The organism is Microcoleus pseudofavosus SVA1_A4, from assembly GCF_036700565.1.
Taxonomy (GTDB): domain Bacteria; phylum Cyanobacteriota; class Cyanobacteriia; order Cyanobacteriales; family Microcoleaceae; genus Microcoleus.
The window spans coordinates 1-57542 of record NZ_JAUBPE010000029.1 but is presented as its reverse complement, the minus strand read 5'-3'; the positions used below and the strand labels follow the sequence as shown (position 1 = coordinate 57542).

At 46.1% G+C, this 57542-nt stretch carries 54 protein-coding genes, 2 tRNA genes and 2 pseudogenes; 33 read left to right on the top strand and 25 right to left on the bottom strand.

All coding sequences use genetic code 11. From position 1 onward, the window contains the following. Positions 1-6 precede the first annotated feature (6 nt). From QUA02_RS14640 to QUA02_RS14630, 3 genes are all read right to left on the bottom strand, one after another. Positions 7-91 (bottom strand) — tRNA-Tyr (locus QUA02_RS14640). A gap of 363 nt (positions 92-454) precedes the next feature. Beyond that, positions 455-2275, bottom strand: a complete 1821-nt coding sequence (locus QUA02_RS14635) for an ABC transporter ATP-binding protein (protein WP_333028799.1) — start codon at positions 2273-2275, stop codon at positions 455-457. Between the two features lie 265 nt (positions 2276-2540). Next, positions 2541-2681: a hypothetical protein gene (locus tag QUA02_RS14630; protein WP_333028798.1), complete on the bottom strand. Its 141-nt coding sequence runs from the start codon at positions 2679-2681 to the stop codon at positions 2541-2543. A 218-nt stretch (positions 2682-2899) separates the two neighbouring features. On the opposite strand from QUA02_RS14630, the gene QUA02_RS14625 reads away from it, so the two are divergent. From QUA02_RS14625 to QUA02_RS14605, 5 genes are all read left to right on the top strand, one after another. Next, positions 2900-2971 (top strand) — tRNA-Gly (locus QUA02_RS14625). Positions 2972-3072: 101 nt separating this feature from the next. Beyond that, positions 3073-3258 (top strand): hypothetical protein, encoded by a 186-nt coding sequence (locus tag QUA02_RS14620; RefSeq protein ID WP_333028796.1) that lies wholly within the window; start codon positions 3073-3075, stop codon positions 3256-3258. Then, on the top strand, positions 3225-3629 hold the full coding sequence (locus QUA02_RS14615) for a hypothetical protein (protein WP_332985037.1): 405 nt from the start codon (positions 3225-3227) through the stop codon (positions 3627-3629). Before QUA02_RS14620 ends, QUA02_RS14615 begins: the two co-directional genes overlap by 34 nt. Before the next feature lie 4 nt (positions 3630-3633). Next, positions 3634-4899 (top strand): glutamate-5-semialdehyde dehydrogenase, encoded by a 1266-nt coding sequence (locus QUA02_RS14610; protein ID WP_333028794.1) that lies wholly within the window; start codon positions 3634-3636, stop codon positions 4897-4899. A 365-nt stretch (positions 4900-5264) separates the two neighbouring features. Continuing rightward, on the top strand, positions 5265-6407 hold the full coding sequence (locus QUA02_RS14605; RefSeq protein ID WP_333028793.1) for a fatty acid desaturase family protein: 1143 nt from the start codon (positions 5265-5267) through the stop codon (positions 6405-6407). Between the two features lie 59 nt (positions 6408-6466). Here the strand turns inward: QUA02_RS14605 and QUA02_RS14600 are convergent, their stop codons facing one another. From QUA02_RS14600 to QUA02_RS14590, 3 genes are read right to left on the bottom strand one after another with little or no spacing between them, the layout of a single operon-like run. Next, on the bottom strand, positions 6467-7018 hold the full coding sequence (locus QUA02_RS14600) for a lipoxygenase family protein (RefSeq protein ID WP_333028792.1): 552 nt from the start codon (positions 7016-7018) through the stop codon (positions 6467-6469). Continuing rightward, a complete protein-coding gene (locus tag QUA02_RS14595; protein ID WP_333028791.1) occupies positions 6988-7119 on the bottom strand; it encodes a hypothetical protein in 132 nt (43 codons plus the stop codon). Before QUA02_RS14595 ends, QUA02_RS14600 begins: the two co-directional genes overlap by 31 nt. Beyond that, positions 7112-8245 carry an SAM-dependent methyltransferase gene (locus tag QUA02_RS14590; RefSeq protein ID WP_333028790.1) on the bottom strand — a complete coding sequence of 378 codons (1134 nt, stop codon included), beginning with the start codon at positions 8243-8245 and terminating at the stop codon, positions 7112-7114. Before QUA02_RS14590 ends, QUA02_RS14595 begins: the two co-directional genes overlap by 8 nt. Before the next feature lie 552 nt (positions 8246-8797). Here QUA02_RS14590 and QUA02_RS14585 point away from each other — a divergent pair. The 3 genes from QUA02_RS14585 (at position 8798) to QUA02_RS14575 (ending at position 10840) form a co-directional block, all read left to right on the top strand. Continuing rightward, positions 8798-9853: an adenylate/guanylate cyclase domain-containing protein gene (locus QUA02_RS14585; RefSeq protein WP_333028788.1), complete on the top strand. Its 1056-nt coding sequence runs from the start codon at positions 8798-8800 to the stop codon at positions 9851-9853. Between the two features lie 40 nt (positions 9854-9893). Then, the gene (locus QUA02_RS14580) at positions 9894-10322 is read left to right on the top strand and encodes an NUDIX domain-containing protein (RefSeq protein ID WP_333028786.1); all 429 of its coding nucleotides are present in this window, start codon (positions 9894-9896) and stop codon (positions 10320-10322) included. A gap of 62 nt (positions 10323-10384) precedes the next feature. Further along, entirely contained in the window at positions 10385-10840 is a 456-nt protein-coding gene (locus QUA02_RS14575; RefSeq protein WP_333028784.1) for an HD domain-containing protein, read from the top strand. An 82-nt stretch (positions 10841-10922) separates the two neighbouring features. On the opposite strand, the gene fabG is transcribed toward QUA02_RS14575, so the two are convergent. Next, the gene (fabG, locus tag QUA02_RS14570; protein WP_333028782.1) at positions 10923-11687 is read right to left on the bottom strand and encodes a 3-oxoacyl-[acyl-carrier-protein] reductase; all 765 of its coding nucleotides are present in this window, start codon (positions 11685-11687) and stop codon (positions 10923-10925) included. 73 nt (positions 11688-11760) lie between these two features. On the opposite strand from fabG, the gene trxA reads away from it, so the two are divergent. Both trxA and QUA02_RS14560 read left to right on the top strand, forming a co-directional pair. Then, on the top strand, positions 11761-12078 hold the full coding sequence (gene trxA, locus QUA02_RS14565) for a thioredoxin (RefSeq protein ID WP_333028779.1): 318 nt from the start codon (positions 11761-11763) through the stop codon (positions 12076-12078). 87 nt (positions 12079-12165) lie between these two features. Next, complete coding sequence (locus tag QUA02_RS14560) at positions 12166-12765, top strand: hypothetical protein (protein WP_333028778.1); 600 nt, start codon at positions 12166-12168, stop codon at positions 12763-12765. A gap of 230 nt (positions 12766-12995) precedes the next feature. Here the strand turns inward: QUA02_RS14560 and QUA02_RS14555 are convergent, their stop codons facing one another. From QUA02_RS14555 to serA, 4 genes are all read right to left on the bottom strand, one after another. Then, complete coding sequence (locus tag QUA02_RS14555; RefSeq protein WP_333028777.1) at positions 12996-13937, bottom strand: pentapeptide repeat-containing protein; 942 nt, start codon at positions 13935-13937, stop codon at positions 12996-12998. 86 nt (positions 13938-14023) lie between these two features. Further along, positions 14024-14704, bottom strand: coding sequence for a pentapeptide repeat-containing protein (locus QUA02_RS14550; RefSeq protein WP_333028774.1), 681 nt, complete (start codon positions 14702-14704; stop codon positions 14024-14026). 172 nt (positions 14705-14876) lie between these two features. Beyond that, entirely contained in the window at positions 14877-15767 is an 891-nt protein-coding gene (gene prmA, locus QUA02_RS14545) for a 50S ribosomal protein L11 methyltransferase (protein ID WP_333028773.1), read from the bottom strand. A 185-nt stretch (positions 15768-15952) separates the two neighbouring features. After that, complete coding sequence (gene serA, locus QUA02_RS14540) at positions 15953-17536, bottom strand: phosphoglycerate dehydrogenase (protein WP_333028772.1); 1584 nt, start codon at positions 17534-17536, stop codon at positions 15953-15955. A 290-nt stretch (positions 17537-17826) separates the two neighbouring features. Between serA and QUA02_RS14535 the strand changes: the two genes are divergently transcribed. The 5 genes and pseudogenes from QUA02_RS14535 to QUA02_RS14515 all read left to right on the top strand — a co-directional run bounded on the left by QUA02_RS14535 (position 17827) and on the right by QUA02_RS14515 (position 24422). Next, positions 17827-18333: a hypothetical protein gene (locus QUA02_RS14535; RefSeq protein WP_333028769.1), complete on the top strand. Its 507-nt coding sequence runs from the start codon at positions 17827-17829 to the stop codon at positions 18331-18333. A gap of 159 nt (positions 18334-18492) precedes the next feature. Beyond that, a pseudogene (locus QUA02_RS14530) lies at positions 18493-19007 on the top strand (Uma2 family endonuclease). Between the two features lie 266 nt (positions 19008-19273). Further along, complete coding sequence (locus QUA02_RS14525) at positions 19274-22564, top strand: DEAD/DEAH box helicase (RefSeq protein WP_333028767.1); 3291 nt, start codon at positions 19274-19276, stop codon at positions 22562-22564. A gap of 15 nt (positions 22565-22579) precedes the next feature. Continuing rightward, positions 22580-23404 carry an SWIM zinc finger family protein gene (locus QUA02_RS14520; protein WP_333028764.1) on the top strand — a complete coding sequence of 275 codons (825 nt, stop codon included), beginning with the start codon at positions 22580-22582 and terminating at the stop codon, positions 23402-23404. A 238-nt stretch (positions 23405-23642) separates the two neighbouring features. Beyond that, positions 23643-24422, top strand: coding sequence for a photosystem II electron transport protein, Sll1252 family (locus QUA02_RS14515; protein ID WP_333028761.1), 780 nt, complete (start codon positions 23643-23645; stop codon positions 24420-24422). 404 nt (positions 24423-24826) lie between these two features. Here QUA02_RS14515 and QUA02_RS14510 read toward each other — a convergent pair whose 3' ends face one another. Further along, on the bottom strand, positions 24827-25615 hold the full coding sequence (locus QUA02_RS14510; RefSeq protein WP_333028759.1) for an SDR family NAD(P)-dependent oxidoreductase: 789 nt from the start codon (positions 25613-25615) through the stop codon (positions 24827-24829). A 96-nt stretch (positions 25616-25711) separates the two neighbouring features. Between QUA02_RS14510 and QUA02_RS14505 the strand changes: the two genes are divergently transcribed. Next, the gene (locus tag QUA02_RS14505) at positions 25712-27052 is read left to right on the top strand and encodes a hypothetical protein (RefSeq protein ID WP_333028757.1); all 1341 of its coding nucleotides are present in this window, start codon (positions 25712-25714) and stop codon (positions 27050-27052) included. Between the two features lie 147 nt (positions 27053-27199). Here the strand turns inward: QUA02_RS14505 and QUA02_RS14500 are convergent, their stop codons facing one another. The 3 genes from QUA02_RS14500 to QUA02_RS14490 form a co-directional block, all read right to left on the bottom strand. Continuing rightward, positions 27200-27436, bottom strand: a complete 237-nt coding sequence (locus QUA02_RS14500) for a 2Fe-2S iron-sulfur cluster-binding protein (protein ID WP_333028755.1) — start codon at positions 27434-27436, stop codon at positions 27200-27202. Positions 27437-27518: 82 nt separating this feature from the next. After that, a complete protein-coding gene (cobQ, locus tag QUA02_RS14495; protein WP_333028754.1) occupies positions 27519-28985 on the bottom strand; it encodes a cobyric acid synthase CobQ in 1467 nt (488 codons plus the stop codon). A gap of 355 nt (positions 28986-29340) precedes the next feature. Further along, a complete protein-coding gene (locus QUA02_RS14490; protein ID WP_333028753.1) occupies positions 29341-30888 on the bottom strand; it encodes a Ycf66 family protein in 1548 nt (515 codons plus the stop codon). 358 nt (positions 30889-31246) lie between these two features. Here QUA02_RS14490 and QUA02_RS14485 point away from each other — a divergent pair, with 358 nt between their 5' ends. After that, on the top strand, positions 31247-31429 hold the full coding sequence (locus tag QUA02_RS14485) for a QAALIT motif small membrane protein (protein WP_333028751.1): 183 nt from the start codon (positions 31247-31249) through the stop codon (positions 31427-31429). Positions 31430-31601: 172 nt separating this feature from the next. Here the strand turns inward: QUA02_RS14485 and QUA02_RS14480 are convergent, their stop codons facing one another. Beyond that, positions 31602-32969, bottom strand: a complete 1368-nt coding sequence (locus QUA02_RS14480) for an IS4 family transposase (RefSeq protein WP_333028750.1) — start codon at positions 32967-32969, stop codon at positions 31602-31604. 313 nt (positions 32970-33282) lie between these two features. Here QUA02_RS14480 and QUA02_RS14475 point away from each other — a divergent pair, with 313 nt between their 5' ends. Continuing rightward, entirely contained in the window at positions 33283-33723 is a 441-nt protein-coding gene (locus QUA02_RS14475; protein ID WP_333028748.1) for a DUF6918 family protein, read from the top strand. 121 nt (positions 33724-33844) lie between these two features. On the opposite strand, the gene QUA02_RS14470 is transcribed toward QUA02_RS14475, so the two are convergent. The 3 genes from QUA02_RS14470 to QUA02_RS14460 form a co-directional block, all read right to left on the bottom strand. Beyond that, positions 33845-35347 (bottom strand): nickel/cobalt transporter, encoded by a 1503-nt coding sequence (locus QUA02_RS14470; RefSeq protein WP_333028745.1) that lies wholly within the window; start codon positions 35345-35347, stop codon positions 33845-33847. Positions 35348-35608: 261 nt separating this feature from the next. Continuing rightward, entirely contained in the window at positions 35609-37009 is a 1401-nt protein-coding gene (locus QUA02_RS14465; protein WP_333028744.1) for a tetratricopeptide repeat protein, read from the bottom strand. 102 nt (positions 37010-37111) lie between these two features. Then, a complete protein-coding gene (locus tag QUA02_RS14460) occupies positions 37112-38326 on the bottom strand; it encodes a DUF4331 domain-containing protein (protein ID WP_333028743.1) in 1215 nt (404 codons plus the stop codon). 772 nt (positions 38327-39098) lie between these two features. Here QUA02_RS14460 and QUA02_RS14455 point away from each other — a divergent pair. From QUA02_RS14455 to QUA02_RS14440, 4 genes are all read left to right on the top strand, one after another. Further along, positions 39099-39665, top strand: a complete 567-nt coding sequence (locus QUA02_RS14455) for a sigma-70 family RNA polymerase sigma factor (RefSeq protein WP_333028742.1) — start codon at positions 39099-39101, stop codon at positions 39663-39665. Between the two features lie 99 nt (positions 39666-39764). Next, complete coding sequence (locus QUA02_RS14450) at positions 39765-40427, top strand: cupin domain-containing protein (protein WP_333028741.1); 663 nt, start codon at positions 39765-39767, stop codon at positions 40425-40427. A 190-nt stretch (positions 40428-40617) separates the two neighbouring features. Next, the gene (locus tag QUA02_RS14445; RefSeq protein ID WP_333028740.1) at positions 40618-41094 is read left to right on the top strand and encodes a DUF732 domain-containing protein; all 477 of its coding nucleotides are present in this window, start codon (positions 40618-40620) and stop codon (positions 41092-41094) included. A gap of 201 nt (positions 41095-41295) precedes the next feature. Beyond that, positions 41296-42114, top strand: coding sequence for a CBS domain-containing protein (locus QUA02_RS14440; protein WP_333028739.1), 819 nt, complete (start codon positions 41296-41298; stop codon positions 42112-42114). 114 nt (positions 42115-42228) lie between these two features. Here QUA02_RS14440 and QUA02_RS14435 read toward each other — a convergent pair whose 3' ends face one another. Further along, positions 42229-42771 (bottom strand): acireductone dioxygenase, encoded by a 543-nt coding sequence (locus QUA02_RS14435; RefSeq protein ID WP_333028736.1) that lies wholly within the window; start codon positions 42769-42771, stop codon positions 42229-42231. 404 nt (positions 42772-43175) lie between these two features. Between QUA02_RS14435 and der the strand changes: the two genes are divergently transcribed. The 9 genes from der to QUA02_RS14390 all read left to right on the top strand — a co-directional run bounded on the left by der (position 43176) and on the right by QUA02_RS14390 (position 50263). Further along, complete coding sequence (der, locus tag QUA02_RS14430; protein WP_333028735.1) at positions 43176-44537, top strand: ribosome biogenesis GTPase Der; 1362 nt, start codon at positions 43176-43178, stop codon at positions 44535-44537. Between the two features lie 154 nt (positions 44538-44691). Next, positions 44692-45015, top strand: a complete 324-nt coding sequence (locus tag QUA02_RS14425; RefSeq protein ID WP_333028733.1) for a four helix bundle protein — start codon at positions 44692-44694, stop codon at positions 45013-45015. Positions 45016-45237: 222 nt separating this feature from the next. After that, a complete protein-coding gene (locus tag QUA02_RS14420) occupies positions 45238-46233 on the top strand; it encodes an energy-coupling factor transporter transmembrane component T family protein (protein ID WP_333028732.1) in 996 nt (331 codons plus the stop codon). A gap of 166 nt (positions 46234-46399) precedes the next feature. Beyond that, positions 46400-46864, top strand: coding sequence for a holo-ACP synthase (acpS, locus tag QUA02_RS14415; RefSeq protein WP_333028730.1), 465 nt, complete (start codon positions 46400-46402; stop codon positions 46862-46864). A gap of 35 nt (positions 46865-46899) precedes the next feature. Further along, a complete protein-coding gene (pipX, locus tag QUA02_RS14410; RefSeq protein ID WP_333028728.1) occupies positions 46900-47169 on the top strand; it encodes a transcriptional coactivator PipX in 270 nt (89 codons plus the stop codon). Positions 47170-47248: 79 nt separating this feature from the next. Next, on the top strand, positions 47249-47914 hold the full coding sequence (locus QUA02_RS14405) for a YggS family pyridoxal phosphate-dependent enzyme (protein ID WP_333028726.1): 666 nt from the start codon (positions 47249-47251) through the stop codon (positions 47912-47914). A 117-nt stretch (positions 47915-48031) separates the two neighbouring features. Continuing rightward, the gene (locus tag QUA02_RS14400; protein ID WP_333028725.1) at positions 48032-48652 is read left to right on the top strand and encodes a cell division protein SepF; all 621 of its coding nucleotides are present in this window, start codon (positions 48032-48034) and stop codon (positions 48650-48652) included. Between the two features lie 220 nt (positions 48653-48872). Beyond that, positions 48873-49718: a pyrroline-5-carboxylate reductase gene (gene proC / locus QUA02_RS14395; RefSeq protein ID WP_333028724.1), complete on the top strand. Its 846-nt coding sequence runs from the start codon at positions 48873-48875 to the stop codon at positions 49716-49718. 125 nt (positions 49719-49843) lie between these two features. Beyond that, on the top strand, positions 49844-50263 hold the full coding sequence (locus QUA02_RS14390; protein ID WP_445305170.1) for a hypothetical protein: 420 nt from the start codon (positions 49844-49846) through the stop codon (positions 50261-50263). 226 nt (positions 50264-50489) lie between these two features. Here the strand turns inward: QUA02_RS14390 and QUA02_RS14385 are convergent, their stop codons facing one another. The 5 genes from QUA02_RS14385 to QUA02_RS14365 all read right to left on the bottom strand — a co-directional run bounded on the left by QUA02_RS14385 (position 50490) and on the right by QUA02_RS14365 (position 56461). Further along, on the bottom strand, positions 50490-52673 hold the full coding sequence (locus QUA02_RS14385) for a bifunctional serine/threonine-protein kinase/ABC transporter substrate-binding protein (RefSeq protein WP_333028723.1): 2184 nt from the start codon (positions 52671-52673) through the stop codon (positions 50490-50492). 302 nt (positions 52674-52975) lie between these two features. Beyond that, entirely contained in the window at positions 52976-53659 is a 684-nt protein-coding gene (gene plsY / locus QUA02_RS14380) for a glycerol-3-phosphate 1-O-acyltransferase PlsY (protein ID WP_333028721.1), read from the bottom strand. Between the two features lie 182 nt (positions 53660-53841). Then, the gene (locus QUA02_RS14375; protein WP_333028719.1) at positions 53842-55161 is read right to left on the bottom strand and encodes a DUF3086 domain-containing protein; all 1320 of its coding nucleotides are present in this window, start codon (positions 55159-55161) and stop codon (positions 53842-53844) included. A gap of 59 nt (positions 55162-55220) precedes the next feature. Then, positions 55221-55613, bottom strand: coding sequence for a DUF3119 family protein (locus QUA02_RS14370; protein WP_333028718.1), 393 nt, complete (start codon positions 55611-55613; stop codon positions 55221-55223). Positions 55614-55666: 53 nt separating this feature from the next. Next, on the bottom strand, positions 55667-56461 hold the full coding sequence (locus tag QUA02_RS14365; RefSeq protein ID WP_332984653.1) for an MlaE family lipid ABC transporter permease subunit: 795 nt from the start codon (positions 56459-56461) through the stop codon (positions 55667-55669). Between the two features lie 184 nt (positions 56462-56645). Between QUA02_RS14365 and QUA02_RS14360 the strand changes: the two genes are divergently transcribed. After that, on the top strand, positions 56646-56933 hold the full coding sequence (locus tag QUA02_RS14360) for a hypothetical protein (protein ID WP_333028716.1): 288 nt from the start codon (positions 56646-56648) through the stop codon (positions 56931-56933). Between the two features lie 253 nt (positions 56934-57186). Then, a pseudogene (locus QUA02_RS14355) lies at positions 57187-57471 on the top strand (Hsp20/alpha crystallin family protein); the annotation flags it as partial. Between the last annotated feature and the right edge of the window lie 71 nt (positions 57472-57542).

The window sequence follows — 57542 nt, the reverse complement described above, 5'->3', positions numbered from 1 at the left end:
AAATTGTGGTGGGCCGGGCTGGATTTGAACCAGCGTAGGCGTAGCCAGCGGATTTACAGTCCGCCCCCATTAACCGCTCGGGCACCGACCCATTTGTACCCACAGTTATACATCCTAGCACCAGACTCTTTGTTTGCAACATTATATTTAAAACTCTAATCATAAGTTCAGAATACATAAGTCTAGTAGGGGAATTGGGCATGGGGCATGGGGCATCAGACAATTTTAGATTTTAGACAAATTGGTAATTTTAATCAAAAAATCGAAAATCGGCTTTTCGTTAATCGGATGGGACATGGGGGCATCGATGCACTGGTAACTTAGTCCTGGACGGGTAAATACCAAAGAAACCGGGTTTTTCACTTTAGTTAAGGCCTCAAATGCCGTATTTTCGTAAAAAAACCGGGTTTCTGCCTCCAGGGCAGTCAACAGTCAACAGACAACAGACAACTGACTAATTCACTAATTCGCCGGTTTCTTGCAGGGAGTGGAGCCGGCGGTATCTCCCTTTTTGGCTCAAAAGTTCGTCGTGGGTGCCAACTTCGACGATTCTACCGCCGTCGAGTACCACGATCGCATCGGCTTCGCGAATTGTACTCAGCCTGTGGGCAATAATTATGGTGGTGCGCGTACCGAGGATATTCTGCATGGCTAGCTGGATCGATCGCTCCGACTCATAATCCAAACTAGAAGTAGCCTCATCAAAAATTAACACGTCCGGCTCCACCAACAGAGCCCTGGCAATTCCCAACCGCTGCCGCTGACCTCCCGACAAGCGCATTCCCCGCTCCCCGACAACGGTATAGTAACCTTGAGGCAACAAGCTCACAAACTCGTCTACTCGGGCGATGCGACAAGCTTCCTCAACTTGCTCAAAACTTGCTTTCGGATTTCCGTAAGTCAAATTATCCAGCAGAGTACCGTTAAACACATCTACTTCTTGGTGAACAATGGCTAAACGCTTGCGGTAGCCAGTCACGTCTAAGCTGCAAATGTCCTCGCCGTCGATCAGAATGCGGCCGCTGTTTGGTTCAAAATAGCGGAACAGCAGTTTAACTAAAGTTGATTTCCCGGAACCCGATCGCCCGACTAATGCTACAGTCTGACGGGGATGAATCAATAAGTTTACATCCTGCAAAACAGGCTTTTGGCGATCGTACCCAAATGTCAGCCCGCAAAACTCAATTTTGCCACTAAATTTATAAGGCGACGCGGATGCAGCATTTTCTGTTGTTAAATTTACCGCATCAACACCGTCTGGCAACTGCATAAACTCGTGGAACCGGATCATCGAAGAATAGCGGCGGGCAAATAATTCGGCGATAATGCTAATCGGACGCAGTTGGGAATAGGCCATGCTTGCCAGGGTGTAAACTGTGACAAAATATCCGAGAGAAATCCGACCTGCAACCGTTTCTGCTAAGCTAAAACCGAGAATTGAAAACAGGCAAAACTGCACGATTGTCTGCTGGTATGTTCCCAAGGTGACGTATCCTCGGTGAATGCGGTTAATTACAACTTTTAATTCGCGATCGAGTCTGGTGGTTTGCCTTTTGAGTTCATCGCTTTCTGTTGCAAAAGCTTTGACTGTTTTGATGTTGGTGATAATTTCCGAGTTGCGGCTTTCGGTATCTTCGATGTATTCATCCAGAATTTCTTCACGCGCAGTCACTCCTTGCAAACCTTTGAGGGTGAAACTGAGGATAAATAGGAATGAAACCAAAATTAATAAGCCGATCCGCCATTCAATCAACCAGATAACTGCAAAAATGCCGATTAAGCGGACGACTTCGGGGATGAATTCGCCGGCAATTTCTGGATATGTCCAAGTGTGGTTGGCGATGCCTTTGGCGATGCGGCTGGCAATGCGTCCGGCGTTGTTTTCGTCGTAGAATTCTAGGGGTAAGGTGAGAATTTTGCCGATCGCACCTCTCATTCGATCGCGCCTCGCCCTCAACGGTATCGCCCAGTGGAACCAATTTCCTACCCAAGGTTGGATCGGTGCTTTGGCGACTGTTACCACAAAAATTAGGCCCAGCAAGACGGACAGTGATAATGTTTGATTGGCTGGCTGCTGGGTAATAGAGGCGATCGCTCCTACCAATTTTTGCGTTATTGTATCTATCTGTTGACCCGACATTACGTTTAATATTTGACCGATCGCGTAGGGCACAGCCAAATCTGCTAGTTCAAGAATGCTGGATGCACCGATGCTGACAACCGAGATTTTCGAGTAGCGGCTGTAGTATTTGATAATGTCCCGAAAGCTTGCCATATTTTTTTTAGATACAACCCTTGCAAACACTTGGATTTGAAACTGCGCGCTCATGGCGCTTTGCTTACAAGTGTACTACAAAAGTAGTAAATCGGGGAGCGCTCTGGGATCGTTCTATTGAGTCGCCCGATCGGATGATTTATGGCAATCGGCATTCAGAGGCAATAAACTCAAGACTAAGGGCAAAAAAAATGCAAAAGACAGAATTTTTCTTAAATTCTGCCTTCTGAGCAATGATTTCTAATTTTTAGGTTTGAGTAGTCTGTTAGCTGAAGGTGTAGGCTGATTGCAGCGCCCACCAGATCAGGAAGCCGATTCCGCCAGCAATGACGGTCGCCGAAATGGCGATCGCGATCGGGCTGTCAGCTCCTTTGAATTTCATGATTCCGCGATTTAAGTCTGACATGGCAGTGTTCTCCCACAATTGCAGCTTGATTGTAGCTTTGCATTTGGCGGATGACGGTCAAATGCGCTGCAATTACTGATTTTGTTAATAATCGGGATGCTGCAATTTCATGCCCAGAGTGGTGTTGGGGCGCTTTTACAGGCTTTCTGAAAAAAACTTACAAAAAAGACTTGACAAATTCCGAGAATTAAGACAGTATAGTTAAGACCGCAGGAAATGCGGGTGTGGCTCAGTGGTAGAGCGTCACCTTGCCAAGGTGAATGTCGCGCGTTCGAATCGCGTCACCCGCTTTAAAAAATCAAGAAAAAAATCGATAAAACCCGAAAGTAGATCGAGAAAGTTTTCGTTATACTCCTAACGGTGGTTGAAAATACCTAAGTTAGTGGTAAACTTGATTGCAGAACTTGTAAGTCAAAATTGCCGATCGCCCGATCGCTCGGAACAGGCAGTAAAAACCCTCGATCGGGCAGAATTGACAAGTTTGATAATAGTGGATATGTTAACGATTATTTTTGCAAAAACGCTTTTTTTATCCGATCGCCCGTGCCATCCCAAAAAGCTCCAAAGATTGACTTAAACGATGAGTACCCGTGCCCTTGCCGGCGCCGGGGCCGTCTCGTGCCCATAACGCTGACAGAAGCCTTTGGCTGCAACCGCTGTCAGCAAATATTTGTATTGGACGAAAGCGGACACGTCATCGAGCAACTATCAACGAACTATCCTTACAAGCAGGCTTGGCGATGGACGGGGCAACAGTGGAACAGAGCGCATCCGGGTTTGAAGGCCCACTATTTGCCAATGGCCCTGGGGATGATTTTGGTGCCGCTAGTGATTTGGTTGCCCCTGGCGCTGCACTCGTCGGGCCCGAATGTTATTCTGTGGGCAATGGTGGCAGTGCTGCTAGCAATGCTGCCGGCGCTGATGGTATGGCTGGCTTACAGGCGTTAGTTAGATGATAATAGAGGATTTTAGCCATTCATCAGATGGGGCAAATGTCGCCCGCCGCGCAAATCTTGCTTCTTTGGAGTTGGCGGCGACAAAGAGCACGGATCGCGCTGCTGGTTTGCAGGCGATGGCGCAGGCGCTGAAACGCCGGCAAAATGACATTTTAGAAGCAAATACTCTGGATCTAGAAGCGAGTCGCGACATGGCGATTCCTGAGTTGATTGTGGAGTGGCTGAAGCTGACGCCGGAACGGATCAAGACAACTGTGCAAATTCTTCAGCGATTGGGAGAAATGCCAGATCCGATCGGCAGGGTGATTAATGCTTCTTATCAGGTCGATCGCTGTCAAGTATACTGTCAGTCGCTACCGCTGGGGGCGATCGCCCTAATTTATGAGGCGTTTCCCGAGTTGGGGGCGATAGCAGCCGGTTTGTGTCTCAAAAGCGCTAACAGTTTGATTCTCAAAGGCGGTAGCGAAAGCTGGCAAACTAATGCTGTAATTGGAGAAGCTTTACATTCGGCGATCGATGATGTCGGTTTGCCGTCAGGATGTTTGCAGGTACTGCCACCCGATCGGGGCGCTTCCATCCGGGATTTAGTGACTCAAGACCAATATCTCAATTTAATTATTCCCTACGGCAGACCGAGTTTGGTGCAGCAGGTGGTAAGGCTGTGCACAGCACCGGTATTGCGATCGGCAATGGGGAATTGTTATCTTTATTGGTCGCCTACTGGTAGTTTGGAGATGGCGAGGTGGATGATTTTGGACAGCCATCAAAGCGTGCCCGATCCGGTGAATGCGATCGAGAAAGTGTTGATAGATCGCAACCAAAAGCCATCTTCCTTAGTTAGGCTGTGGAACAGTTTAAAAGAAAAAGGCTTTCAAATTAGCGGAGACGCCGAACTCGTGGCAGATTTCCCAGAATTGAAGCTGGCGGAACCCTACGAGTGGACTCAACCGTATTTAAACAAAACCATAGCGTTTAAAGTTGTTGATAGCTTGGAAATTGCGATCGGCTGGATCAATCGCTACAGCAGCGGCCACGCTGACTGCATAGCGACGGAATCTTACTTAGAAAGCCGCCAATTTGCTCTGGATGTCAACAGCGCCTCTACTTTTATTAATGCCTCGCCTCGGTTTTGGCGCTATCAAAATCGGGGAGATGCGATATTTTTGGGAATGTCTAATCAAAAAGGTTATCGTCGAGGATTGATCGGGTTAGATACGCTGACTACAATTAAAGAAATTGTTCAGGGAAACGGACTTTTTTAATGTTATTTGTTATTGGGATTAGACCCAAGTTAAAAGTGCGATCGTATTATCGATGCGTCAGCTTTTAAGAGTTATTTATAAAACACTGTTTGAGCAATTTTTAAAGACACACAAACAAGCAAGGTCGGACACGGCAGTGCCGTTTCCCTACCCCAAAATAATCATGAGCGATCGCCAGATATGTAACTATAGCCCGATTAATTGTAGGCAAACGGCACTGGCGTGTCCTGACTGTGGATAATATTAATTCCGATGCCACCGGATTTGATAGGACTGATTTTTCCTAAATATTAAACTCGTTCAAAACCGGATATAATTAACTGTAGAAAGTTATTCAGTGGCATCAAAATACTCTTAATGGCAATATGAAATCCGAAAAAACACTCAATACTCTAGACAAGACTGTAACACCGAATTTAGGCGAAGAAACCCTAATTCACCACTCGGTATATGTTAAGAAATTGCGTCCGCTGCTGCCATCAGATGCCTTTGAACCCAATTCAAGCAAGTTAGCGATACTGCTCATCAATCTGGGGATTTTATTGTTAGGATGGGGAATTGCGGCTAATCTCGATCGCTGGCCCGTGTATCTTTTATGGCTTTACTTACCTCTAGCCGTCATCATGGGCAATAGTATCATAGTTTTGCTATTTAGCTCCCACGATTTGATGCACGGCAGCGTTCAGAAAAAGTCGCGCCTCACTTATCCGATCGCCTTTTTGGGACTAAGTATGCTGTTCATGCCGCCTACTCAGTGGAAAAATCTGCACAACCTAGTACACCACAATAACACCAATTCCTTAGCAGACCCCGATCGCAATTACCTGTACCAGCAGCCCGATACTTGGGGAAAATGGATTCAAAATCTATTTGTACCGTCGGTAGAAGTCAATCCGCTGTGGTTAATTGTCGGGATGGCCGGTTCGTGGTTAGTGCATAATTTCCGCAATCTCACCTCGGTACTATTCTTTAACGATAAATCTGTCGATTACGTACCGGCTGCCTTTACAGTTAGTCATAAAGATAGATTGACTATCGCCTTTGAATGTGTGGGAATTTTAGGAATTCATGCCAGCATTTTGTTCTACCTAAATTTTCATCCGCTCAAAATAGCCCTCGCCTACTTTTTGCCGATCGCAATTGGTCATGCAGGCGCAATGTTTTACATCTTCACCAATCACATGGGCTGTCGGATGACCAGTATTAATGACCCGCTGATTAATAGTATGTCGCTGCGGGTTCCTAAAATATTTGACCTGCTGCACTTAAATTTTTCTTACCACACAGAGCATCATATTTTCCCCAGCATCAACTCAGACTATTATCCGATGGTGCAAGAGTTGTTAAAAATTCACTATCCCGGTCGCCTGAATTTAATCGATGCTGGCGACGCTTGGCGGTTGCTGATGCAAACACCCCGGCATTATCAAGATGAAGTCACCTTCACGGATTCCTCTGGTATAAGGTCGGTGAATTGCTCGATCGCTGAAGAATACAAAAACGGCTAATACAGAGTAAGGTGCGCACTGCGCACCCTACATTGAGATATTGTGCTGAATTTTTAATTCTACATACTGATGCTATTTAGCACCAACGAAGGCTTGAGAGAAAAGTAAGGGATTACTCGTTTTTGATTGTTGGCATCAATCTTCTGTTCAGCCATATTCAAATTTTGCTGAAACTGGCTGGCTAAAAATTCGATCGGCGTTTCCGCAAAAAATTCATCGAAACTCATCTGGTAGAGTTCCCGAAAAGATTTATCGTAATAACCCAAACGGTCATATCGATAAGCTGACAAAAGAAACATAACTTGCAGTTGGTCAGCCGCTCGTTTGTACGGAGGAAGCAACTGTAAAATGTCCTTTTCTGTAATCACTTCGAGATGGCCAGAAGCGGTAATTTTGGGAATGTCCCGGTAGGCTGCCAAGGGCATATTGGCGGCAAAAGCCATGTATTCGTACTGGGGAAAATTGACGGCTGAATGCTGCGGGCCGCAGGTGAAAATTACAGTTGTGACAATTTTAATTAATTGTTCAACTGTGTCGATTTTGCTTGGCATTCCTTTGACTTTACCGCCGTTCTCAGAGGCTAATTCTTGTGCCCAGGTTTGCAGTTCCACATCTTCTGCGATGCCTCTTTCGTCGGGTAAAAGTGTTTGAGATAGCCGGAGACAAAGGTTTCGATCGCATCCCACAGCAGCAATCCATAGCGGTTAGGCATGAGTCATTAAATATTGACCGTTGCCGTTATATTCACCGTCGCAACTCGCGAAATTAGCCACAAACCAAATCAAGTAAAATCGCCATATTCGCCGAAATTTGGCATAGTCGATGCCGTAGTCTAAATCTTTGACTATTGCCTGAGAATCGTCAAAGTTTTTCAGCCAGTTAGCAAAGGTTGTGGAGTAATTGTATCCGTTGAGATACCATCTTTGAATGGTCTTGAGTTCTTTATTGTGGCTGGGAACTGCATCGTATTTCCAGTAACGGCCGTGGGGAAAAATGTATTTGTGGGTGAAAACGCTGGATATATTGTTGGGGGTGCGAACTGTGATGATGTGAATGAAAACTTTGCCGTTATCCTTCAGGAAAGATGCCAGCTTTTGGAAAGCCTTCGTTAAATTACCTACATGACAAAAAACTCCGATGGAGAGAATTTTGTCGAATTTGGTCTCGAAGTTGGCGTCGTTCAAATCGCCTTCATATAGGGTAAATCGACCGGAACTGAGGTAGCTTTCGGGGTCTTGCATCTTCTGACGCATATACTCGCATTGGTGGTGGCTCAAATTAATCCCCGTAAAGGTGACATTGGGGAATTTGGAAAGAATGTAATTGGGAACGCAACCCCACCCGCAGCCAAAGTCTAAAATTCTATCGCCATCCTGAATGTCTAGCTTCTCGATCGCATCATCAATCATCTGCATTTGCGATTGTTCAAGGTTGGCGGCTCCTTTTTCCCACAATCCCATGCTGTATTTAGGATAAATGAGTTTGCTGTCGCCTAACATGGGATTCAGCATGGCTTGAGGCAAGTCGTACTGAATTTTCATTAAATCCCGCGGCCCTTCGGCTGTATGGTCTGTTTCTGTTAGTACCCATTCGTAGGGTGCAAGCAGGGACGGGAAATGCTTAAAAAAGACGGGCATACAGGTATCAAAAAGCGATCGCAATACTGAATCCGGTACTTCTAATCCGTTGATGTAAGACTCTGCTACTGCCATTTGCACGGCGTTAACTGTACTGACTGCGAGGCGGGTTGCTCGGTAGGCGATCGGACTTTTGGTATGCACGTCTCCCACGATGGGAATGTGCTTTTCGATGTTTTGTAGGGCTGTTGATGAACTCATGGTTATACTGGTTTTAAAGATGCTGCTATTCTATCTCACCAAAATTGGCTGGTTGTTAGAGATCCAAAAAGCTGAAACTATTGCCAAGTAAGGTTGGCACCGCAAAACTCCGCAAAATCATAAAAATATATCGTCGTTGAAGGGGATTTGATAACGGATTTATCGGGCTTTGGGCGATCTTAATTTTATTAAGAATTATGTCAGTCCATTTGAGATTTGAGATTTGAGATTTGAGATTAACTCCACAGCTTGAATGGGGTATTTTCACGGTGCAATGGCGATTTTAGTGCTCATTTATACCATTTTAGATTTGAGAATTGGCAATGACTGATGAGCTAAGAGTTGGACTATTGCCTAGAGTTGCATTCTTTTTTTAAACTGGTGTCAGTTGGGCGGTTGAGCTGACGAAACGAGAAGCAAATGCCGATCGCGATTTATAGTTAAGGAATCAGGGGATACATAAAAAATGCCGAGAAACCGGGTTTGCATACAGGTTCGCTGCAATAACAGATGTCCGCGAGATTCCTCGCTAATTAGCTAGACGCGCCACATATGCCACAGATTCACTATCTGCCGGACGATCGCACGATCGAGGTAGACGACGACAATATAATCCTCGAAGCTTCCCTGCGTGCGGGCATTCCGCACACCCACATCTGCGGCGGTACCGGCCGGTGTTCGACTTGCCGGGTATTGATTGTCGAAGGTTTGGAATTTTGCTCTCCGCGCACTTCGCCGGAAGAGGAACTTGCCAAAAAGTTGCGTTTAGAACCGGAAATTAGGCTGGCTTGTCAGACGCAGATTGCTGGCGGCAAGGTGATTTTGCGCCGATTGGCGATCGATTCTGAAGACTTGGAATCATTTACCGACCAAATGGCGGGAAAGTCAATTTCTCCTCCTGTGGGGCAAGAGAAAAAAATTGCGATTTTGTTTGCGGATATTCGAGGATTTACGCCGTTTGCAGAATCGCTGCTGCCTTACGACGTAATCTATGTTTTAAATCGCTATTTCCAAAAAATGGGTTTTGCGATCAATCGGAATGGGGGGATGATTAATAATTATATGGGTGACGGTTTAATGGCGCTGTTTGGGTTGGAAAATCCCGACAAGGCTGCGGAACAAGCAGTGAGGGCTGGGGTGGAAATGCTGGAGGAACTAGAGAAACTCAATCCCTATTTTGAGACTTTATACCGTCATCGGTTGCGGATTGGGATTGGCATTCACTGCGGGTGGGTGGTTGTGGGGAATTTGGGGGCGTCTAAAAATCAGACAGTGACGGCGATCGGGGATGCGGTGAATTTTGCCAGCCGGATCGAGGCTGCTAACAAGCAAGTGGGAACGAGTTTATTGATTTCCGAGGAGACTTATCAGGAAGTCAAGGAATTGGCGATCGTCAATCAATGCGTATTAGTTGAAATTCCGGGGAAAAGCGGCGAATATCCGCTCTATGAAGTAGTCGGGATGCCGCCGCTGCCCGTGGAAATCGAAGAAGTTTCTGAGGTAAGGCAATGTTCTATTTGGCAAAGTTTTGTCAATAAATTGTTGGCTTTGTATGCTGCGGCGTACAATTGGATTAGGAAAATTTGGATTAAAATTATAAAACTATAGAGAGAGCAACTTTTTTGAGTTTTGTTATTCCCTCGATAAGATGAATATTCCTCAGTCAATAGTTCGCATTTTTCTCATGCTCCCCAACGGTCAGATTGGGGCACAACTGCGAGATAATATTCCAGGTATTGCCAGTCAAGGAATGCTTTCTACTTTTGGTGGTGGCGTGGACATTGGAGAAAGTCCACAGCAGGCAGCAGTGCGAGAAATGGAGGAAGAAACTAGCCTCACAACCAATTTTTACAGAATGGAGTTTATCACAAGTTTCACTCACCAAAAAACTCAAAATGATAGAAAAGTTTTACAAAATAACCACCTTTTTTTGGCTAGAGTTAGCGATCGTGATAAAATAGAAATCAAAGAAGGTGTGGGTTTGGTAGTTTTGAGAAAAGATGTAGACTTTGAAAAAGTCAACGCAGGGGAAGGTACTCAAATGGCTTGGAAATTGTTGCAGGAATATTTAAAATAAAAACTCCCAGACTACCTTTTCCCCGCGATGGGACTGAAACTTTAAGAGAGAACTTCTTTACTATGTTGTCAAATACGAATTTAGATTACGAATCATTACTGCAACGGGCGATCGCGATCGCCGCAAAAGCTCATGAGGGGCAGGTTGATAAGGCAGGCAACCCCTATCTCGATCATCCGCTATTCGTGATGGAAAATGTAAATTCTCTAGAGCAGAAAATCGTAGCGGTTCTACACGATGCAGTCGAAGATTCTGAACTTACACTCGATCAACTCAGAAGCGAAGGTTTTCCTGAAGTTATAGTTTCGGCGATCGAGGCGATTACCAAAATAGAAGGAGAAGCGTATGCAACTTATTTAGAACGTGTGATTGCCAACCCGATCGCACTGCGAGTCAAAATCGCTGATGTTACTCATAATCTCGATCTGCGTCGCATCGCCAATCCGACAGAGGCAGATTTTCAACGCATTGCCAAATACAAAAAAGTCCTCAGTCAGTTGCGTGCCGCCTTAAAATAATTATTAACCGCAAATATCCGCGTTCATCGTGGCACAGGCATCTTGCCTGTGCGATATCTGCGGTTAAAAAAATTCCCAAATCCTAAGCCATCACCATCCCCCCATCCACATTAAAAACTTGCCCCGTAATATAAGCCGCTGCCGCATCTGCCGCCAAAAACTTTACCATCCCCGCAACTTCCTCAACTTCCCCGTATCTCCCCAGCGGAATATACTTCAAAATCTCATCAGATTTGACATCCTTAGTCATATCTGTAGTGATAAAACCCGGTGCAACAGCATTCACAGTAATCCCGCGACTCGCCAACTCCTTCGCCACAGTTTTAGTAAATCCAATTACCCCAGCTTTCGCCGCACTGTAATTAGCTTGTCCGGGATTGCCCATTTGCCCAGCAACCGAAGCAATATTAATAATTCGGCCGCTTCGCTGCTTCAGCATGATTTTACTCGCAGCTTTCGCACACAAAAACACGCCGGTTAAATTCAAATCAATCACAGCTTGCCAATCTTCCAACTTCATCCGCAGCAGCAAAGTATCGCGAGTAATGCCGGCATTGTTCACCAAAATGTCAATCCGCCCCCATTTTTCCATGACATTACTGGTGAGTGAATCTACTTGGTCAGTTTTCGAGACATCTGCTGCAAGCGCCACAGCTTCTCCTCCAGCAGCGACTATTTCTGCTACCACCTCATCAGCAGCAGCACTCGAACTGGCATAGTTGACGGCGACTTTAGCGCCCTCTGCGGCTAGGGCTAAAGCAACGGCGCGGCCGATTCCCCGCGATGCACCGGTCACGACAGCAACTTGACCCCGCAATCTCTGAAAAGTCTCTGGTAATAATTCCATAATTGTATCCTCGCAATCTACCAGAGAATTTTGCACTAAAATCGAGCCAGAACCCAAAAAATTATTTTGTCTTATGGCAGTTCAAAAACAGTTCAGCAGTTTTGAGGAGTTACTATCGGGCTCTGACTTGCCGGTGTTGGTAGATTTTTACGCTACTTGGTGCGGGCCTTGTCAGATGATGGCACCGATTTTGGAGCAAGTCAGCGGTCAGATGAAGGAAAAGCTGATGGTTGTCAAAATTGACACCGATAAGTACGAACAGTTGGCCTCGCAGTATCACATTTATGCTTTGCCGACTTTGGTGCTGTTCAAAAAGGGCGCTGAGGTCGATCGCATTGAGGGAGTTATGCAACCGGCGCAGTTGATCGATCGACTGCAACCTTTCTTGTAGCACGAGCCAATTATCTCACACGTAGGGTGCGTCAGCCAATATCTGATTAATTATAAATAAAATAATCCTAGTTGACGCACCCTACTGATGAAGACTCCCAGCCACGCTATTATCAATCTCGCACTTCTCGGCAAACGGCAACTGCCGCAAGCTAATCTAATTATTGCGATCGGCGGAATATTGCCGGATATTCCGATATTTTTATTTTACTTTTGGGCGAAATACATTGCTCGCTTGCCCCCAGCTACAATTTGGTCAAAAGCATATTATGAGCCTTTTGTACAAGATATTGTGGCTTTGTTTCATTCTATCCCTCTGGCGGTTATTGGCTGGCTAATTGCTTATTACTTTGGCTGGCAAAGCGTGCAAATTCTGTTTATTAGCATGATTTTGCACTCTCTGGGAGATTTGCCAGTTCATAATGACGACGCTCACCGACACTTTTTTCCGTTCAGCAATTACCGTTTTATCAGTCCGATTTCTTATTGGGATCGGAATCACTACGGCTCAATTGTTTCTTTCGTCGAAATGTTGTTGGTGATGTTATCGAGTTATTATGTTTTTGGTTTTGTTCAGTCTTCTATTGGTAAGATATTGTTGATTTTGGTGAATGGTTTGTACTTAATGGGCTCTGTCTCTTTTTACGTTCGTTCTCTAATATCATCTGCTGTCGAGCGACCGCGATAAAATTGGTTAGTAGTGCGGACTTTAGCCCTCTCTCGTGGTCTGAAGAAAAACTCAAGTCCTTACTACAAAGTTAATATAATTTCTATATCTTAATTGTTCTGTTGCAATTACTTACTATCTTACCCAACTTCTGTAAGGTGCGTCAGCCAATATCTGATTGCTTGTGAATTGAATTATCCTAGCTGACGCACCCTACAAATTACTTAGTATAACATTGCATTCATGGCTTATTACTCAACCCAATCAGGCCCCTCTACGAATTCCCCTCCTGGTTCAATGGTTTTGCAGACAAAAGCTCCCATCATACTGCCAAAACCTTTGACACCTGTCAGGTTGGTTGCCACCAAAATAACATTTTCAGTTTTGGTTCTCTCGCAGTCAGCCTCGGTCAAATCAGCACCACTCAAAATAGCATCTCTTAAGTCGGCATCGTTCAGATTAGCTTTTCTCAGATTCGCACCGCTGAGGTCGGCATTTCTTAGATTAGCCCCGCTCAGATTCGCGCCACTTAGGTTAGTACCAAGCATTGTAGCTCCTTGCAAGTGAGCATTACTCAAATTGGCATTGCTCAAATTGAGAGTCATAAGGTGGGCTTTGCTCAAATTGATTCCACTTAGGTCAACCCCGCTCAGGGCAGTGTTATTAACCTTAATTCCCGCAAAATTTCTCTCCCCAGCAGCGTACTGTTCGAGCAATTTACGAACTTCTATATATCGTCGATTTGGAGGCTCAAAACTAACTTCATCAAGAGTAGTATTGCGGAATATAGCTTGCTCCAAGTTAGCAGAGGCAAGACTCACAATATACAAAGAAGCATTACTCAAGTTGGCACCAGTTAGATTAGCACCCATGAGGTAAACTTCATTGAGTTCAGCATTGCTCAAGTTAATATCAGTTAAATCAGCGTTCTCTAAAATAATATCTCTCATCACAATACCTTCTAAGTTAGCTCCTCTCAAATTCACCCCTCGCAGATTGCTTTCTTCCCAGCCTGAATTTGAGAAATTGGTATGACTTAGATTGGCATTAAGCAAGTTGATATTTCTCAAGTTAGACTCTGTAAAATTAGCGTGACTTAAGTTAATGGCAGTTAAATCAACATTGGTCAGATCGATCCCAGTAAAATCTCTCTCTCCATTAGCATATCGTCTCAGTAATTCTTCAGTGTCCATAACTTTGATTTTGAATCAGTTTAAATCGATCTTAGCCGAGCGTCGCCCGTTTGCTCATATCAAATTAATTCTTGGTTATGGCAAGCTCACTGGCAATGGTCATTCCTAATACTGCCATCTGGCATAGTTGTATTACACAAAATTGCGCCCCGAATTCTCTTAATATTAGCTAGCTCTAAATCGATAATAGCTTCACTTAAGTCTACATTTGTTAGATTAGCTCCCACTAGCAAAGGCTCGTAGAATGTGGTATCTCTTAAGCAAGCCCCTGTTAAATTAGCATCGCAAAGAGCGCTCTCTGCGAAATTAGCATTGCTCAAATTAGAACCGCTCAAGTCAATTCCTTGCAACATAGCTTCACCTATACTTGCCCCACTGAGGTTAGCTCTAGTTAAGTTGGCATATTCTAAGTCGGTACAATCCAAGATTGCTCCGCTTAAGTCTGCTCCACTTAGATCGATTCGACCTAATTCGGCAGAAAATAAATTAGAATTGCTGAGATTTGCCCCCGATAGGTCAGCTTCAGCTAGCTTGGCGCTATAAAGTTTAACATCGCTTAAGTTAGCAGCGCTGAGAGTAACATAACTTAGATTGGCTCTAGTCAAGTTAGCACCGCTGAGATTGATACCACTCAAGTCATTTTGACCTGGTTGGAGGTCTTCGATGTATGTCACGTTAGCAACGTTGAAGTTAGCATGACTTAAATCAACTCCAGGGAAATCTCTCTCTCCCGCAGCGTAACGTCTATATAGTTCTTCAACGTCCATAGCTTTCTTATTCAAGCTGTTTATACTTTGATAGTAGCGCGATTACTTCTACTTTTTATCAATAAATATATCAAGCTGTGCGATAGGTTGAACCAGATCGCATACCAAGTAATCCAGATGGCTCAGAATGAATACAACTGTCCTAAAATCTCAACTATCAAATCTAAAAACGCTAACTGCGCCGAATATTAAAACAGCACCAATCTTGGCGCTTCCACAAAGTAGCTACAATCCAGCCGTGCTGTTCGAGAGTATCGGCAATTGGCTTAGCTTGATCGAGCAAAATGCCGCTGAGCACTGCCCAAGTAGTCGGTTTGCTAATTGAAGTGAATTGCGGGATTAAATCGATGATTACTTCTGCTAAAATATTGCACATAAAACCGTCGATCGGCTCATCTACCATTTCTTTCAAACGATCGATACTGCCGAGTTCTGCAACCAACTGGTGAGAATTAACGCGGTTGAGTTGTCTGTTGCTAATGGTCGATCGCACTGCCAAAGGATCTGTATCCAAAGCATAAACTTTTGTAGCGCCCAACAACACAGCGCCGATCGACAAAATACCCGATCCGCAGCCAATATCGGCAAGTACATATTCTTTGTCGTCAAAACCGAGGCGCATTTCCAGCGACTCCAGACAAAGCTGAGTGGTGGCGTGAGCACCGGTACCGAAAGCGACACCGGGATCTAAACGCAAGATTACGCGATCGGTATCAGTCGGTGGAGGCAGCCAAGCCGGATTAATTAAAAAGCGATCGCCCACTTCTTGAGGCTGCCAGTGCTGCTTCCAAGTGCTGCCCCAGTCTTCCTCTTCAATCAAATCCCACTGCATCGCAGGTACGGGCAAACCTGCACACAAAGCATCTTGGCGCAGCCACAGAGAAAGAGCGGCCAAATCAAGCAATCCTGCCTGTTCTTCGGGCAAATAAGCCGACATCAGACAGGAATTGCTTTTGAGTTCAGTAGCAGTTCCCCGACAGCTAAACCGTTCCAGACGCCAAAAGATGATATCTTCCAGCGCCGGATCGCAAAGAATTCTAATTTCCCACCAGCTATGTGCCATAACAATTTTAGATTTTAGATTTTAGATTTTAGATTGGCCCAGGGGAACTGGAGACTGGGAACTGGGGAGTGAAGAATGAGGATTGACTAATAGAAAAATTCCCAGTTGTCTTGCCCATTACCAATGACCAATGACCCATTACCAATTATCAGTCCTTGCATCCAAAATCTAAACTCCAAAATCCGTCAAAGATTTACCGTGTAAGCATCCCGAATTCCCGGAACTTTTAGGATCTCGGCCAGTATCCCTTCTGGTAGAGGGTCATCGAGGCTCAAAACCATCACCGCATCGCCTCGCACGATTTTACGGCCCACTTGCATACTGGCAATATTGACATTAAAACTGCCCAATTGGGAACCAATTTTGCCGATAATCCCCGGCATATCGCGGTGCAGGGTAAACAGCATATGGTGAGTGGGGGAAACGTTGACCGGGAAATCGTCAACGCTGGTAATCCGAATTTCGCTTTCGCCGAGCACTGCACCCGTGACTGTGTGTTCGCCGAGAGTTCCCTTGGCCGAGAGGTGCAGGGAACCGGTATAGTCGCGAATCGAGGCGTCTCTGGTTTCGACGACGCGAATTCCGCGTTCTTTGGCTTCAATGCTGGCGTTGACGTAGTTAACGCGCTCTCGCAGGGCTTGGGAGAGCAGGCCTTTGAGGGCGGCGACGACTACGGGCTGGCTTTGGTTGCTGGCCAATTCGCCTTGCAGTTGAACGTTGAGGTAATCGACTCGGCCTCCGGCTAGCTGGCTGACGAGGTTGCCGAGGGTTTCGGCGAGTTGCAGGTAGGGTTTGAGTTTTTCGATCGAGTCTGGGTAAATTCCCGGTATGTTGACAGCCGATCGCGCGGGCAATCCTAAGAGTACATCGCGGATTTGTTCGGCAACGTCGATCGCCACATTCACCTGAGCTTCGGCTGTGGATGCTCCCAAGTGGGGTGTCAGCACGATGTTCTGGCCGACAGTCCGCAGGGGAGAATCTGCTTCGAGGGGCTCGTGTTCGTAAACGTCGATCGCGGCGCCGGCAATCTTCCCTTCTTTTATGGCTTCTGCCAGGGCTGCTTCGTCGATGATGCCACCTCTGGCACAGTTAATGATGCGGGCCGTGGGCTTCATCTTCGACAGCACCTCAGCGTTAATTAAGTGCAGGGTCTCGGGGGTTTTGGGGATGTGCAGGGTAATGTAGTCGGATTCGCGCATCAGCAATTCGAGTTCTACCAACCGACAGCCCAACTGTTCGGCTCTTTCGGTGGAGATGAAGGGGTCGTAGGCTAGGAGTTTCATGCCCATTGCTTTGGCTGCGGCGGCGAGGTGCGAGCCGATTTTGCCCAAACCGACGATACCGAGGGTTTTTTTGTAAACTTCTACGCCGATGAAGCGGTTGCGTTCCCATTTACCACCTTTGACGGATGCGTTGGCTTCCGGGATGTGGCGAGACATCGAGAGCATCATGGCGATCGCGTGTTCGGCTGCGGCGATCGTGTTGCCTTCGGGGGAATTGACGACTACAATTCCTTTGCGGGTAGCGGCGGGTACATCGACATTATCTACGCCGACGCCGGCTCTGCCGATGATTTTGAGTAAGTTGCCCGCTTCTATGATTTCTTTGGTAACTTGGGTGCCAGAACGGATCATTAAAGCGTCGTAATCTGGAATAATTCGTACCAGTTCTTCGGCTGAGAGCCCTGTGTTTACGTCAACTTGCGCGACTTGGGAGAGGATGTCAATTCCGGCTTGGTCGATCGGATCGGATACTAGAACTTTAGGCATAGCAAGCAATTGAGTGGAATCAGTAAAAATAGGCCGCAGTGCGGGGCGAGCCCAAAGTTGAGGCTTAAACTTGGAGCAGTATCTTACTGCTGGGCTTAAGCTGGTCTTTGTGCAGTTTGAATTGTATCCGCATTCGGTCTTGACCGGCCGTTTTTGCTTGAAATATTTTAGGTTTCGGGGCGATCGGACTCTCAAACCGTCTTAAAATCCCCGAACTGCATAGCTAGTATGTCTTTTCGGGTTATAATAAAGTTTAGGTATATCAGCCGAACTATCAGGAATTGTGTTTAATGAATTATCTTATTGCCGTACTGCCCGATCGAATGCAAGCCGAAGCTGCCTATTGTGCTCTAGAAAAAGAAGGCTTACCGATGAAACAGGTAAGTATTTTGGGCCGCGGCTACAAAACTGCTGATGAATTTGGCTTGATCGACCCCAACCAGCAAGCGAAGAAACAAGCTAAACTTATGGCTGTTTGGCTGATACCTTTTGGCTTTATTGCTGGCGTTACTTTCAGTCTGATGACTGAGTTGAAGACTTTTGCGTGGGCGGGGGAAATTGGCGATCACGCGATCGGTGGTGTATTAGGTGCGATCGCCGCTGCGATGGGTAGTGTGTTTGTGGGAGGTGCTGGGGGCATGGCTTTTGGTAGCGGTGATGCTTTGCCCTACCGCAACCGTTTGAATGCTGGTAAGTTTTTGATTGCGGTTAAGGGTACTGATGATTTGACAGGGAAAGCTGCGAGTATTTTGCAGCAGTTTGAACCAGAAAATATCCAAGGTTATACAGAGACTTAGTTATTTGTTGACTGTCAACTGTTTACGGTTAACGGTTAACTGTTAACTGTTGACATTTTACTCGTGTAATATTTGGAGGCAGTTATGGAATCACAAACTATCGCCCTCAATTATCCCCTAGAATTAACACTCGAATTAACAGACGAGCAGTTTTTTTAGTTGTGTCTAGACAACCGGGAGTTGAGATTTGAACGGACTGCTAGTGGAGGATTGATTATTATGCCGCCTACAGGTAGCGAGACAGGTAATTTCAACATTGACTTATCCTATCAACTTCAATCAGGGAGCAGACCAAATAAGCATTTGGGAATTGCTTTTGATTCTTCAACTGGATTTAAACTGCCCGACGGTACAGATATTTCTCCCGATGCTGCTTGGGTGCGCCGCGACAGGTGGGATGCTTTAACTGCTGAAAAAAAAAAGAAATTTGCGCCGATTTGTCCCGATTTTGTGGTGAATTGCGATCGGCTAGCGATTCATTAGAAAAATTGCGGGCTAAAATGAAAGTGTATGTGAAAAATGGAGCGAGGTTGGGATGGTTGCTCGATCGCAAAAATAGAAAAGTAGAAATCTCCCGTCAAGGTAGAGAAGTAGAAATTTTAGATGAACCTGCAACTCTGTCCGGTGAAGATGTACTACCCGGTTTTGTGTTGGATTTAACAGATATTTTCTAAATTTGTAAGAAGACTCGGCAGTTGAAACCGCATCTACACAAGCAAAACCTGCCCACGCCGGTTAAAGAAGACTCGGCGGTTGAAACCGCTTCTCCACAAGCAAAACCCGCCGACGCGGGTTAAAGATAGCGCGGTAAAATTACGTTATTGTCTTTAGTCCGCGGAGGCGGACATCGTTTGTATAGCAGGGGTTTCAACCGCCGTCTTATCTTTTCCCACTCATTGATGATATGATAGGCTGCCAAAGGTTGCGTTTGGTATGACCTATGAAAATCCTCCACGGGACTTGGATTCCTCAAACAGAAGAGAATTTTGTTCAACCTGGAACGTTTTATATTTGGGTTGAAACCACTGAAAAGAAAAAACAGCCGGCTAAGGTTCATCCCCGACAATTGGAGACGGCACAGTTAAGAGAGTTTCTAACGAAAGAAGCCGGGATTCAACTGCCACCAGTCAGCAATACAAGTGCGATGGGGCGAGAATACGCGATCGTCCCTCGGTATTTTTTACTGCCCACTGCCGACAACCAGCCGTTGCCCTCTTTAGAACTAGCGCGATATTTAGAGACAGAGTTACCCGAAACATTTGAGTTGGAGTATTGGCAAGTTGACTGTGTGTCCATCGCCACCCACACTTTGACTAAAGTATTAAACGATCTGCATTTTTTTGCCCTCTACGATTTAGCAGAAGTTCAGTTTGGTTCAGACTTGCTATTTTGGTATCACTACACCCAAATTTTTAAGCAAATTGTTCTGAAAGATCATTATATTCCGGCGTTGCGCTATCGAGAAACTGCTCCGATCGCGATCGCACCCATCGAAACATCCGAACCCGCTGAGAAAGCCACGCGCGGGCGCAAGAAAGCGGGCGAGACAAAAACCAAAACAACTGCAAAAACTCCAAAAATACCTGCCAAAATTGCACCCAGCTTTGAGATTTATGCGGGATGGGAAATTGTTTCAACACAGTACGAAACTGATTTACAACGCTATGTTGAATGGATGCCTTTAGTTTGTGTGTCCGGTTTTCGGAAGATCCAGCTACAAGATACACCAAAGTTCTACGATCGCGAACGGTTGCTGCGGCATTTTTCCGAGTGTGCGATCGCGGAAATTGTCACTCAAACCCCCATCCCAGCATCGTTTGAAAATAAGATTGCGGATTCTTTACTCCAAATCTGCCTCAACCAAACACGAAAAATCGCGCGAGTAAGCCTTGAACAATACCGGCAATGGCAAACCTGGCGCGATCGCATTACGCGCAATCAATCTGCTGACTCATTCTCCCTCTGCTTTCAACTACAATCCCCCGAAAACCCCGAACAACATTGGGTTTTAGAGTTTCAGGTGGCTGCGAAAAAAGACCCGTCTCTGCGGATGCCGTTGCAGGATTATTGGCGATCGCGATCGACTCAACAAAAACAGTTGCAAACACAATTCGGCGACAACTTCGAGCAACATTTGCTGACAAATCTCGGCTACGCGGCGCGCATTTATCCCCAGCTTTGGCAAGGGCTAGAAACCGACAAACCTGCTAACATTTCCCTCAGCTTAGATGATGCTTTCACCTTTCTCAGCGAGTCCGCTTGGGTATTAGAAGATGCCGGATACAAAGTGATTGTCCCCGCTTGGTGGACGCCGAAGGGACGACAGCGGGCAAAGATTCGCCTGCAAGTCAAAGGAAAGGGCAGCAAAAGCGCTGCAATCAAGGGCAAGGGATTATTTTCGGCGGATTCCTTGGTGGAATATCAATATGAATTGGCGATCGGGGGTGAACGGGTTAGCGAACAAGAATGGCAGGCGTTAGTAAATAGCAAAACACCGCTGGTGCAGTTCCGAGGACAATGGATGGAACTGGACAAAGACAAGATGCAGGAGATGTTGGAGTTTTGGAAAAAACATCGCCAAGAAAACCCCGATTTAAGCCTGATTGACTTTATGAAGTTGACGGCAGAAGGAGAAGCTAGTGAAGAGTTAGAGGTGGAGCGCGATCGGGCTTTATCGGATATGTTGGAGAAGCTGAACGATAAGAGTCGGTTAGAGTTAATTGCAGATCCAGCACAGTTTCATGGCAAGTTACGGGATTACCAAAAGCGCGGTGTTTCTTGGTTGAGTTATTTGGAAAGTTTGGGATTAAATGGCTGTCTTGCCGATGATATGGGTTTGGGTAAATCCGCGCAGGTAATTGCTCGATTATTGCAAGAGCGGGAAGTTTTATCTACTACAAAAGAGACCGAAAAAAATACCGAAAAAGCGATCGCACCTTCGGTTCTACCCACGCTGCTAATTGCGCCCACATCCGTAGTTGGTAACTGGCAAAAGGAAATGGAAAAATTTGCTCCAGAATTGCGATCGCTGATTCACCACGGCCCTCAACGTTTGCAAGATGCCAAAGCATTTAAAGCCGCCGTCCAAGGTTGCGATATGTTGATCACTTCCTTTACCTTGGCGCGCAAAGACGAGAAACTGTTGAGCAGCGTAGCGTGGCATCGCTTAGTAATTGATGAAGCGCAGAATATTAAAAATCCGAAAGCGGCGCAAACAAAGGCGATCTTAAAGTTGCCTGCTACCCATCGGTTGGCGCTGACTGGAACACCCGTGGAAAATCGATTGTTGGATTTATGGTCAATTTTTAATTTCCTCAATCCGGGCTATCTGGGCAAAGAGGCACAGTTTCGGAAGTTGTTTGAGATCCCGATTCAAAAAAATGGGAGTCGCACGCAATCGGCAGCGCTCAAAAAATTAGTGGAACCCTTTATTCTCCGACGCCTGAAAACCGATAAGTCAATTATTCAGGATCTCCCCGACAAAGTTGAGCAAAAGCTCTACTGCAATCTCACCCGCGAGCAAGCTTCGCTTTATGAAGCGATTGTGAAAGAGGTAGAACAAGAAATTGACGCGACGGAAGGGATGAAGCGCAAGGGGATGATTTTGGCAACACTGCTGAAGCTGAAGCAAATTTGTAACCATCCGCGCCAGTTTTTGCAAGATGAAAGTGAGTTTACACCAGAGCGATCGCACAAACTGGAACGGCTGATCGAGATGATTGAGGAAGTCAAAGCAGAAGGCGAAAGTTTATTGGTATTTACGCAGTTTACAGAACTGGGAAGCGCGTTGGAAAAATACATTAAACAAACGCTACATTACAACACTTACTACATCCACGGGGGAACCAGTCGCGAAAAACGGGAACGGATGATTTCAGAGTTTCAAGATCCAGAGTCTGAACCTTCGGTATTTATTCTGTCACTGAAGGCCGGCGGCGTGGGAATTACACTGACAAAAGCCAATCACGTCTTCCATTTCGATCGCTGGTGGAATCCGGCAGTGGAAGATCAGGCGACGGATCGGGCGTTTCGGATCGGACAGCAAAAAAATGTGTTTGTGCATAAGTTTGTGGCGATTGGCACTTTGGAAGAAAAGATTGACCAAATGATTGAAGACAAAAAGAAATTGGCAGGGTCAATTATTGGTGCTGATGAATCGTGGTTGACAGAGTTGGATAATGAGGCATTTAAGAAATTAATTAGGCTCAATAAAAATGCGGTTCTAGATTAGGAGAAGCCAAAAAATATGTCACAATTTACTCGGACTTGGTGGGGCAATAAATTTATCGATGCGTTAGAAAGATTTACAGATTCTGGGCGGCTCGGACGGGGACGTTCCTATGCACGGAATGACAAGGTAAAAAGCTTTAAGATTAATGATGGCTTAGTGATGGCAGAAGTAAGGGGCTCGGTTAATCCTTATTTTGGGGTTTATAAGGAGCCTCTGTACAAAACTAAAATTGAGTTTGAGCCGATTAGTCAGGCAAAGTGGAAAGTGGCGATCGCCCAAATGGCATCAAAAGCCAGCTTCATTTCTCGGCTGCTGCTCAACGAAATGCCCGACAATATTGAAAATGCTTTCTCACCCCTCGGATTGCACCTTTTACCCAGCAGCCGCGAGGACTTTAAAACTACTTGCTCTTGCCCAGACTATAGCAATCCCTGCAAACATATTGCCGGAGTTTATTATTTGGTGGCGGCCGAATTGGACAAAGATCCATTTTTACTGTTTGAATTACGGGGGCTTTCTAAGGAAGTGCTGCACCGCGAACTAGCAAAAACGCCTTTGGGAATGGCGCTTTCTGCCGAGTTAACGGCTGATGCAGCGGCCCCTGTGGCGGTGGATTCCTATTACACGCAGGCGATCGCCAGTGAGGCGCAAACAGTCAGCCTGAAAGAGTTTTGGCATGGTGCGAAGCGATTACCGCAGACGATTGAGGTGGCACCGCCAAGTGTCGTAAGTGCGATCGTGGTGAAGAAACAGGGAGATTTTCCACAGTTTTGGCACAAGGATGGTTCGTTTATTGAGGCGATGGAAGAGCTGTATTTGCGGGTGAAGAAAAATAAGTAGTTGGGTGGACAATTTTGCTGCCATACTCGATCGAGCTCTTGCAAAAACTTGAACTCGAAGACTTCATAGATTTGGTACAATAATCGTGCTCATCATATCAGCTTTATCAGCAACTAAAATCATAAGAACGGTATTTGATGATTTTAGACTATAATTAAAGTAGTGTGACTGTTAAAAAAGTAGACTTTTTAGTTACAGCAAGCTTTGGCAATTTCAAATTAGAATCTAGCATTAACTGATGTTACAAAGAGAAGAACTGTTAAAAGGCATCGAAAACCGCGAATGTGTGGCGCGAGTGATTGACTGCGCCGAACAAGCTATCAAAACTTGGGATGTTACTCTGACTGATTTTATGTCGCCTCCTGAATTGGCGGATGCTAAGGTTGTATTTAATCGTTTAAGCGATGTGGAGTTGGTGGCTTGGGGCGGGTATCCGCAGGCTGAAAGGCAAAGAATTGCGATCGCCCGATCGGAAATTGCGATCGACTCTGAAGCGGTTAGTATTGCTGCGGTGGAGATTGCTGGCAATTTCTTGTTCGACACCGCCAGTCACCGCGACTTTTTGGGGGCGATGTTGGGTACGGGAATTGTCCGGGAGAAAACTGGCGATGTGATTGTTTTGGGAGAACGCGGCGCGCAAGCCATTGTCATGCCGGAGATGGTAGAGTATTTGGAGATGAGTTTGCAGCAAGTGCGATCGGTGCCTGTGAAAACTCGGCGCATTGAGTTGAGCGAACTCAAAATTAGAGAACCCAAAAAGAAAGAAATGACAACCGTTGAAGCATCTATGAGATTGGATGCTGTCGCCTCGGCTGGATTCGCAATGTCTCGCAGCAAAATGGCCGATTTAATTGACAGCGGCGACGTGCGAGTTAACTGGAAAGACGTTACTCAAGCTAGTTATAATGTCAAGTCTGGAGATTTAATCGCTGTTACGGGCAAGGGAAGATTGGAAATTGGGGAAGTTGCTGTTACTAAAAAAGAACGCTACCGAGTCCAGTTAACTCGGTATTTGTAATTTATAGGTCAGAAACCGATTCTTTTCCGAGAATATGGATACACCGCCTAAAAACTGCGAAAAACTCGGTTTCTTTGGTTTCTGTGGTAGTCCTGGGCGCTTGGTAAAATTGGGGAAAATTCATTTGTTTGTGAGTGCGATTATTTGTCCGCGGGCTAGTTTGTTTGTCCGCGAGTCCGCCAGGGGTTGAAACCCCCGTCTCATAGCTAAAGTCGGTTGAAACCGACTGAAGAATGGTGACAAATATTTGATTGTTTATTTAATTTGTTTTTCAGTCCTCTTTGAGAGGACTTTCGCTATGAGACGGGGGTTGAAACCCCCGGCGGACTATTAGACCTCTTGCAAAAATAATTAGGACGGGCTCTCCGGCTCATCAATTGATGAAAAGGATTTTTGCAAGAGGACTATTCCTCTTTCGTCCGAAACACCTTTTCTACCGACTTAACCAACAGTTTTCGCGGCATCAATCGAGGCATATTTACTATTATTGGATTGGGAAATCCGCCAGTCACGACGTTAGACTCATTTTTGTCTAAAGCTTTGAGAGCATCTCGCACTACTTCCGCCGCAGGAACGAGTTTTTGCCCGCTGCTGGATGCCAGAGCTTTTGGAAATTCAGCTACTGCGAAAAAGTCGGATTCTGTCGGTCCTGGACAAAGACACAAAACGCGAATTCCTAAATCTTTATTCTCAGCCCAAAGTGCCTCGCTGAAACTCAGAACAAAGGCTTTACTTGCTGCGTAAATTGATAAGTACGGCATCGGTTGAAAAGCTGCGATGGAAGCAACATTGATGATACTTCCCGATTTTATTTCGCGCATTCCCTGCAAAAATAAGTGCGAAAGTTCAACTAATGCTACAATATTAAGTTGCACTATGGTTAGTTGTTTGCCAAGCGGGCGATCGGCAAAAGCACCGTAATCTCCAAAACCCGCATTGTTCACCAACAAATCCACCGTCCAACCTTTTTGAACAACGGTATCAAATACAGTAGTTCCAGCGCCCGGTGCGGTCAAATCTTGCACGATTACTTCTACCCGAACCTTGAATTGTTGTTGCAGTGTAGCAGCTAGCTGTTGCAATTTGTCTTCGGAACGAGCTACCAAGATTAGATTGTGCTGGCGTTTGGCTAATTCGGCGGCAAAGGCTGCACCAATTCCGCCAGAAGCACCGGTGATTAAAGCAGTCGGCATGAAATTAATTCGGATATTTGATGTGGGCTTTATATATTTTAACAATTATTTTGACTGGAAACCTGTAAAATAATTAAAAGGGAATAGGTGAGTTTTATGGCGCGTCTTACCGATCGAGCTTTTGAAATTTTGCGGGCCGAAGTATACAAGTGCGCGGCGGCTGATAGTCTAGCGGGTGATGTCTACCGACGGATGGTAATCAAGCGGTTGGAGAAGTTGCGATCGCAAAACGGCACTTTCGCATCAATAGAAGAAATCCGCGATACCTTCAAAGACGAATTTCCCCAATTCAGCGAAAAAGCTCTCAAAGCTGCCGTCAAAGCCAACCGCCCGCCCGGATTGTTCGGTAAAATTATCTGGATCGGCGGTTTTTTGGGCGCTGGGGCGGGGATAATTTGGCTGGTTAATTTGCCAATTCCCATAATTCGCAAGTCCGTAGCAAACACGTTTCCCATATTATTAATGCCGAGTTTTAGCAGCATGGATTACAATTACCGGCAGGCGATCGCCCTCGTGGAACAATCCGATCAACTGGTGAATAAAGCCACTGCTGTCGCTGATTTTGACTTGGGCGAAATTAAAGCAAAAGAAGCGCAAAAACACCTCGACGCCTTGCCAGTTTGGTTTTTGGGTTATTATCCACAAACCTACTGCTCTTTTTTCGGCTGCCGTTGGCGGTTTACAGTCGATGAATTTCAAGCCGCCCGCAAAAATGTCGGGCGGATGGATGCTCAGATTTTCCAGCAAAAAAATGCTTTTACTCAGTTAAATCAAGTCGAACAAACTCTTAACGCGGCGAAACAGCAGTATCAGCAAGCAAAAACTGCCGCAGACAGACAAAAAGCGAGTGGAAATTGGCAAAGTGCGATCGACCAACTCAATCAAATTCCCGCCGAAACCCTCGCGGGAAAAACCGCTAAGCAGAAACTCCAAGCAGCAGAAAGAGACTTTCAAGCAATGGGGGGCGTCGCCACCGGATCGGTGCGTGCGGACAACTTAATCGAAGCAGCAAAAGAATTTGCATTAACTGCCGCTGTAGCATCCCAGAAACCGCCTCATTCAGCAGAAAATTGGCAAAAAATCGCAGATTTATGGCAACAAGCTATTGAGAGGTTGAGCCTAATTGCCTTTGATAATCCGGGCTATCTTGATGCTCAAACAAAACTAGCTGAATATCAAAATAATTTAGGTACTACCAAGATTAGACTGAAAGATGAACAAGAATCAGTGGAAGCTTTTTATCAGGCTAAAAGCTTGTTTTCTAAATTCCAAACTAACCTAAATTCTATCAGTCAAAATCCAGGTTACGGTCTCGGTTACTTGCAGGAAATTATCAACCAATTAGAATCTGTAAAACCGGGAACAACTGTTTATCCAGAATCCCAAAAATGGCTGCAATCGGCTCGCAAGAAACAGCAAGAATGGCAAAAGAATTAAAGGTTTGGAATTGGGAATAGGGCATTGTTAGCTGTTGACTGTTGACTGTTGACTGTTGACTGTTAACTAATGACTAATGACTAATGACTAATGACTAATGACTACTGCCAACAACCAACTGCCAACTGCCAACTGACAACTGACAAATTACCAAGTCGGGTCAACATACAGATTAATTGTCACTTGCTTTTTCCCGGAAGGGATGCCGGAAATACAAGCACAAATCGTATCCCCGCCGTCAATTTCTACTTCGCAAGCGTGACAAGAACCCATGAGGCAGCCAGTAGGAATAGAAACCCCTGCACGTTTGGCTACATCTAATAAAAGCTCTCCCGGTGCAGCTTCAACTGTAACATTATCGGGTAAAAAACAAACTTTTGTCATTGAATTTTAACCTCAACTCTAACAAACAATAATCAACACTTAACAGTCAACAGTTAACAGTCAACAGTCAACAGTTAACTAATTAACCTAAAATATGCTTTATATCTAAATGCTTTTCCACTGTATCTGCTAGAGTCTCTAACAGAGCTTCTCGGTGTTCCCGGTAATTAGGAATACCTGTAGGCAAGGCGCGGAGTCCCCGCTGCTGCCGCAAGTGATTTAACCAAGCTCGCCGCCAAGCTCCGTTGTCAAAGATGCCGTGCAGGTATGTGCCCCAAACTGATTGAGAAGTGTTGACAATTCCTAAACTAGCATCGTCAAATAGCGGTTCAGTCAAATCTGACTCCAGCATTTGCGTTCTTCCTTGATGAATTTCGTAACCGGAAACTGGCAAACCCGGTTGAGGATAATTAGATGTTACGATCCGCTGGCGGGCAATTTTGTTGGGTGCGATCGCAGTTTTCAAAGGCAGCAATCCCAATCCTTGAAATTCTCCTTTTTCTCCCTCAAGGCCTTCTTTATCGGTGATACTTTCTCCCAGCATCTGAAAGCCGCCGCAAACTCCCATGACTGTACCGCCAGCTACTAAGTAATTTTGAATAGCTTTGGCCATACCAGTTTGGCGCAGCACCTGCAAATCGGAAATGGTAGTTTTAGATCCTGGTAAAATCACGGCGTCTGGATGGCCTAAATAATCTTTTGGGCTGACATATTTGACTGTGACGGTAGTTTCCGACTCTAGGGGGTCAAAGTCGGTAAAATTGGAAATTCGGGGCAAGCGGATGACGGAAATATTTAGGTCGGTTTGAGAATTGGGAGAACGCCGATCGAGCAAATCGAGAGAATCTTCTGAGGGAAACACTTCGTCTATCCAAGGAATCACCCCAACAACCGGGATTCCCGTCCTTTCTTCCAGCCAAGTCAGCCCCGGATCTAATATCGATTTTTGTCCTCGGAACTTATTAATAATGAATCCTTTAATTAAAGCCCGTTCGTCTGGATCGAGCAATTCCAAAGTACCAATAATGTGAGCAAAAGCGCCGCCGCGATCGATATCAACTACTAGCAAAGTCCGAGCATTTAAATGTTTTGCCACCCGCATATTTGTTAAATCGCGGTGTTTGAGATTAATCTCAGCAGGGCTGCCGGCTCCCTCGCAAACAACCATGTCAAATTCTTGTCCGAGAAATTCTAAAGATTCCCGAATAACTTGCCAGCCGAGATCGAAATACTGCTCGTAATATTGAGATGCTCGCACATTTGCGATCGCCCGGCCCTTGACAATCAATTGAGAAGTCATGTCTCCTTGCGGCTTGAGCAAAATCGGATTCATTTCTACCCAAGGTGCGACGCCCGCAGCCCAAGCTTGCACTGCTTGAGCGTAGCCAATCTCTCCGCCGCTGGCTGTGACATAGGAATTCAGTGCCATATTCTGACCTTTAAACGGAGTTACCCGCCAGCCGCGCCGAGAAAAGATTCGACACAACGCTGCAACCAGTAAAGATTTTCCTGCGTGAGATGTTGTTCCCACGACCATAATTGCTTTCATAATATTTAAGGCAGAAGGTATAGCAGAAGTCCGATGGAAGTTGGAAGTTCGGCAACGAGCAATGTACGGGATTTAACGAATGTAACAGAGGTCAATAAAAACATCAGAAGGAAGAACGAAAATGCTGTAACAGCAATAATATCTTCAGCTATCTATAGCAGTCCTAAATCAGTCGCAAAATGGATCGATATCAGAATCCTTGTAGTGCGAGCATCTTGCTCGCGTAGTATTTTTCAAATCATTTAGGATTGCTATAGAAGGTCCTAACCATCTTGTCGGTTGTTATGGAAGGAAGAAGTAAGAAGGTAGAAAGCAGAATCACAAAAATTCTGGTTTCTACCTTTTGCTTTTTGCCTCAAGATGAGGGCTTATCTTCGTCGGATACCTTCTCCGACTTGGATTCATCGGCCGGTTGAGCAGCTTCTACTAGCTCCGAAGTGGGGGGATTCGGGCGAATCAATTCCGGTTGTTCTCCCTCAGAAGATGGTTTTTTATCTGTGGATTCGATCGAGATCACTGATACTGAAACCGTTTCCACCTGCACGCTCAACCCAGGTTCTCCCGGTACTTGTATCTCTACAGGCTCTGCCACTTCCACCACAGTCATTTCTAGAGATACAGCAGGGGCTTGTGCTTCCGGTACGCTTGCTGCTGCTTCCGGTTCACTAACAGCAGTCGGCGGTGTCTGGATTTGGGCCGACGATCGATCGTCGTCGATCGAACTTTCCCCTATTTTGCCAGAACTAGCGGTTTCTGCCATCAACTCGGCCATTGCTTCAACATCGGTTGGAAACGGCACTCCTTGGCTGGTTTCAACAGCAGTGTTGCTGGTTTCGGCTGCCACTTCGGTGGCGGCCTCGGCTAATTCTGATTCGAGAATGGAGTCGATATCCGGTGCAGGAATTGCCGTTATTTTAGATTCAGGTGCGATCGACTCTCTCGTCGCTTTTGGTTTTGGCGTCTGGGGAGTTGCATCAGGCTTGTTTTTACCTGCACTCCGTCCCAACATACCGCCGAGACTATTTTTGAGATTCCCAAACAGACTTCCGAAACCCCCGGATTTTTTAGCTGTTTTGGCAGGAGTTGAGTTTGCCTCTGGGGCTGCTGTTGGTGTCGCCGTTGGGGCTGCCGAACTCGCAGCAGACTGGGACTCTTTAGCCATCGCCCTCCACATCTCGTCAAAATCATCCGCTTCTGGCTGCTGTTTGGCTTCTGGCTGAGCCTCTGGCTGAGCCTCTGCTGGCTCCACAGTTGCTGGGGCGGCAATTTCTGAAAATTCTAGAGGTAGAGGTAGAGGAGTGAAGCTGCTGGCTAATTCTGCTGGGGTTGGTGAAGTCTCAGCAGCAGGAGTTTCGACTGAAAAGACGGGTATTTCTGCAATTGCAGGTGCGCTGCTGTCGGGAATTTTCAAGTCAGGGGCGATCGAACTTTCGGCAATAGTTTGAGGTATTGGGGGAATCGCCGGCTGTCCCTCTACTTTGGCCTCGCCCCCGGTAACAGGTGCTGAAACAACATCCGCTTTCGGTTTGGGCGATCGAACAAACTTAGGTTTTTTCGCTGCGGGCTCTTTTTTCTTGGCAAACAAGCCCGCAAACGGCACGCCCGCCGCAGTCAAATTCGCCGGTCCAGGAATCGGCGTTTGCTGAGCAATTGGCGTCACCAGCCTGCGCAAAGTCAGAGTTTCCCAGGCGAACCAGCCCAACATAGCCACGCCCGCCATTTGACCCAGCAGGAGAGCACCGGTAATTCGCCCCGCACAAGCCCATAAAATTAACGCATAAAAAAGTCCTACCCCGCTCCAGGTAAAATCACTTTTGCGGTGAACTTCTGGAAAAAAGAACGCCGCCATGTAAATACTGAAGCTGCCTAGACCGACGGCCAACGCCAGAATGTATGCAAGCATCTTGTCGGTACCTCCGCTGTGTCAAATAACTTCTACGCGCTAATTCTACCTTTGAGAGAGACTCAACGGATTCTTTCTCAAGGACAATTCTCGATTTGTAGGGAAGTTCGGCAATGCGCCGTGAATCGGGATTTAACGGATTTAACGGATGTTGACGCCAGAAGTCAAGCGTAAAGATTTTCCCATTCTCCCCCACTCCCCCTATCCCCATCACCCCCTATCCCCATCACCCTCTCCTCAGTCGTGATACGTGTCACCTAACTATGCCCGTGCGATCGCACCAAGCGACTGAGGATGTTTATATCTTGTAGGTGTAAGAGGAATTATGCCCTAGGGCATATGTATTGGAGACAGTGCCATGTTTGAAAAACTGTTGTTATCGGCCGCCTTAACCTTATCGCTTCATATATTTGCCGGAGTCAGCACTTCCGCGCCGTTACCGAAAAATTTGGTATTGCGATCGAGCGATCGCCCTACTCAAACCGTGAAACTTCCCCTCGTTGCAGTACCTGTGGACCTCAAGCCGAACCTCGAATCCTAATGATGCGTGCAAGTGCGATCGAACTTAGGCAGACCCTCTCTATAATATTTTTTTCGAGGTGTTCTCTTTTCTATTTGACCGTTCACAACTCATCAGTTTGTAGTGAGGACTGAATTTCTCATTAATATCAGCCAATAAGGACTAAAGTCCAATGGCACTGAAAAAGTCTCAATCACCTAGCCTGTTTACTTTTTAAGATAGAGCGAGGTTCCTGCATTCGAGGATACGGCTTCGGTCTGCATTTCAAAACTCTAGGTTCGGAACGATCGGGTCGCATCGTGAGTAAATTAGTTGCCACCTGTTCCAACAGCAATTGATGCCATTGTCGCTGTTGGCGTTTTCCTGTAGTTGCCAACAGCGTCAAGAACTGATTAAAGTGCTGCCGAGTCGATTGGAATGAGAGTTGAAAAGTTGTATATTCTGACGAAGATGCCGCTTGCCACATTATGGTACGCAATAAAGTGTAAGCCAATAAGTGTGTCCAGATATCTTTTCTTACCATTGCCGGAGTTTTAGCTGTTAACATCTCCATTTTTAAGGTTGTTTTGAGATAGCGTAAATTGACTTCAGCGGCTAACCAGCGAAGTCCATATAGCCGAGTTAATTGTTGAACATTGTATTGTTTGGCATCCATCAATGTTGTGACTACAATAATACGTTCGTCTCGAAAGCCACGGCGTTGAATACGCAAGCAGACTTCCCGAACGATGAAATTAGAGGGTAATGCCTCAAATTCCTCATTACTCATGTGTTTCGGACACTGTTGAGGCTTATCCCAGACAACTTGATGGTCGCCAATTCCCAACTTCTTTCCCCGTCGAAAGTCCGTCTTACGGAGATGATTTTTCCGAAAAACAGCGTTCGCTCCCTGCTGTTTTACCAAAACTAAATCGACATAATTGCCATAAGCTCGATCCGCTAAGATTACATCGTTGGGGAGTAAATTTGCATACAGCAAACGGCTCATCACAATTTCACTCGTCGCCAACGAAGCAATACCAGCCGATACCACTGCTCCTGTCAGCAGTGAAAACAGCACTACCATTTTCGCGATCGTCCATCCACACCCAGTTTTTTGATTGCTGTGTTGCGGATACTCGGCTTGATTGGCGGCAGTATCACTCATTAACACCGTTGTCCCATCTAGTACCCGCACCCGCAATCCACACCATTGTTTTTCTGTTGGAACTTGCTTTTCTAGAGCTTCTGCGACTATAGGTACTAACTGTTGGACGAGTCTTTCGGGTAGTCGTTGACGAGCTTTACTGTAAGCCCCTGTGTCTGAGGAAGGAGGCTTGACTCCGGCACCACTGGGCCAGGTACTCATCCGCTTCACTGCTTGAGAGAGACTTTTGTCTGGATCTAGTACCTGCGATACCATCGCCCATAAGGTCACTATCGGTGTGTAGACACTGCTGTAATACCTCACGTTCTCGTTAGCCAACAGCTCAAGGACTTGAGAGTCTGGTAGCAGTTCTCTCCAGGGTAAGGCGACACTCTGTAAAAATTGTTGCTTGAGAATGGACGCACGATTTGGCATACTAGAGGGAGATATTTTGGTTTGTAAGGCAATTATCTATGTAGATATTGCCTTACAGATTTTTTTTTGCTCACTTTTTCAGTGCCATTGGACTAAAGTCCTTACTACAAACCGTAGGTCAATAAAGAGTAGCAGAGCGAACATTAATTCCTATAACATACTAGACAAATCTCAACATCAGGTTGTCTAGTAAAGACATTTAAACCTTAAAAAACTTGGGGAACCTTGAGTAAAGGATCGAAATAGATATATAATCGTCAAATTGAGTTCAAAGCTAATCAGCACATTGACTATTAAATCAAGGAGAGTAAAAATGGGACTTAGCGATATTCTATTGAATGAAAACACCAGAGAAACTTTTGTTGATGATTGTGTAAAGTTGATAGACAAACAAGTTGCTTCAGCGCCGGGATTGGGCGGTCTTGCTCTTAAAGCTGCCTACTCTACTGTCAAGGGGATACGGGCTGACTATTGCGCCGAAGTCGTCGATCAACTTTTGCCAGAAATCTCGATCGCACTCGATCCGATTTGGACTGAAGCAGTAAACAATGGCAACCCAGTCGAATATCTGGCCCAAAGAAAAGCTCAAGTAGCAGACGAATTGCTTCAAATCAGCGATAAAAAAGCCGAGAACAGCACAAGAGGGGTTGTTAGAGGCGCCTATGCCAAACTCCGCCCCTCAGCTAAGAATTACGTGGAAAACGGAGTACCGGATTTAGCCGAAATTATTAATAAATATAATAGTGCCGCCTGATAAGTGAGCAACGGCTAAAAAAACAGAATACCCAGATACCCGACTTCTTCAAGAAGTCGGGTATCTAAAAGAAGACTTATTCGTAAGTTTGTAATTAGGAGAGAGAGTCCGAATTTTATGGTTATCCATTACCAATTATCCATTGATTCGCAGCCAATATTTTTAACATCGCCTGTCCGGTAATTCCCAACCCCAATAACATTACAAACATCGCACTAATCGCAGGCAGAAATTTGACTGCTGTTATCTGTTTTGGCAGTTTGTTAAAATTACGTTTGGCATAAACTAAGATTAATCCGATCGCACTCAGCACCAAAGCCAATCCCAAACTAAATGCTACCACTAGCGCCATTCCCAAACCAACATTGCCCAAAGCAGACGCACTCAACAGCATCACCAAAGCGGAAGGACAAGGCAACAAACCGCCAGAAATTCCCAACGCCAATAAGCTTTTCCAAGTAATGGGAGAACCGTCCGCACCGGGCGGTAAATGCGAGTGAAGGCGGCCGTCTCCGTGATGGTGGTAGTGGTGAGATATATCTGGTTTTACAGGTTTAAATTCTCTCTCCCAACTTCCTCTATTTAAAAGGTTTACTGGTTCCTCACGGTTGGTAGTAAGGAGTTTCGTCCTTAAAAACCAATTTTTATTAATAATTTTAGTCTTGATTTTTTTGAGAACTTCAGTCCTCACTACCAACTTAGTTTTGAGTTTTTCTAAGAGTAAGTTAAGCCCGATGAAGGCTACTAATAAACCCGAGATTAAACTCAGCCAAGGATCTAATTTTTCGGGATCGATTAAGTTAGAAGCAAACAAAGTAATTCCGCCCACAGCAAACACGCCAGCAGTGTGAGTAATTGTAGTCGTCGCTGCTAGAAATAAAGCGTGTACCGGAGTAGCCCGCGCACCCACTAAATAAGCGCCGACTATGGTTTTTCCGTGTCCGGGCGACATCGCGTGCACGCATCCCCAAGCAAATGCTCCCGCTACTGCTAGCAGCAAACTCCAACCAGAATCCCAGATAGATTCATTTCCGGCTAACAAAAACTCCCGGTTTTGCGCCGTAAACACAAAGCTTTTTACAGCACCCGCTTGCACGATCGTAGCTTGACAGCTAGCTGTCACCAATCCGGGCAAAAACAGATTGTAATTAATCCGCAATTTATCGGGTTTTGAGATGGAAATTGCATCAGGTAAACCGGGGTTTTTATTTTGAGAAGGTGCGGGCCAGGTGTAGTTTAAGATTAAGGTGCTGTGGGTATTCGGCTGCTGGATTAAGCTGGCGGTTTTAGCTGCTATTTCTAGCGGTGTTACTGCTACGCTTCCTTGAATGTTGCTGCTGTTGGTGATGCGAATTTGTTTGCTGAAAAACTTTTCTAGCTGTGTTTGGTGGCTGCGAACTTCAGCGGGTTGTAGCTGGCTGTCTCGATTGTCGTCGGCGAAGTTGGTCAAGCCTGTTGGGAAGGTTAATGTTACTTCGGTTTGCAAATCGTTGACTATTATTTCTGCTACGGATAAGTCTGACCAGTGCGAGTAAACTGGTCTGGTTGAGGTTGTTAGTAATAATGAAATTGTTAGGAAAAATAGGAGAAATAATTTTGAAATTCGGTTCAATTTGTACTGCATAAATACCTGTTTTTTTAGTGATTTTAGGATGAATTATTTGTTTTTGTTGTGATTTTTCCGGCGCGCTTACCCGCAAGTCCGCCGGGGATTGAAATCCCCGTCTCATAGCGAAAGTCGGTTGAAACCGACTACAAGATTTTCTACTTTTTAGTGAAATCTTTTAGTCCTATGCAAGAGGACTTAAGCTTTTAGCCAGGGGTTGAAACCCCTAGCGGATTGACGGAATGGCGAACTTGGCCGAATGGCTGCTATTAGCTAATCTCAAAATTCATAACTTCCCAAACCCAATGCTTGGCGAGATCGATCGTCAAAACTCGGGTCAATTTCCTTGGACTTTTGAAAATAAGCGCGAGATTCAGTATCCTTACCTAAAGTACGGGCGATCACACCAGCCCGGTAAAACATCCCCGCATCTCGAATGCCCGATCGCACTATTTCGGCCATCACTCGATCGGCCTTTTGCCATTCCCCAGCACTCGAAAGCGCCCAGGCTAAAGTATCCAACGTCACAGCATCCCTGCGAATTTTCACCTCATCCTGCATTAACGCCAGCGCTTCAGCAACATCCTGCGATCGCCCTTTTTCCAGCAGCAAACTCGCCAAGTCGCGCCGGTGGCCAAAACCGCCAGAAACCTGTTCCTGTCGCAGCCCAGCTTCTGCTTTGTCGCGAAGTCGCCGGGATTCGATCGCATCTCCCTCTAACTCTTTAACTCTCGCCATACCGCGATTGACAGTGCGATCGAACACAGTCGCAACCGGGCCCGAATACGCAGAAACCTTGCTGTAATAGCCTTCCGCCTCCCGATAATTGCCCTGGCGCGTCTCCAAATCCGCCAAATAAATCAGCGCCAGCGGGTATCGCGGCACCAACCGCAGCGCCTCCAAAAACAGCGCTTTCGCCTGCACAAACTGCCCCCGACGCGCGTAAAATCGACCCAAGAGCGATCGGGCCCGCGCCGAACCCGCAACCTCTCCCGGTTCCTCCGCCGCCATTGCTTGGCGGTAATCCTGCAAAACCTCAGCATCTCGGCCCTGAGACTCTCTCACTAAAGCTCTCAAAGTGAGAGAACCCAAGTTGGGAATCCGGTTAACTAAGGCTTCTGCGGCTGCATTTGCCTCGCTCACTTTACCCGTCGCTAAGTGAGATGTAACTGAAAGGGCGATCGCATCTTCATTATCAGAACCCACTTGTTTAGCAAAGCGCAAAGCAGTAACAAAATCGTGTCTGGCCTCGGCAATTCGAGCTAAAACTAACAGCGCACCTTTGTTGTCAAAAGGCAAATCGGCGATCGATCTTTGAGCCGCCTGTTCTGCCAACAAAAACCAACCGCCCTCACCAGTTGCGCGAGCCATTTTCAAATAAACTCCTGCCAATGCAGCCCGGTTCAAACCGCTGCGGGAATCAACAGCCAATCGCTGCTGGTAAAAAGCAATCTCTTGCTGAATTGCTTCCTTTTGATTGGGATTATTTCTCAAACTTTCCGAAAAATGATAGCGGTAATTAGCATCGAGATTTTCGGGACTTTTGCTAGAAAAATTATCGAAAATAAAACGCAAATTAGGAGGTAAATTCACTACTACCATCCCAACTAAAGGAACTACTATCAGCAGCCACCACGACAAAATATCCGATTTTATTTCCTGTTTAGTTTTAGTTTTCATACATCCGCGTTAATCAGCGTTCATCTGCGGTTAAAAAAAGCATTTTCTATCTGTCATTAGCCAATAACCAATGACTAATGACTAATGACTGATGACTAATTACTAATTAGGCAAAGCCAAATAAGGAAAATTCGGTTCTAAAGGTTTGTGTCCCTGAGCCGGATTTCCCGGAGTTCCGTTATATGAAACGTTATCGCCAACCGGAGAACCCACCAAAGCTCCCAGAGTGATATCAATAACGTCGTCCATCAGCATACGACCTCCGATCAAGCTTCCTTGAGCATTTGTAGCGCTAGCGTAGCCGCTGGTTTTTGTGGTATCGATCCGCATGACATCCGGTAAGAAAGCTCCGGCGATCGCATTTGGATCGACATTATCCCGACCGTCCAAAAGATCGACAGCATTCAGAGTAGCAACAGCTTCCTGCCGCACCGGAGCAGCAGCAGCGCTCAAATCCAATCTCGGAGGAATATTATTAAATGCCTCCAGATAAGCGGGAGAAACTATCAAACCTTCATTAATTGCAGGTCTTGCCAAACGCTCGAATTGTTTGAAACCGCCAACTCCATCCCGGATCGAAACTGTTGACCAAACATCAAAAGTATTCGCCCCAGTTCCTGCTTGCAAAAACGCTTTCGGAACGCGCACGGCAATTGTATTGACGTTGTAACCTTTAGTAAAGTCCACTGCTTGATTCGGTTGTTTAAAAGCAGTGCGCGGCCCCGTTCCCAAAGCTGCGGCGCGAACTCGGAAAAATTGTTCCACATCGAAGAAAAACGGGTCTTCCCGCAAACCGGCAAATACAGTCAAGTTAGAACCGCCCACAGGTACTGTATTCAAAGCAGCATTAGAATTCAGCGGAGTTGTGGCAATAAGCCCGCCGTTAACTGTAGTCTTAGTAGTTGTCTCCGAGCCGCCGCGAACAACAGTTACAGCCACTGCTTGCATACCTGTATTGTTAGGCGGACTGAAGGCAAACCGCAAGATAATATCGGCGCGTCCAGTAGGTGTAGAATTCACGTCACCTACCTGGGTGATGTGAAATTGGTAGAGGGCTGTAGTGCTGAAATAATATTGATAGCGGGCTACAGACCTGGGATTTGAATTCATGGTAAATACTAAATCCCCGTCCGCAGCACCTGAGTTTTGGTCTTTTTCGCGATATACGTACAGGTCAGTTAAATTGACAGCGCGACCTTTGATATCTACTTCGCCGTCGTCGTGGTCGGAAGCGACAATTATCCCTGGAGTTAATAGAGCAATTAGAGCTACTTCAATAGCTAGTATGGTTCGGCGAATTTTTTTTGCGATCTTCACAGTTAGCACCTTTATTTCAATGAGATTTTTGCACAAATCAATGGTTAATAACCCGCATTCGCGGGTTTTACTTTTGTAGCAACAGGTTGAAATCTGTCAACCTGTCGGGCTTTTGCGCTATTGCTGAGCCTTCTCCTATTGGTGGTATACGAAGGTTTGGCAATTTTGGATCTGTGCTTCAAGATTAATTTATGTGAAAAAGGGTGTTATTGAGGATTTACTCGTGCCCGAACTATGCTTGGGAATTCCTGCTCGGAGACAGATCCTCTCTCGATCTAGTGGAGCCAGAGCCTCGCTTGTATGGGTTCCCAGGCTCTTCTTGGGAGCGAGCGAACAGAGCTTAGGAACGAGTGAATGGCACGGTTTTGACCGAAAGCATCCAGGATACAAGCCCCCGGATTCATCCGTGGAGAAATAAAAAACCTGTATCCGATAAACAAGCCTCCGAATTGATCCGTGGGGTCAATGCTTCAACTCTAAAATCTAAAATCTAAAATCTAAAATCTAAAATCGATTGACTGTTCAGGCTCAGGGCATTTCTTCGTTCTGCATAAAGCGGATTGCTAAGTGTCAAAAAAATTACTAATCAGGTGGTAAAATTCAAGATAACTTGGGATTTTTTAAATTCAAAGCACGAGAAAATTAGCCCGAAAAGGCATACTCCAGCTTGTACCCCCAACTTCAAACTTACAATTATGTTCTGTAGTGATATACGCCGAATTTTTAATTTTGGATCTGTGCCTTCAAAACAAAAATTTTTCGGTACACTGAGATGACAGGCCAGAAGTCAAGCGATGAATCGCTGCTCTTAGTGCAGATTGCCCGGAAAGACCAAACGGCATTAGCTAAACTTTACGATCGCTACGGTCGTCCCAGTTACGCTCTCGCTTACAAAATTTTGGGTTCGGTAGAAGAAGCTGAAGAAGTTGTACTCGATGTTTTTTCCCAAATTTGGCAAAAAGCAGCAACTTACGATCCTGCTCGCAGTCGAGCAGATACCTGGTTGTTCATGCTTACCCGCAGTCGTTCCCTCGATCGCCTGCGAGCTGTGCAGCGAACATTCCGGGCGGCTCAAGCTTGTCTGGAAGATGCTAAAGTACACATCTCTAGCGTTGCAGAACCGATGGAAGATGCAATGTTTAAAGAACGCAGCGAACAAGTCAAAGCAGCCCTCGAAAAACTGCCAAAGGAACAGCGACAGGCGATCGAACTCGCCTACTACCAAGGATTGACTTGCGCGGCAATCGCGGCTAAAATCGGTATCCCGACAGGCACAATCAAAACCCGAATTCGCTTGGGCCTTTCCAAATTGCGCCAAACTTTGAGCGAAGAAATTTAGAGTGTAAAAAAACAAAATTTAAATTGTTTAACATCAATCTAAGATTATTGCATCTCTAATCTTCCATCTTGAGTGGGATGGCAGCAGACCAATCTCAAATTGAAAATCAACTTAGGCTTAATTACAATTAATGCCGGCAAACAGATGGAAATGATGCCAGACGAGGAGTTTAATATCCTTGCAGCCCTTCAAGCTCTCGATACGCTCGACGAGTCAGAAAGTCGCGCACTTACAGAGAAATTGAAAGAATCCGCAGAACTTACAAGTGAATTAGCTGCTTTGGAATCAACAATTGCCGCGATCGCCTACACAGCCCCCCCAGTTCCCGTCGCCCCCGACCTCAAAAACCGCCTGTTTCAGCGCATAGCCGAACTGCCGCCAACGGCAGAATCAGTCAATTCAAAGGCAATTGTTACCTCCCCAACAGATAACAATACTCCATCTTTAATCGTGCGCTCCAACGATGTAAAATGGAAATCTTATGGAGTTCCGGGAGTCTCGTTCGGCAAGCTTTACATTGACAAAAAAAAGCGCGAAATTACCTGCTTGATGCGACTAGAACCTGGAGCAACATTTCCCCTGCACCGACACGCTGCCTCGGAGGAAGTGTTTGTATTAGAAGGAGACTTAATTGTAGAAGGGAAAATTTGCCATCAAGGCGATTACATTCGATCGGTTCCCGGTTCCATACATTCCTCCCTCACACGAGGGGGATGTTTGCTATTAATGAAAACTTCCACAGACAACGAAATGCTTATCTGATATTATGTTTGTTGAATTGCCGACAGCTTGGAGGGCGGGTTTATGTAGATTTTTAGTGATAATTATAGATTGTTGGTGAAACCCGCCCCTACAATTATTTCGGTTAATTTACCGGACACGCTCTGACTCAATAACACCGCTTTTATCCGCATTCTGCGGTTAAAAATCCCAACTATATCACGTAATTCCAATGCTAAAATACTCGCGTATAACTGCTGTTTTGTCCGCCCTTATTATTATACAATTTGTACCGCTCGACAAAAGCGCGATCGCCCAAGAACGCGAAGGATGTTTTCTGGTCAACTCAGCAGGAGAAGTAATTAACTTAAATCTGTTGTGTTCGCCTCAAGAATCCGATATTAAGCTGACAGGAAACGATGGGAAATTTATAGAAGACTACAAACGCTTAGCAAAAAGCTACTCCCCAGAAGCAACGGACAATTTATTGCAAGCAATTCAAAGAACTCCCGGTCAAAAAATTGCGGCTGCTAAAAGAATGTGCGCGGAAGCAAAATCTGGACTTTCTCTCCCGGAAGTTAAATTAAGGGCGATCGGGCAAGCTGCAAGTATCGAAAATCCAACTGCCAAAGAAAGCTTTCTCGCCGATGCCGATATTGTTACCACTCTTGCCGCCAATCATTATTGCCCGGAATTAGCCAGTAAGTAATACCATGAAATCTGTAGGGACACGGTAAGGCAGCATCTCAGTTTTGATTTTACTCTCCGTGCGATCGTCCCCCTCGCACTCCTAAAAAACCCTTTTTACAAAACTGAGATGATCCCCACGGTAATGCCGCGTCTTTACTTGCAGTTAAAATATTAATTGTCCTTTTGTCGCGCAACGATCCATGAAATTACCGGACATGAGATGAAACATTTAAAATCAAGTTCCGCCGACTTACGGGATTTATTCAAAGACAGCATTACAGTTAAATATCTCGCGGAACCGCTGAAATCTGTCCCCGCTTGCGAAGAAGCAGCCAAATTGCGATCGTGGATGGAGGCCCGCGATTTTGACGTGCTCGGTATCGAAGAAAACGGCACGGTTTGCGGCTATGTAGAACGATCGCACTTAATTACAGGCAAGTGCAGCGACTACCAGCAAATTTTCCACCCCTCTGAATTAATCGCCGCCGCCACTCCGCTGATGGAATTGCTGCCGCTGCTGCGAGAAAAACCGAGATTATTTGTATTGGAAAGCAACAGGATCAACGGTATCGTTACCTGCGGCGATTTGCAAAAAGCACCGGTGCGGATGCTGCTGTTTGGATTGGTGACGCTTTTGGAAATGAATTTATTGCGGATTGTGCGGATCTACTTTCCCCAAGATTCTTGGCAGAAATTGCTTAAGGGCGATCGTATCTTAGCCGCAAAACACCTGTGGGAATTGGGGCGATCGCGAAATGAAGCAATTGACTTAATCGATTACCTGCAATTCTGCGACAAGCGAGATTTAATTCTGACGAATGCCGAAATAGTCGATCGGCTGGGGCTCAAATCCAAACGCTACGGGGAGCGTTTTTTAAAGTCAGCAGAAGCATTGAGAAACAAATTAGCTCATGCTCAAGATTTAATCAACGGTTCTTCTTGGCCGGAAGTAATTTTTCTCGCTCAGGAAATAGAAGCGCTTTTGCAGCGCTGCGAAGAGATTGAAATTGCCGCACCCACTGCATTAGATAGCATTTAATGGGTAATATCAATTCCGTTAGCATCGGAATGATATAAACGGAGGACACGGCACTGCCGTGTCCCTACCGCGATCAATTGTAGGGACACGGCAGTGCCGTGTCCTCTATATCATTTAGTTTTTAATTTTGAGTTTCCTGTTAGTATACTGAGGAACCCATCCTCGAGCAGTGGTGTAATACTGCACGGCTTTCAAGTACAGCGACGGAGTGAGATAAAACCAATGTTCGGTATTTGCGGGTACTTTAATGTATTCTTCAGCTTGCAGCATTAATTGTACCTGAGCTCCGTTAGAATACACAAACCCAAAAACACATTCCCCAGCTAAAATGTGAAGAACTTCTGCATCTGTGTGCGTGTGAGTGCGATCGCTTTGAGTCATCAGCGCGTAAATCTGCTGCGAACCGGCGTGCAGCACTTTTAAGTCGCACCACTGACATCCGCTTGCACGCTTGAAGTATTCAAACTCGGTTTTAAATGCTGCAAGTATCTGCTGTTTTTCCGTTACATTGAGAATGTCTTGGACTAGCAGTTCTTGAACCGCAGGATTTGCGTTCGTTGGCAGACGATCCATCTCAATATCTAAAACAGCCAGTTGGCTAGCGATCGCCTTGAGTTCCGTATATGTCCTACCGTCTTCTAGTTGCAGAACAGCCATATTACACCACCTATTTATTGGCTTTGATGAAGATAATTTAGTTTCGAGTTTTAAGCTGCTGTTTTAAGCTTCCGTCAAAAACTAAACTTTTGGTTATTTTCAATAATAGCCGATCGCTAAAATGCGAGATATACCTTCACAATCATCAAAGAATTACCACACATGAGATAATTTATTGGGTTTTTTAAGTTTTATTTCTAGTTCTCAGGGTCGGGCTGGGAATGCAGATCCATAGGCTCTGCTTATTTTTTATGGTTCGATGTTTAAAGGGGCGATCGGCAGAACACCGCCTACAGCATGAAAAGACAGAAACACAGGCTCAATCTATAAAATTCCCGTCAGATTAGCTTACAATAGAAGACTAAAGCTCAAAATTACGGCGCAGCCTAATTGCTGCTACTTTTATGCCTCTACCTATAGTTGCTATTATTGGACGCCCCAATGTAGGCAAATCGACGATCGTCAACCGTTTAGCCAACACCCAAGACGCGATCGTCCACGACGAACCGGGAATCACGCGCGATCGCACGTACAGACCAGCATACTGGGCAGATCGGGAATATCAAGTCGTAGACACCGGCGGGCTAGTATTCGACGACGACACCGAATTTCTGCCTTTAATTCGCGAACAAGCACTGGCGGCCCTGGCAGAAGCCAGCGCAGCCATTTTCGTAGTAGACGGACAAACCGGGCTCACCGGCGGCGACGAATCGATCGCATCTTGGCTGAGACTGCAAAAAGTCCCCGTCATTCTCGCCGTCAACAAGTGCGAATCGGAAAATACAGGGCTTACCCAAGCAGCAGACTTTTGGCAATTGGGAATGGGAGAACCTTACCCAATTTCTGGCATTCACGGGAACGGCACCGGCGAATTGCTCGACAAATTAATTACTCACCTTCCCACAGAAGCACTACCCGAAGTAGACGAAATTAAAGTAGCAATTATCGGTCGTCCCAATGTCGGGAAATCGAGTTTGTTAAACGCATTTCTCGGAGAAAACCGCGCCATAGTCAGCCCGATTTCCGGCACTACCCGCGATGCGATCGACACCTTAGTAGAACGCAACGGTCAAACCTACCGCCTGATCGACACAGCCGGAATCCGCAAAAAGAAAAACGTCGAATACGGCGCAGAATTTTTCGGCATCAACCGCGCTTTCAAAGCCATCCGCCGCGCCAACGTAATACTGTTAGTAATTGATGCAATTGACGGCGTTACAGATCAAGACCAAAAATTAGCCGATCGCATCAGCCAAGAAGGTCGAGCCTGCATCATAGTCGTCAACAAATGGGACGCTGTAGAAAAAGACTCCGACACCATCTACGAGTACGAAAGAGAAGTAAGAACCCGACTTTATTTCCTCGACTGGGCAGAAATGATTTTTGTGAGCGCCATGAGCGGACAGCGAGTTGAAAAAATCATTGAATTAGTAGACAAAGCCTCCGACGAACACAAGCGCCGCGTCGCCACCGCCGTCATTAACGAAGTAATAGAAGAAGCCACAAGCTGGCACTCAGCCCCTGTCACCCGCCAAGGAAAACAAGGCAAAATCTATTACGGTACTCAAGTGCGATCGCAGCCGCCGACAATCGCCCTATTCGTCAACGATCCCAAACGCTTTACCGAAAATTACCGCCGCTACATGGAAAGCCAATTCCGCAAACACCTAGGCTTTACCGGCACACCAATGCGCTTACTTTGGAGAGGCAAAAAAGTTCGGGAATCCGAACAAAGCAGCACAAACAGAGCATTGCGTGTCAAGTGATTTTCGATTTTCGATTTTGGATTTTAGATTGAAGAAAAGACGCTGTTAGATGATAAAATTGATGGCCAATTACAGCTAAATTTTTCATCTAAAATCTAAATATCGGATGAACGAACAAGAGTTTAAACAAAGAACGAAGCAGCTAGCATAGAGAGTGATTAAGTTAGTAAGTTCACTGCCAAAAAATACCGTTTCTGAGGTAATTGGCAAGCAGTTAATTCGTTCAGGAACTTCTGTCGGGGCTAACTATCGAGCCGCTTGTCGCGCTAGATCGACAGCAGACTTAATTGCCAAACTCAGAATAGTGGAAGAAGAAGCGGATGAATGTTTGTACTGGATGGAGTTGATAGTTGAAGCTGAATTAGTAGATACCACTAATTTGAGGAGTATCATGTCAGAAACGAATGAAATTTTAGCGATGACAGTTGCCTTCATCAAAACTTTAATTGCTAAAAACCCAACAGCCAATCGCAAATAAAAAAATCTAAAATCCCACAAAAATTGCCAAGCTAAAATCAAACAATCCCAACCAAAAATCAAAAAATTCCAAATCAAACAATCAAAAAATTCCAAATCAAGCAATCCCAATCAAACAATCAAGCAAACCCCAATCAAACAATCAAACAATCGCCAATCAAACAATCAAATAATCCCCAATCAAACAATCTAAAATCTAAAATCTAAAATCTAAAATCGCAAGATGGACTTACTTAGATCGCTCCCCATAGGATTGTACCTAGAACAACCCGTAACCTGGCTCCACCGTCTCGACTCCCGCGTAAAATTAGCTTGGTTGATGACATTTCTGATCGCGCCAATACTCGCCAATCCCATCTGGCGGTTGATGCTAGTCGGAATGTTAATTATCCTGACACTAACAGCATCAATTCCCCTGCGCGTGTGGAAACAGCAAATGGGAGTGCTGCTGCTATTCTGCATTTTAGTATTTTGCCTCAGCGCGATCGCCCCCGACGCACTCCCCTCAGAACACCAGCCCCGCATCCCCGCCGACGAATTAACCTTTTCCCAACAGCCCGCCACCCTTCCCGAACCAGCCCCCAAAAAACCCTGGTACAAACCTTTTAACTTAGGCTCAAACTCCCCAATCCAAAATCCCAAATCCCAAATCCAAAATTCCCTTCCCCAACCCACAAAATACAGTTACGTTTTATTCAAAGGCGGCCCGATTAAAATCACCCGCAAATCCCTAGATTTAGGTATCAACGTCAGCACCCTATTTTTTACAGTAATTTACAGTACCAACCTCTACCTCCTTACCACAGCCAGCGAAGAAATCACCAGCGCGATCGAAAACTTAATGCAGCCTCTGCGCCGCTTGAACTGGCCTATTACCGAAATAGCATTAACATTAACTTTATCTTTGCGGTTCATTCCCCTAGTATTGGAAGAAGTACAAAATTTAGTGCGATCGGTCAGTACCAGAGCCATCAACTGGAAAAAACTCGGATTTCGCCGCACCGCTCAAGTTTGGTTGATGATAGCCGAGCGGCTGTTAGAAAACTTGCTTTTGCGAGCTGAACAAATAGCCAGCGCAATGAAAGTTCGCGGCTTCACCAGTCCCGATCGACACCGCGTAGAATGGCACCAGTTGCACTTCAAAATCCGAGACTGGATAGCCCTCGGCTGCTTGCTCGTCCTCTGGAGCGCCCGCTTGGTTTGGGGTTGGGACAGTTAAGATTTTAGATTTTAGATTTTAGATTTTAGATTGAATAATAGTGAAGAATTGGGAATGAGGGAGGAAGCTCGTGGTTTGGAGCACAGGCTTACCTTTGAGTAAGTTTTGTCTGGTACGCGACAGTCCTGCTAAAGTAATGGAGACAAATATTTAGAGATCCAAGACCTTGAACATCTATCTCGGGACAGATATCGTATATGTTCCCCGCATTCAAGCCGCATTAGACCGCTTTGGCGATCGCTTCCTCGAAAAAGTTTACACGCCCGCCGAACAAAGGGATTGCGGGCAACTAAATTCTCAACACAGCAGCATTAAAGGTAAAATGAATCGAGTTTCCTGCAACCAACTAGCGGGGCGCTGGGCAGCAAAAGAAGCCGTTGTCAAAGCCCTGGGCACGGGATGGCGGGGAATACGGTATGCAGATGTGGAAATTCGGCGCTCCGAAAACGGTGCTCCAAACGTGCAACTGCACCGAACAGCAGCAGCACGAGCCTCTGTTTGGGGAAATTGCCAGTGGCAATTAAGCCTCAGCCACGACGGAGACTATTGCACGGCTACGGCGATCGCCCTTTGCACCCCGCCTGAGAACAACCCCGTCCCACAAACACCGAAACTAAAACCTAAAATCTAAATCTTTAATCTAAAATTGACCGACTATAAACTTGAATGACTACCGAAACTTACCTGAATCATCCCAACTTTGGCCTCCTCTTCAGGGTATCCAAGGTTGAAGACAGCCAAGAATTATTTACCACCCTATACGCCCAGCGCCTATTTTTTTTGGTAACAAACGGCCCTGGCGGGCTGAGATTTGAACCCATCAGTCGCTCCGACGCTCGCCTTATGCTCGAAATTCGCCTGCGAACCCTCCGTCGCAGCGGTCAATATCAGGAGTACGACCAATTGCAGGCGATTCACAAGCGCACGTTTCTATAGCAAAAATCGGTAATTGGTAACTTGGTAATTGGTAACTGTCTCAATTTTCCTTCCCTCCAGTCAAGAGCGTTCAGCACCCATGACCATTGCCTCTCGAATTAACAGCATTCGCCAACACTTGCCCGAATCAGTGCGGTTAATTGCCGTTACCAAACAGGTACCGACTGATGCTATCCGCGAAGCCTACGACGCCGGCATCCGGGATTTTGGCGAGAGTAAGGTTCAAGAGACTGCCGAAAAACAAAGCCAACTGCAAGATTTGCCGGATATCAACTGGCACTTGATCGGTCACTTGCAAGCGAACAAAGCAGCCAAGGCCTTAGAGCATTTCCAGTGGATTCACTCTCTCGACAACTTAAAACTCGCGACTCGGCTCTCGCGCTTGGCGGGCGAACAGTCCTGCTCTCCCCAAGTCTGCCTGCAAGTCAAAATGTTGCCCGACCCGGACAAATACGGCTGGAGCGTCCCAGAACTGCTTGCCGACCTCCCAGAACTCAACAATTGTCAGCATATCAAAATTCAAGGTTTGATGACAATACCTCCGCTGGGATTAGATGACTCGCAAATCTTAGAATTGTTTAACAGCACCCGCGAACTTGGTGACAAAATCGATCGGCAAAATTTTCCCCGCATTCAAATGCAGCAGCTCTCCATGGGGATGTCGGGAGATTATCATTTGGCAATTCAGGCAGGTGCTACTATGATACGGCTAGGACAAACCTTATTTGGCTCTAGGAAGAGATAGTTAATTGATCTCTGACGATCGAGACAACTTGGGTTAAATATAAATTAGTCAGCGACCCACGACTAGCCCGCAACGCGAGTATAGTCGGGGCAGCAAAGTCGTGACGGAGGGTAAATCATGAACGTTATTTCCAAGCTGCGAGATTTTATAGGCTTCAACAATGAGCCTGAGTACGATTACGAGTACGACGAAACCGAAGGCGATCGCTTTCAGAACGTCTACCAACCGCCTGAACCGAACGCAGCAGCCGCAGCAGCCGCAGCAGCAGAAGAACGCCGCCAAAATAGCAGAATGCGGGAGCGGTCAGTAGTAGGATCGACAGGTACGGATGTTGTTGCACCAACCGGGGGAGTAGGGTCAGTTATGAATAACGTGATTGGAATGCCTGGAGCTATGAACGGGATTTCGGAAGTAGTGGTCATGGAGCCGCGCACCTTTGAAGAGATGCCGGCAGCAATTCGAGCTCTTAAGGAACGCAAGTCTGTGGTTTTGAACCTGACGGTGATGGACCCAGACCAAGCGCAAAGAGCTGTGGACTTTGTGGCGGGCGGTACTTACGCTCTTGACGGTCATCAAGAACGAATTGGCGAAAGTATTTTCTTGTTTACGCCTAGCTGCGTGCAGGTGAGAACTCAGTCGGGTGTGGTTCACGAAGTGCCGCCAGCTCAAGGACGGCCCCGCGCTGCTGCTCCTGCACCGACAGTTTGGCCGGCAGAACAAGCTCAAATGGCTCAGTAGTCAGTTGACAGTTGACAGTTGACAGCGGTCAGTTGACAGCGGTCAGTAGTCAGTAGTTAGTAGTCAGTAGTCAGCAGTCAATAGTTAACAACTAATAACTGTGGAATAAAGACTGCGGATTCATAACATTAGCTAACAACTAAGTAACCAATGACAACTGATAATTGACAACTGACAACTGATAACTGACTACTGACAACGGATAACTGACTAATGACTAATGACTAACATAAAATTTGGTACGATCGGCGGCGGGGTAATGGGGGAAGCTCTCTTATCCCGCTTAATAGCACAAAAAGTTTATTTGCCTTCTGAAATCTTGGTGAGCGAGCCAGGGGTAAAGCGCCGCGAGTTTTTGACAGAGACATACGGGATCGGAACAACAGCCAGCAATCTAGAAGTTGCTGCCGCTACAGAAGTGCTGTTTTTGGCGATTAAACCCCAAGTTTTTGATACGGTAGCTTTGGAGTTGGCCGTGGCGGCCGATCGCAAACAGGGAAATAATGGAGAAACGGCTAATTCCCAGCCAGAAGCGGTGGTAGTGTCGATTTTGGCAGGAGTGCCGCTCAGCAAGCTAGAACCAGCGTTTCCCGGGCGGGGAGTGCTGCGTGTGATGCCGAATACTCCGGCGACGGTGGGGGCGGGAATGAGCGCGATCGCTCCGGGGAAACTCGTTCAACCGGCTGATTTAGAATTGGTAAAGCGCATCTTTCAGGCCGTGGGAGAAGTAGTGGAAGTGCCCGAAAGTATGCTGGATGCGGTGACGGGCCTTTCGGGTTCCGGGCCCGGTTATGTTGCGATTTTGATCGAGGCCTTGACAGATGGCGGAGTTTGTGCTGGTCTGCCGCGGGCGATCGCCTCCCAATTAGCCCTGCAAACAGTATTCGGTACGGCGAAGCTGTTGCAAGAAACGGGAATGCACCCGGCAGAATTGAAAGATCGAGTTACAAGTCCCGGCGGCACGACGATCGCGGGAATTGCTAAATTAGAGAGCAGCGGCTTTCGTTCTGCCTTGATCGAAGCAGTGAAAGCAGCTTGTTTGCGTTCTCAAGAATTGGGAAAATAACAACAGAGAATTTATATAATTCGTAAAAAATAACGCAACTGCCGGCAAGCCCCAAACCATATCTAGTCAGTCATTTCCAATCTAAAATCTAAAATCTAAAATCTAAAATCTAAAATGGTATCAAGATGGCTTATAGCGATTTCAAGCTGAAGGAACTGGTCAAGCAATTTGACTTAACTCTCAACGAAAATCAAGATTTATTTGCCGATATCTCAGAAGTAGAATCTAGCGAAATCCTGAAATTATCGTTAAAAGAAAACGCAGCATTAGCAGTAGACATCAATACAGAAAAAGCTCGTTCTGAACTGATTATCGCACCGATTTTACTTGAAGTTAGGCGGCAGTTAAATTATCAAATTGGTTTATTTTCCGGTTCAGAGTTTAATGTAGCTCCTGAAAAAGGATTGAATGGAACCTGCGATTTTTTAATGAGTTTGTCAGCGGAACGCCTGTTTATCAGCGCCCCTGTGATTACGCTGGTTGAAGCTAAAAAAGAAGATATTAAGGCTGGGTTGGGACAGTGTGCAGCGGAAATGAAATGTTAGCCGCTCAGTTATTTAACGAAGAGGAGGGAAATAATATCCCAATTATTTATGGATCCGTGACATCGGGTACTGTGTGGAGATTTTTGAAGTTAGAGGGGAATATTGTTTCTATTGATGCGATCGAATATTATCTGAGGGATGTGGGGAAAATTTTAGGGATTTTATTAAGCGCTATACCTAGATACGAATTACGGACAAAAACTAATTGAATCAATAAAAAACGAGTTCAATCGCATTTTAAACCAGCCTCTGCCGCTGTCGAATACTTGACGGGAACAAAAGCGAGGCCGAACTGTTCTTTTGGACATTCTACAATATGCACCAAATCGGTGGGGGGATTTTTGCGATCGCCATTGTTCGGCGAGTTAAACTGAATGGTTCCTGTTGCTCCCTCGGCGCTAAAATCAGGAGATAAAAGCATTTTTTGCATTCCTTTGCGACTGGGTTTTAGCTGCATTTCCAAGGCTTTTATGAGGGCGCGCGCTGCATCGTAAGCTGAAGCTGTACGAGTATTTCCCTCTTCTCCCCACAGCGATCGAGCCTGTTGAGGAAATGCTTGGTTGGGGCTGTTTAAGGGATGCCAGCCAACAGAAAAGATTAATTTTTTGAACAACTTTTGCTGTTGCCCGGATGCAAGTTCCAACATTTGCGGACACATCAGCATCCATGCCCCGACAATCCAATTGCGCTCGCCGTTAAGTTTTATTATCTCAAATGCGCTGTCTAGGGCTCTCCTAACATGAGGGTCTGGAACTAACACGATCGCAGTTTCTCCGCTGGCCTGGATTTCCTTTATTGCTCTTTGGGCGCTGAAGTCTTTTTTAGATAAATCGAAATCGCGAATCCCGACTATTTTTCCCCCTTTGATGTCTCGAAAATACTTTGTGAACTCTTCCTTGAAAGATGCACTGAATGGACTTGCCTGATTGTATAAAATTGCTACTTTTTTTTGATTTTTTCCGATGAGATAATCGGCTAAATCTTGGGCAATTAAACTGCTCGTATATTGAGTGCGAAAGAAAAATTTCCTAGGTTCATAGGTCAGTTCTTCCGTGGCGGCACCCGGAGACATCAAAACCAGATTATTTTGATTGTAAATATCTACCGCGTGCATTGTCATGTCGCTGCTAGCGTGACCGAGAACTGCTAAAATATCCGGTTGATTTACCAATGAAATTGCTCTTTGTTTTGCCTCCTCTTCATCGTTCGCATCGTCAGCAATAATTACTTTAAGTCCTTTGCCGTTAATGGTTTTACTTGGTAAAAAACCCAGGCCTGGAAATTCCCGATCGCTCTTATTGGACAGTCCCAAATTAACTTCAGTTTGCGCTTGAGCCACTCCGCGCAGAAATTCTTTTGCCTGCTCGCCAAGCTGAGCAAAACTGTCTGAATTTCTCTGACACATGGGAAGGGCTACAGCAATTGTGTAAAAAGGAGCGTTGCTGACCTCCAGAAAAGCATTGTTCGTGTAAACTAAAGTTTCTGGATCTTTGGCGTATTCTTTCTGCCACGATTCTTGGAATAAATTAAAAGCTTTCTCTGAATTTGAAGCTGCAAATTCTTTAACTCCTCTTTGCTTTAACCGAGGACGAGAACTTGTAAGGAGAATTTTTTCTCCGGCACTTAAACCATCTGGGAGGACTAAACGAGGGTTTGATGCCAAAGGTGTCCTGCTGTCACTGGCGATCGAATATTCCACTCCCACCTGCTCAAGAGTCTCAATCGGCATCATAACTCTCAATTTATTTCTCCGTCTGCGTGGCGGCTGTACTCTCGACGGCGGTGAGGGCGATACCACCAGCGATCGCAAATCCTGCAAAACTTCAGCAGCGGATTGATAGCGATCGTTAAAGTGGTAGCGCACCATCTTATTTAAAACTTTTTGCAGCTTGTCGCTAATTTGGACGATCGGGCGATCGGGGGTTGAGTAGTGCCAGACGAGTTCCCCAGTTTTTTTATGATTAAAAAGTTCTTCAATATCTAAGCCTGCGATCGCTTGAATGCCGATGATTCCCACAGCATAGATATCGCTGTTAAATCTGGGCTGATTTTTCCACTGTTCCGCCGGCATATAACCCTCTGTACCGATGACGCGAGTTTGAGTTATTTGCCCTGACTCGATCGCCAAATTGCTAATACCTTTTACTGCCCCAAAGTCAATTAACACAATTTTGCCGTCAAGCTTGCGCCGGATCAAGTTTGACGGTTTCAGATCGCGGTGAATAATCTTTTGAGAGTGGACGCAATCTAAAACTGACAAAATATCCACCAATAAATCGATAACTTCTGACTCCCGAAACTGCTTGCCGGAAATTAGTTCTTTATTTAGCGGAGTTCCTTCGATAGATTCTTGAATTAAGTAAAAATTTCCCTTTGACTGTGAATGATATAGTTTTGGAAAGCTTGACAAATGTGTCCCTTACAGTACAGTTTGAAGTTCCGCAAGCTGCGGGTTCTTTTATCCCGCCAGATAAATTAAGACCCCTATCGGCAGTGACTTCAGGGACTGCGATCAAAATCAGGAATTCGGGAGATTTAATCGGGTTTGTTGAGGGTATAACGCCTGCTCAACTGCAAAACAGCATTCTAAACAGCATTTCTCAGTTCAGGGATTCTAAGCTGTATAGTGCGCTGCAATGCCTCCTGCAAAAGCTTAAATCGAAGATGGGACATAGAAATGGTAATCTGCAACCAGCGCTACAACAATACTAATTATCGATCGCTAGCTGCAGTTTCCAATTTCTCCCCAATTCTCGGTTCCGTACCATTTAACAGCCGCTGAATGTTGCTGCGGTGCCGCACAATGACAAATACGCCGCCCGCAATGCCAAACAATACATAAGCTAGCGGCTGATCTAAAGCAAACATCAATCCAGCTACGCTAATTGCACCGATAATCGAGCTTAAAGAAACAATTCGCGATACGGCAAAAACTATCCCGAAAATTCCGAAAGTTCCCAAGCCGACGGGCCAGTACAAACCCAGCAAAACTCCCAAACTCGTAGCCACAGATTTGCCGCCCGTAAACCCCAGCCAAATCGATTTGCTGTGGCCTAAAACTGCAAATAAACCCGCTAAAGTTGCCATCCAAGGAATGACAGTTGCAGTATTTTCTAAATTTGCGGCGGTTGCTAGCTGCTGGGTAAAATCGATCGAGTAAATGTAGCGAATTAGGACGATCGCACTTACCCCCTTCAACACGTCAACCAGCAACACCCCCAACCCCGGCCACTTCCCCAAAGTCCTCAGTACGTTAGTCGCACCAGTCGAACCCGAACCAACCTCTCGAATATCAATTCCCAGCATCCATTTCCCCAAGGCGTACCCAGTCGGAATCGAACCCAGTAGGTAAGCTGCGATTAGCAATGTCCCATTTAAAATTATCCAGCTAGCCATGTTTTAATTTTAGATTTGTTGTACAGGAGAAAGAAGTTCGGCAACGGATTCTGTAACGGATGTAACGGATGGAAGAAGAAGAAGGAAGAAGCAATTCCGGTTAGTTTCCCCCAGATTTTATTCAGTCCGCGCAGGCGGACTTTGTTTGTATAGCAGCGAATTCTATTCGCCCGGATTTGAGTTCAAAAATCCTTAGCAGCCATCAAAGTTTGCGGATCGGCAGCAAAGGCCAGCCATAGCGGAAATTGCAGGATTGACAAACTAATTAAATCCTCAGTTTCATCAATGACAATTAGGGGCAATTTGCCATCTTTCACCAGTCGATCGGCTTTTTGAGCCAAAGCCTCTGCAGACTCGAACATAATAATCCCCCGTTCCGGGCCAAAATCGCTGCGAGTAATGCCCAAACAGTCCTGCAAACCCCGGCGCCACTCTCCCAAACGTTCGGGACTGTTCGCGAGCACCAAAGTCCGCACCCGTCCGCCGTAGACGCTTCTGAGCACAGAAATAATTGTCGAAGTAATCAAGATATTTTGCAAGCGCGAACCCATAGTCCGCAAAGCACCCCTTCCTCCTTGAGTGAAAAACCAGTTAGAAACTCGTTCCGCGTGGATGGGTTCAAAAGTGCGGCGGAGTTGCCAAGGGGGGCCGTAGTAGTCGGGGAGAGTGCGATATTGATCGAGGGTGCGGCGAATTTGTTTGGCTTGTTCTTGAAATCCCTGTTCGGAAAATCTGGGATTTATCGGTGCTGAGGATTGAGACTCCTCAGCAGGAATTTGCTTGGGCGTCTCTTGCACGGGTGGCGTCAAATCTAAGAGTTCGGCGGTAGCGGCCAAATCCTGCAAACTGCCGACTAGATAGTCTTTGAAACCCTGGACTCGAATTGCTAAATCTTGGGAAACGCCCGCAAAAGTCGTCCGCATTTCCTTTTGAATTCGATCGCGCCGGCGTTCGAGTTTTTCTACTTCGATTTGCAGCGCTTGTTTGCGCTGATCTAGTTGAATCAAGCCGTCTTGTACCAAACGCCCGATCGATGCTTGAGCCTCGCCCAACGCTTCTACGGCCTTGGCTTTGTCGGCTTCCAAGGCGGCAATTCTTTCAGTCAAATCTTGTTCTTGCTGCTGCAATTTTTTGACTCTCAGGGCCAACTGTTCGGTAACATTTTCAGGGATGTCTGTTACCGTTTCTGCTGTTTCTGTTGGCTGAGAGTCTGTTGGTGGCGAACTTTGCTCGATCGGACTTTCTGAGGCGCGATCGTCGGTATTGGGCGGGATTTGGGCTGCGGCGCTTGCTTCGTCCACGAATTGGGCGATTTCGGCATCTTCCTCACCCCAGGGGTCTATTTCGAGCGGGAGTTGGGCGGCGTCCGCCTGAAGATCGATCGACAAATCTCCTGTCTGAGATGGCAGTTGGTACTCCGTCTCGTTCGCGGGTAAATTTGGTTCGCCGTCAGGGGCTGGTTGTGCTTGCGGTTCTTGGGTTGGAGATTCGTCTGAATTCATGGGAAATTTGGTTCGGCGTGGGGCACGGAAAAGTTAAAAATTTAAAACTAACAACTTTTTCAGTCTTGACGGGGACAGCGCTGTTCTAAACAGGTCTGTAGCATTTTACGATCGAACAGAACCGGCAGAAAGTGAATGCTGTTAATTTCTTTGAAATAGAACAAAATCGGCACAGCGGGCCAAAATATCCGCCAATTTTGCCATTCTCGGAAAGGAAAGCGGCGGATTAAGTTGGACGATCGATAAATGTCCAAATCGGTTGGGGTGAATTGTAGCCGGATGGTGGCGGCTTGGTACATCAGAAACAAGCCGAACAGCGAAAGCGGCAAACTCGCCCACTTCTGCACGAACAGCAGCGGTATCGCCGCCAGTACCAGGACTAGGGGAATCGCATAACTGGGGGCGAGCTCGATCGTATTTGTCGGCGCAGTCGAAGAGGCAGTTGCAGTCACGGGCTTAAGTTAAACGAATTTTGTCAATACTTTATATTTTACCGTTTCCTAGCTTACAAGCCTTTGAGTACGCTACTGCCCGTGCCCTGAAACATCAGCCAAGTCATCAAAAAGTTCAAGATAAAAATAGCAAGCATTGCCGTCACCACCGCCGTAGTAGTCGATTGGCCGACGCCTTTTGCCCCGCCGGTGGTGGTCAAACCCCAGCTAGTGCCGATTACAGCAATCAAACCACCGAACACAAAAGCCTTAATTGCTGCGCTGCAAATATCCCACAGAGTCAGGAAATTGCGGACTGATTCTAAAAACACGCTGTGAGAGACGCCGTACATCGTCGTAGCAATCAGCAGCCCGCCGGCCATACCGGTGACGAGGGACAAGATGGTTAAAATTGGCAGCATCAAGCAGCAAGCAAGGACGCGGGGAATTACTAAATAGTCGATCGGGTCTGTTCTGAGCATCAGCAGGGCATCTATCTGCTCTGTGACCTGCATAGTGCCGATTTCCGCTGCAAAAGCCGAACCTACCCGTCCCGTCACGATCACGGCTGTTAAGACGGGGCCGAGTTCGCGAGTCAAAGACAAAGCCAAAACGCCGCCGACGACATTGCCGGCACCGAGGTTAATAAACTCCCTCGCTACCTGAATCGTAAATACCATGCCGACAAAAGCCGCAGTCAGCAAAGCAATCAGCAGAGATTCCGGGCCGACTGCTGCCATTTGGTCGAGGGTGTTGCGGCGGTGAATTTTGCCCTTCAGCAAGTGCAGCATGACTTGGCCGCCCAATAAAATTGCTGCCAGCAACCGCTGACTCCACAAACTGAGGTTCGATGGTGTGGTAGTGCTCAAGGGATTTCGACTGTAGAACAACTGCAAAAATGAAATCTATCTACAAATCTTAAACAAGTTTTTTCTCTAACATTTAAGATTTTTGACGGAATTGGTCGCGGAGGGCGATCGCTGCCTATCGTAGAAAAGGACAAGTTTTGTTTGCTTGCACCTTTCGGCAGTTTAGCTGAATTTACCAACTCTTATGAGCATTTTTCCTAATTTTCTTCGCTCTCTACTGCTGACCAGCCTGTTGAGCTTTGTCGCCCCCTTATTGTTAATCGGCGCGGGATTGACTAGCTTTTCGCTGATCGGCCTGGTGCCTGCTCTCCAAGGAGTTGGTCGTTCTGGGGAAGACCTGATGTTGCAGTTCTTAGCTACTTTCGGCAGCGGCTGTCCCCTCCAGGGTTTTTTGGTGATCGGCCTAACTTTTGGTTTGGTGGGTGCTTTGTTTGATACCTACGCTTCTTATCAGCATTCGCGGTGGAGTTAAGCGAACTTCGATTTTAGATTTTAGATGGGAATTGCGCGATCGAATCTAAAATCTAAAATTGCTCGGTTCGGGTTGGATCGGATACCCGCACCTTTTGATGATTTTACAATACCGATCGCGAATGTTCGGAAATGCGATCGGCCTTTTTGCAGAAAACCGAATCTCCCAGTTTCGGGAGCTGGAATATATTAAATACAAGTTGAGTCAAGTTGTTCTCAACCTTTACAAACTTAAGAGATTCGAGGTATTAGTTATGGCACTTATTCGTTGGGAACCTTTGCGGGAAATGGACTCCTTGCAGCGAGAAATGAATCGGTTGTTTGATAGCTTGACGCCAGCAACCGATCGCGCATCTAACGGTGTTGCTTTTGTACCCGCCGCTGAACTGGATGAAACTCCCGAAGCCATCCACCTTAAGTTAGAAATTCCGGGCATGGAAGCTAAGGATTTGGACGTGCAAGTCACAGCAGAAGCTGTTGCTATCAGCGGCGAACGCCGTCAGGAAACTAAGACAGAAGACAAAGGCATGACTGGGAGCATGTCACTTTTGCGATAAGTATTTATACTTGTGCAGTTTTTCGAGGTCTACCAATTAAGCCATTTAAGTAA

Excerpts from the sequence above, each read along its gene's own strand:
- QUA02_RS14635 (WP_333028799.1), bottom strand. The coding sequence starts at position 2,275 with ATGGCAAGCTTTCGGGACATTATCAAATACTACAGCCGCTACTCGAAA.
- QUA02_RS14630 (WP_333028798.1), bottom strand. The coding sequence starts at position 2,681 with ATGTCAGACTTAAATCGCGGAATCATGAAATTCAAAGGAGCTGACAGC.
- QUA02_RS14610 (WP_333028794.1), top strand. The coding sequence starts at position 3,634 with ATGATAATAGAGGATTTTAGCCATTCATCAGATGGGGCAAATGTCGCC.
- QUA02_RS14605 (WP_333028793.1), top strand. The coding sequence starts at position 5,265 with ATGAAATCCGAAAAAACACTCAATACTCTAGACAAGACTGTAACACCG.
- QUA02_RS14595 (WP_333028791.1), bottom strand. The coding sequence starts at position 7,119 with ATGCCTAACCGCTATGGATTGCTGCTGTGGGATGCGATCGAAACCTTT.
- QUA02_RS14590 (WP_333028790.1), bottom strand. The coding sequence starts at position 8,245 with ATGAGTTCATCAACAGCCCTACAAAACATCGAAAAGCACATTCCCATC.
- QUA02_RS14585 (WP_333028788.1), top strand. The coding sequence starts at position 8,798 with ATGCCACAGATTCACTATCTGCCGGACGATCGCACGATCGAGGTAGAC.
- QUA02_RS14580 (WP_333028786.1), top strand. The coding sequence starts at position 9,894 with ATGAATATTCCTCAGTCAATAGTTCGCATTTTTCTCATGCTCCCCAAC.
- QUA02_RS14575 (WP_333028784.1), top strand. The coding sequence starts at position 10,385 with ATGTTGTCAAATACGAATTTAGATTACGAATCATTACTGCAACGGGCG.
- fabG (WP_333028782.1), bottom strand. The coding sequence starts at position 11,687 with ATGGAATTATTACCAGAGACTTTTCAGAGATTGCGGGGTCAAGTTGCT.
- trxA (WP_333028779.1), top strand. The coding sequence starts at position 11,761 with ATGGCAGTTCAAAAACAGTTCAGCAGTTTTGAGGAGTTACTATCGGGC.
- QUA02_RS14560 (WP_333028778.1), top strand. The coding sequence starts at position 12,166 with ATGAAGACTCCCAGCCACGCTATTATCAATCTCGCACTTCTCGGCAAA.
- QUA02_RS14555 (WP_333028777.1), bottom strand. The coding sequence starts at position 13,937 with ATGGACACTGAAGAATTACTGAGACGATATGCTAATGGAGAGAGAGAT.
- QUA02_RS14550 (WP_333028774.1), bottom strand. The coding sequence starts at position 14,704 with ATGGACGTTGAAGAACTATATAGACGTTACGCTGCGGGAGAGAGAGAT.
- prmA (WP_333028773.1), bottom strand. The coding sequence starts at position 15,767 with ATGGCACATAGCTGGTGGGAAATTAGAATTCTTTGCGATCCGGCGCTG.
- serA (WP_333028772.1), bottom strand. The coding sequence starts at position 17,536 with ATGCCTAAAGTTCTAGTATCCGATCCGATCGACCAAGCCGGAATTGAC.
- QUA02_RS14535 (WP_333028769.1), top strand. The coding sequence starts at position 17,827 with ATGAATTATCTTATTGCCGTACTGCCCGATCGAATGCAAGCCGAAGCT.
- QUA02_RS14525 (WP_333028767.1), top strand. The coding sequence starts at position 19,274 with ATGAAAATCCTCCACGGGACTTGGATTCCTCAAACAGAAGAGAATTTT.
- QUA02_RS14520 (WP_333028764.1), top strand. The coding sequence starts at position 22,580 with ATGTCACAATTTACTCGGACTTGGTGGGGCAATAAATTTATCGATGCG.
- QUA02_RS14515 (WP_333028761.1), top strand. The coding sequence starts at position 23,643 with ATGTTACAAAGAGAAGAACTGTTAAAAGGCATCGAAAACCGCGAATGT.
- QUA02_RS14510 (WP_333028759.1), bottom strand. The coding sequence starts at position 25,615 with ATGCCGACTGCTTTAATCACCGGTGCTTCTGGCGGAATTGGTGCAGCC.
- QUA02_RS14505 (WP_333028757.1), top strand. The coding sequence starts at position 25,712 with ATGGCGCGTCTTACCGATCGAGCTTTTGAAATTTTGCGGGCCGAAGTA.
- QUA02_RS14500 (WP_333028755.1), bottom strand. The coding sequence starts at position 27,436 with ATGACAAAAGTTTGTTTTTTACCCGATAATGTTACAGTTGAAGCTGCA.
- cobQ (WP_333028754.1), bottom strand. The coding sequence starts at position 28,985 with ATGAAAGCAATTATGGTCGTGGGAACAACATCTCACGCAGGAAAATCT.
- QUA02_RS14490 (WP_333028753.1), bottom strand. The coding sequence starts at position 30,888 with ATGCTTGCATACATTCTGGCGTTGGCCGTCGGTCTAGGCAGCTTCAGT.
- QUA02_RS14485 (WP_333028751.1), top strand. The coding sequence starts at position 31,247 with ATGTTTGAAAAACTGTTGTTATCGGCCGCCTTAACCTTATCGCTTCAT.
- QUA02_RS14480 (WP_333028750.1), bottom strand. The coding sequence starts at position 32,969 with ATGCCAAATCGTGCGTCCATTCTCAAGCAACAATTTTTACAGAGTGTC.
- QUA02_RS14475 (WP_333028748.1), top strand. The coding sequence starts at position 33,283 with ATGGGACTTAGCGATATTCTATTGAATGAAAACACCAGAGAAACTTTT.
- QUA02_RS14470 (WP_333028745.1), bottom strand. The coding sequence starts at position 35,347 with ATGCAGTACAAATTGAACCGAATTTCAAAATTATTTCTCCTATTTTTC.
- QUA02_RS14465 (WP_333028744.1), bottom strand. The coding sequence starts at position 37,009 with ATGAAAACTAAAACTAAACAGGAAATAAAATCGGATATTTTGTCGTGG.
- QUA02_RS14455 (WP_333028742.1), top strand. The coding sequence starts at position 39,099 with ATGACAGGCCAGAAGTCAAGCGATGAATCGCTGCTCTTAGTGCAGATT.
- QUA02_RS14445 (WP_333028740.1), top strand. The coding sequence starts at position 40,618 with ATGCTAAAATACTCGCGTATAACTGCTGTTTTGTCCGCCCTTATTATT.
- QUA02_RS14440 (WP_333028739.1), top strand. The coding sequence starts at position 41,296 with ATGAAACATTTAAAATCAAGTTCCGCCGACTTACGGGATTTATTCAAA.
- QUA02_RS14435 (WP_333028736.1), bottom strand. The coding sequence starts at position 42,771 with ATGGCTGTTCTGCAACTAGAAGACGGTAGGACATATACGGAACTCAAG.
- der (WP_333028735.1), top strand. The coding sequence starts at position 43,176 with ATGCCTCTACCTATAGTTGCTATTATTGGACGCCCCAATGTAGGCAAA.
- QUA02_RS14420 (WP_333028732.1), top strand. The coding sequence starts at position 45,238 with ATGGACTTACTTAGATCGCTCCCCATAGGATTGTACCTAGAACAACCC.
- pipX (WP_333028728.1), top strand. The coding sequence starts at position 46,900 with ATGACTACCGAAACTTACCTGAATCATCCCAACTTTGGCCTCCTCTTC.
- QUA02_RS14405 (WP_333028726.1), top strand. The coding sequence starts at position 47,249 with ATGACCATTGCCTCTCGAATTAACAGCATTCGCCAACACTTGCCCGAA.
- QUA02_RS14400 (WP_333028725.1), top strand. The coding sequence starts at position 48,032 with ATGAACGTTATTTCCAAGCTGCGAGATTTTATAGGCTTCAACAATGAG.
- proC (WP_333028724.1), top strand. The coding sequence starts at position 48,873 with ATGACTAACATAAAATTTGGTACGATCGGCGGCGGGGTAATGGGGGAA.
- QUA02_RS14390 (WP_445305170.1), top strand. The coding sequence starts at position 49,844 with ATGGCTTATAGCGATTTCAAGCTGAAGGAACTGGTCAAGCAATTTGAC.
- plsY (WP_333028721.1), bottom strand. The coding sequence starts at position 53,659 with ATGGCTAGCTGGATAATTTTAAATGGGACATTGCTAATCGCAGCTTAC.
- QUA02_RS14375 (WP_333028719.1), bottom strand. The coding sequence starts at position 55,161 with ATGAATTCAGACGAATCTCCAACCCAAGAACCGCAAGCACAACCAGCC.
- QUA02_RS14360 (WP_333028716.1), top strand. The coding sequence starts at position 56,646 with ATGAGCATTTTTCCTAATTTTCTTCGCTCTCTACTGCTGACCAGCCTG.